The organism is Acinetobacter sp. TY2, assembly GCF_046269225.1.
GTDB lineage: Bacteria > Pseudomonadota > Gammaproteobacteria > Pseudomonadales > Moraxellaceae > Acinetobacter.
The window spans coordinates 1-54,212 of sequence record NZ_JBJZOR010000023.1 but is presented as its reverse complement, the minus strand read 5'-3'; the positions used below and the strand labels follow the sequence as shown (position 1 = coordinate 54,212).

At 37.8% G+C, this 54,212-nt stretch carries 52 protein-coding genes and 2 pseudogenes; 29 read left to right on the top strand and 25 right to left on the bottom strand.

Translation table 11 applies throughout. The features are described 5' to 3' along the window. Window positions 1-2,139: Ig-like domain-containing protein (locus ACK1JC_RS13385; RefSeq protein ID WP_409512366.1), on the top strand; the 2,139-nt coding region annotated here is incomplete at its 5' end. Window positions 2,140-2,552: 413 nt separating this feature from the next. Here the strand turns inward: ACK1JC_RS13385 and ACK1JC_RS13380 are convergent. After that, window positions 2,553-2,999: a GNAT family N-acetyltransferase gene (locus ACK1JC_RS13380; RefSeq protein WP_409512365.1), complete on the bottom strand. Its 447-nt coding sequence runs from the start codon at window positions 2,997-2,999 to the stop codon at window positions 2,553-2,555. Window positions 3,000-3,605: 606 nt separating this feature from the next. Between ACK1JC_RS13380 and ACK1JC_RS13375 the strand changes: the two genes are divergently transcribed. After that, window positions 3,606-4,631, top strand: a complete 1,026-nt coding sequence (locus ACK1JC_RS13375; RefSeq protein ID WP_409512372.1) for an MBL fold metallo-hydrolase — start codon at window positions 3,606-3,608, stop codon at window positions 4,629-4,631. 163 nt (window positions 4,632-4,794) lie between these two features. Here ACK1JC_RS13375 and ACK1JC_RS13370 read toward each other — a convergent pair. From ACK1JC_RS13370 to ACK1JC_RS13360, 3 genes and pseudogenes are all read right to left on the bottom strand, one after another. Continuing rightward, window positions 4,795-5,049: pseudogene (locus ACK1JC_RS13370) on the bottom strand (DoxX-like family protein); the annotation flags it as partial. 18 nt (window positions 5,050-5,067) lie between these two features. Then, the gene (locus tag ACK1JC_RS13365; protein ID WP_409512364.1) at window positions 5,068-5,190 is read right to left on the bottom strand and encodes a hypothetical protein; all 123 of its coding nucleotides are present in this window, start codon (window positions 5,188-5,190) and stop codon (window positions 5,068-5,070) included. Next, window positions 5,171-5,538, bottom strand: a pseudogene (locus ACK1JC_RS13360) (thiol-disulfide oxidoreductase DCC family protein). Before ACK1JC_RS13360 ends, ACK1JC_RS13365 begins: the two are co-directional and overlap by 20 nt. Before the next feature lie 362 nt (window positions 5,539-5,900). Between ACK1JC_RS13360 and katG the strand changes: the two are divergent. Beyond that, window positions 5,901-8,090, top strand: coding sequence for a catalase/peroxidase HPI (gene katG / locus ACK1JC_RS13355; RefSeq protein ID WP_409512363.1), 2,190 nt, complete (start codon window positions 5,901-5,903; stop codon window positions 8,088-8,090). Window positions 8,091-8,251: 161 nt separating this feature from the next. Continuing rightward, window positions 8,252-9,901, top strand: coding sequence for an acyl-CoA dehydrogenase family protein (locus ACK1JC_RS13350; protein WP_409512362.1), 1,650 nt, complete (start codon window positions 8,252-8,254; stop codon window positions 9,899-9,901). 57 nt (window positions 9,902-9,958) lie between these two features. Here the strand turns inward: ACK1JC_RS13350 and ACK1JC_RS13345 are convergent, their stop codons facing one another. After that, window positions 9,959-10,432, bottom strand: a complete 474-nt coding sequence (locus ACK1JC_RS13345) for an Lrp/AsnC family transcriptional regulator (RefSeq protein WP_409512361.1) — start codon at window positions 10,430-10,432, stop codon at window positions 9,959-9,961. Window positions 10,433-10,596: 164 nt separating this feature from the next. On the opposite strand from ACK1JC_RS13345, the gene ACK1JC_RS13340 reads away from it, so the two are divergent. Next, a complete protein-coding gene (locus ACK1JC_RS13340; RefSeq protein ID WP_409512360.1) occupies window positions 10,597-11,190 on the top strand; it encodes a LysE family translocator in 594 nt (197 codons plus the stop codon). A 110-nt stretch (window positions 11,191-11,300) separates the two neighbouring features. Next, window positions 11,301-11,501, top strand: coding sequence for a hypothetical protein (locus tag ACK1JC_RS13335; protein WP_409512359.1), 201 nt, complete (start codon window positions 11,301-11,303; stop codon window positions 11,499-11,501). Window positions 11,502-11,523: 22 nt separating this feature from the next. Here the strand turns inward: ACK1JC_RS13335 and ptsP are convergent, their stop codons facing one another. Together ptsP and ACK1JC_RS13325 are read right to left on the bottom strand one after the other, a co-directional pair. Further along, window positions 11,524-13,818 carry a phosphoenolpyruvate--protein phosphotransferase gene (gene ptsP / locus ACK1JC_RS13330; RefSeq protein ID WP_409512358.1) on the bottom strand — a complete coding sequence of 765 codons (2,295 nt, stop codon included), beginning with the start codon at window positions 13,816-13,818 and terminating at the stop codon, window positions 11,524-11,526. Window positions 13,819-13,903: 85 nt separating this feature from the next. Next, the gene (locus tag ACK1JC_RS13325; protein ID WP_409512357.1) at window positions 13,904-14,404 is read right to left on the bottom strand and encodes an RNA pyrophosphohydrolase; all 501 of its coding nucleotides are present in this window, start codon (window positions 14,402-14,404) and stop codon (window positions 13,904-13,906) included. 182 nt (window positions 14,405-14,586) lie between these two features. On the opposite strand from ACK1JC_RS13325, the gene ACK1JC_RS13320 reads away from it, so the two are divergent. The 3 genes from ACK1JC_RS13320 to ACK1JC_RS13310 all read left to right on the top strand — a co-directional run bounded on the left by ACK1JC_RS13320 (window position 14,587) and on the right by ACK1JC_RS13310 (window position 16,273). Beyond that, window positions 14,587-15,237 (top strand): HAD family hydrolase, encoded by a 651-nt coding sequence (locus ACK1JC_RS13320; protein ID WP_409512356.1) that lies wholly within the window; start codon window positions 14,587-14,589, stop codon window positions 15,235-15,237. 203 nt (window positions 15,238-15,440) lie between these two features. Next, window positions 15,441-15,683 (top strand): DUF2789 family protein, encoded by a 243-nt coding sequence (locus tag ACK1JC_RS13315; RefSeq protein WP_409512355.1) that lies wholly within the window; start codon window positions 15,441-15,443, stop codon window positions 15,681-15,683. Window positions 15,684-15,766: 83 nt separating this feature from the next. Next, entirely contained in the window at window positions 15,767-16,273 is a 507-nt protein-coding gene (locus tag ACK1JC_RS13310; RefSeq protein ID WP_409512354.1) for a DUF2628 domain-containing protein, read from the top strand. A 43-nt stretch (window positions 16,274-16,316) separates the two neighbouring features. Here ACK1JC_RS13310 and ACK1JC_RS13305 read toward each other — a convergent pair whose 3' ends face one another. Then, on the bottom strand, window positions 16,317-17,174 hold the full coding sequence (locus ACK1JC_RS13305; RefSeq protein ID WP_409512353.1) for a LysR family transcriptional regulator: 858 nt from the start codon (window positions 17,172-17,174) through the stop codon (window positions 16,317-16,319). Window positions 17,175-17,369: 195 nt separating this feature from the next. Here ACK1JC_RS13305 and ACK1JC_RS13300 point away from each other — a divergent pair, with 195 nt between their 5' ends. Next, window positions 17,370-18,239, top strand: a complete 870-nt coding sequence (locus ACK1JC_RS13300) for a hypothetical protein (RefSeq protein ID WP_409512352.1) — start codon at window positions 17,370-17,372, stop codon at window positions 18,237-18,239. 154 nt (window positions 18,240-18,393) lie between these two features. Here the strand turns inward: ACK1JC_RS13300 and ACK1JC_RS13295 are convergent, their stop codons facing one another. Beyond that, window positions 18,394-18,630: a DUF2061 domain-containing protein gene (locus ACK1JC_RS13295; RefSeq protein WP_409512371.1), complete on the bottom strand. Its 237-nt coding sequence runs from the start codon at window positions 18,628-18,630 to the stop codon at window positions 18,394-18,396. Window positions 18,631-18,865: 235 nt separating this feature from the next. On the opposite strand from ACK1JC_RS13295, the gene leuC reads away from it, so the two are divergent. From leuC to leuB, 5 genes are all read left to right on the top strand, one after another. Then, window positions 18,866-20,329 (top strand): 3-isopropylmalate dehydratase large subunit, encoded by a 1,464-nt coding sequence (leuC, locus tag ACK1JC_RS13290; RefSeq protein WP_409512351.1) that lies wholly within the window; start codon window positions 18,866-18,868, stop codon window positions 20,327-20,329. Between the two features lie 14 nt (window positions 20,330-20,343). Then, on the top strand, window positions 20,344-20,811 hold the full coding sequence (locus ACK1JC_RS13285; RefSeq protein WP_409512350.1) for a hypothetical protein: 468 nt from the start codon (window positions 20,344-20,346) through the stop codon (window positions 20,809-20,811). Between the two features lie 11 nt (window positions 20,812-20,822). Continuing rightward, the gene (leuD, locus tag ACK1JC_RS13280) at window positions 20,823-21,473 is read left to right on the top strand and encodes a 3-isopropylmalate dehydratase small subunit (protein WP_409512349.1); all 651 of its coding nucleotides are present in this window, start codon (window positions 20,823-20,825) and stop codon (window positions 21,471-21,473) included. Window positions 21,474-21,563: 90 nt separating this feature from the next. After that, window positions 21,564-22,124, top strand: a complete 561-nt coding sequence (locus ACK1JC_RS13275) for a hypothetical protein (RefSeq protein WP_409512348.1) — start codon at window positions 21,564-21,566, stop codon at window positions 22,122-22,124. Between the two features lie 45 nt (window positions 22,125-22,169). Next, window positions 22,170-23,249 (top strand): 3-isopropylmalate dehydrogenase, encoded by a 1,080-nt coding sequence (gene leuB, locus ACK1JC_RS13270; protein WP_409512347.1) that lies wholly within the window; start codon window positions 22,170-22,172, stop codon window positions 23,247-23,249. Between the two features lie 86 nt (window positions 23,250-23,335). Here the strand turns inward: leuB and ACK1JC_RS13265 are convergent, their stop codons facing one another. Continuing rightward, window positions 23,336-23,740, bottom strand: a complete 405-nt coding sequence (locus tag ACK1JC_RS13265) for a hypothetical protein (RefSeq protein ID WP_409512346.1) — start codon at window positions 23,738-23,740, stop codon at window positions 23,336-23,338. Window positions 23,741-23,978: 238 nt separating this feature from the next. On the opposite strand from ACK1JC_RS13265, the gene ACK1JC_RS13260 reads away from it, so the two are divergent. Further along, window positions 23,979-24,341, top strand: coding sequence for a lysozyme inhibitor LprI family protein (locus ACK1JC_RS13260; protein ID WP_409512370.1), 363 nt, complete (start codon window positions 23,979-23,981; stop codon window positions 24,339-24,341). Between the two features lie 106 nt (window positions 24,342-24,447). Here the strand turns inward: ACK1JC_RS13260 and infA are convergent, their stop codons facing one another. Continuing rightward, complete coding sequence (gene infA / locus ACK1JC_RS13255; RefSeq protein WP_001284370.1) at window positions 24,448-24,669, bottom strand: translation initiation factor IF-1; 222 nt, start codon at window positions 24,667-24,669, stop codon at window positions 24,448-24,450. A gap of 228 nt (window positions 24,670-24,897) precedes the next feature. Here infA and ACK1JC_RS13250 point away from each other — a divergent pair, with 228 nt between their 5' ends. Continuing rightward, the gene (locus ACK1JC_RS13250) at window positions 24,898-25,905 is read left to right on the top strand and encodes an AraC family transcriptional regulator (RefSeq protein ID WP_409512345.1); all 1,008 of its coding nucleotides are present in this window, start codon (window positions 24,898-24,900) and stop codon (window positions 25,903-25,905) included. A gap of 157 nt (window positions 25,906-26,062) precedes the next feature. Here ACK1JC_RS13250 and truA read toward each other — a convergent pair whose 3' ends face one another. The 5 genes from truA to asd form a co-directional block, all read right to left on the bottom strand. Continuing rightward, entirely contained in the window at window positions 26,063-26,860 is a 798-nt protein-coding gene (truA, locus tag ACK1JC_RS13245; RefSeq protein WP_409512344.1) for a tRNA pseudouridine(38-40) synthase TruA, read from the bottom strand. A gap of 21 nt (window positions 26,861-26,881) precedes the next feature. Then, entirely contained in the window at window positions 26,882-27,859 is a 978-nt protein-coding gene (locus ACK1JC_RS13240) for an asparaginase domain-containing protein (protein WP_409512369.1), read from the bottom strand. A 61-nt stretch (window positions 27,860-27,920) separates the two neighbouring features. Then, window positions 27,921-29,327 carry a hypothetical protein gene (locus ACK1JC_RS13235; protein WP_409512343.1) on the bottom strand — a complete coding sequence of 469 codons (1,407 nt, stop codon included), beginning with the start codon at window positions 29,325-29,327 and terminating at the stop codon, window positions 27,921-27,923. 135 nt (window positions 29,328-29,462) lie between these two features. Further along, window positions 29,463-30,890 carry a hypothetical protein gene (locus ACK1JC_RS13230; protein ID WP_409512342.1) on the bottom strand — a complete coding sequence of 476 codons (1,428 nt, stop codon included), beginning with the start codon at window positions 30,888-30,890 and terminating at the stop codon, window positions 29,463-29,465. Between the two features lie 148 nt (window positions 30,891-31,038). Further along, window positions 31,039-32,157, bottom strand: coding sequence for an aspartate-semialdehyde dehydrogenase (gene asd / locus ACK1JC_RS13225; RefSeq protein WP_409512341.1), 1,119 nt, complete (start codon window positions 32,155-32,157; stop codon window positions 31,039-31,041). A 189-nt stretch (window positions 32,158-32,346) separates the two neighbouring features. Here asd and ACK1JC_RS13220 point away from each other — a divergent pair, with 189 nt between their 5' ends. Next, window positions 32,347-33,456, top strand: coding sequence for an endonuclease/exonuclease/phosphatase family protein (locus tag ACK1JC_RS13220; RefSeq protein WP_409512340.1), 1,110 nt, complete (start codon window positions 32,347-32,349; stop codon window positions 33,454-33,456). Between the two features lie 518 nt (window positions 33,457-33,974). Here the strand turns inward: ACK1JC_RS13220 and ACK1JC_RS13215 are convergent. Together ACK1JC_RS13215 and ACK1JC_RS13210 are read right to left on the bottom strand one after the other, a co-directional pair. After that, window positions 33,975-35,081: a glycosyltransferase family 4 protein gene (locus tag ACK1JC_RS13215; RefSeq protein WP_409512339.1), complete on the bottom strand. Its 1,107-nt coding sequence runs from the start codon at window positions 35,079-35,081 to the stop codon at window positions 33,975-33,977. A 51-nt stretch (window positions 35,082-35,132) separates the two neighbouring features. Then, window positions 35,133-36,068, bottom strand: a complete 936-nt coding sequence (locus ACK1JC_RS13210) for a lauroyl acyltransferase (RefSeq protein ID WP_409512338.1) — start codon at window positions 36,066-36,068, stop codon at window positions 35,133-35,135. Window positions 36,069-36,261: 193 nt separating this feature from the next. Between ACK1JC_RS13210 and ACK1JC_RS13205 the strand changes: the two genes are divergently transcribed. After that, a complete protein-coding gene (locus tag ACK1JC_RS13205; RefSeq protein WP_409512337.1) occupies window positions 36,262-37,242 on the top strand; it encodes an acyltransferase family protein in 981 nt (326 codons plus the stop codon). Window positions 37,243-37,335: 93 nt separating this feature from the next. On the opposite strand, the gene ACK1JC_RS13200 is transcribed toward ACK1JC_RS13205, so the two are convergent. After that, entirely contained in the window at window positions 37,336-37,560 is a 225-nt protein-coding gene (locus tag ACK1JC_RS13200; protein WP_409512336.1) for a hypothetical protein, read from the bottom strand. A gap of 729 nt (window positions 37,561-38,289) precedes the next feature. Continuing rightward, window positions 38,290-40,200, bottom strand: coding sequence for an ATP-binding cassette domain-containing protein (locus tag ACK1JC_RS13195; protein WP_409512335.1), 1,911 nt, complete (start codon window positions 40,198-40,200; stop codon window positions 38,290-38,292). Window positions 40,201-40,235: 35 nt separating this feature from the next. On the opposite strand from ACK1JC_RS13195, the gene ACK1JC_RS13190 reads away from it, so the two are divergent. After that, the gene (locus tag ACK1JC_RS13190; protein ID WP_409512334.1) at window positions 40,236-40,481 is read left to right on the top strand and encodes a SlyX family protein; all 246 of its coding nucleotides are present in this window, start codon (window positions 40,236-40,238) and stop codon (window positions 40,479-40,481) included. A gap of 138 nt (window positions 40,482-40,619) precedes the next feature. On the opposite strand, the gene ybeY is transcribed toward ACK1JC_RS13190, so the two are convergent. Genes ybeY through miaB form a run of 3 tightly spaced genes read right to left on the bottom strand, consistent with a single transcriptional unit; the run spans window position 40,620 to window position 43,695 of the window. After that, window positions 40,620-41,105: an rRNA maturation RNase YbeY gene (gene ybeY / locus ACK1JC_RS13185; RefSeq protein ID WP_409512333.1), complete on the bottom strand. Its 486-nt coding sequence runs from the start codon at window positions 41,103-41,105 to the stop codon at window positions 40,620-40,622. A 15-nt stretch (window positions 41,106-41,120) separates the two neighbouring features. Further along, window positions 41,121-42,206 (bottom strand): PhoH family protein, encoded by a 1,086-nt coding sequence (locus tag ACK1JC_RS13180; RefSeq protein ID WP_409512332.1) that lies wholly within the window; start codon window positions 42,204-42,206, stop codon window positions 41,121-41,123. Window positions 42,207-42,243: 37 nt separating this feature from the next. Then, entirely contained in the window at window positions 42,244-43,695 is a 1,452-nt protein-coding gene (gene miaB / locus ACK1JC_RS13175) for a tRNA (N6-isopentenyl adenosine(37)-C2)-methylthiotransferase MiaB (protein WP_409512331.1), read from the bottom strand. Window positions 43,696-44,017: 322 nt separating this feature from the next. Here miaB and ACK1JC_RS13170 point away from each other — a divergent pair, with 322 nt between their 5' ends. The 5 genes from ACK1JC_RS13170 to ACK1JC_RS13150 all read left to right on the top strand — a co-directional run bounded on the left by ACK1JC_RS13170 (window position 44,018) and on the right by ACK1JC_RS13150 (window position 48,665). Continuing rightward, window positions 44,018-45,970, top strand: coding sequence for a transglycosylase SLT domain-containing protein (locus tag ACK1JC_RS13170; protein ID WP_409512368.1), 1,953 nt, complete (start codon window positions 44,018-44,020; stop codon window positions 45,968-45,970). 107 nt (window positions 45,971-46,077) lie between these two features. Continuing rightward, a complete protein-coding gene (locus ACK1JC_RS13165) occupies window positions 46,078-46,683 on the top strand; it encodes a ribonuclease I (protein WP_409512367.1) in 606 nt (201 codons plus the stop codon). A gap of 173 nt (window positions 46,684-46,856) precedes the next feature. Then, on the top strand, window positions 46,857-47,843 hold the full coding sequence (locus tag ACK1JC_RS13160) for a malate dehydrogenase (RefSeq protein WP_409512330.1): 987 nt from the start codon (window positions 46,857-46,859) through the stop codon (window positions 47,841-47,843). Between the two features lie 191 nt (window positions 47,844-48,034). Continuing rightward, on the top strand, window positions 48,035-48,301 hold the full coding sequence (locus ACK1JC_RS13155) for a DUF2789 family protein (protein WP_409512329.1): 267 nt from the start codon (window positions 48,035-48,037) through the stop codon (window positions 48,299-48,301). A gap of 106 nt (window positions 48,302-48,407) precedes the next feature. After that, the gene (locus ACK1JC_RS13150; RefSeq protein ID WP_409512328.1) at window positions 48,408-48,665 is read left to right on the top strand and encodes a DUF2789 family protein; all 258 of its coding nucleotides are present in this window, start codon (window positions 48,408-48,410) and stop codon (window positions 48,663-48,665) included. Between the two features lie 82 nt (window positions 48,666-48,747). On the opposite strand, the gene ACK1JC_RS13145 is transcribed toward ACK1JC_RS13150, so the two are convergent. Further along, window positions 48,748-49,266, bottom strand: coding sequence for a hypothetical protein (locus ACK1JC_RS13145; RefSeq protein ID WP_409512327.1), 519 nt, complete (start codon window positions 49,264-49,266; stop codon window positions 48,748-48,750). 259 nt (window positions 49,267-49,525) lie between these two features. Between ACK1JC_RS13145 and ACK1JC_RS13140 the strand changes: the two genes are divergently transcribed. Then, window positions 49,526-50,407: a hypothetical protein gene (locus tag ACK1JC_RS13140; RefSeq protein ID WP_409512326.1), complete on the top strand. Its 882-nt coding sequence runs from the start codon at window positions 49,526-49,528 to the stop codon at window positions 50,405-50,407. 136 nt (window positions 50,408-50,543) lie between these two features. Here the strand turns inward: ACK1JC_RS13140 and ACK1JC_RS13135 are convergent, their stop codons facing one another. Further along, on the bottom strand, window positions 50,544-51,140 hold the full coding sequence (locus tag ACK1JC_RS13135; RefSeq protein ID WP_409512325.1) for a 2OG-Fe(II) oxygenase: 597 nt from the start codon (window positions 51,138-51,140) through the stop codon (window positions 50,544-50,546). Window positions 51,141-51,255: 115 nt separating this feature from the next. Here ACK1JC_RS13135 and ACK1JC_RS13130 point away from each other — a divergent pair, with 115 nt between their 5' ends. The 3 genes from ACK1JC_RS13130 to ACK1JC_RS13120 all read left to right on the top strand — a co-directional run bounded on the left by ACK1JC_RS13130 (window position 51,256) and on the right by ACK1JC_RS13120 (window position 54,111). Continuing rightward, on the top strand, window positions 51,256-52,113 hold the full coding sequence (locus tag ACK1JC_RS13130) for a 23S rRNA (adenine(2030)-N(6))-methyltransferase RlmJ (protein ID WP_409512324.1): 858 nt from the start codon (window positions 51,256-51,258) through the stop codon (window positions 52,111-52,113). A 40-nt stretch (window positions 52,114-52,153) separates the two neighbouring features. After that, window positions 52,154-52,975 (top strand): CDP-diacylglycerol--serine O-phosphatidyltransferase, encoded by an 822-nt coding sequence (gene pssA, locus ACK1JC_RS13125; RefSeq protein ID WP_409512323.1) that lies wholly within the window; start codon window positions 52,154-52,156, stop codon window positions 52,973-52,975. Between the two features lie 62 nt (window positions 52,976-53,037). Then, window positions 53,038-54,111 carry a DUF6670 family protein gene (locus ACK1JC_RS13120; protein WP_409512322.1) on the top strand — a complete coding sequence of 358 codons (1,074 nt, stop codon included), beginning with the start codon at window positions 53,038-53,040 and terminating at the stop codon, window positions 54,109-54,111. Window positions 54,112-54,212: the final 101 nt, after the last annotated feature.

Below are 54,212 nucleotides of genomic sequence, written 5' to 3'. Positions count from 1 at the left end.
GGTGATTGGACCGTACCGAACCCAGGCAACTTAACGAATGGTCAAGAAGTGACTGCAACGGCGAAAGACCCAGCAGGCAACGAAGCTACAGCGAAAGAAGAAGTTGACGGTGTAAATACAGTGAATATCGATCCGATTACTCAGAAAGATATTGATGATCCAAAAGATCCGATTACTGGTACAGGCGAGGTAGATGCAACTGTTACTGTAACATTCTCAGGTGGCATGACAGCAACAGTAACAGTGGCTAAAGATGGCACTTGGACAGTACCGAACCCTGGCAATTTGAAGGATGGTGATGTGGTTACTGTGGTATCTGTTGATAAAGCAGGAAACACAGCAAATGCGATTGAAAAAGTGGATGGTATTTCACCAATTGATATTGATCCGATTAATCTTAATATTCCAGGTCAAACAAATCCACCAATTACGGGTAAAGCTGAAGCAGACTCGAAAGTAACTGTAACGTTCCCTGATGGTACATCTGTGACAGTGACTGCTGGTAAAGATGGTAAATGGTCTGTGACGAACCCTGGTAATCTGAAAGATGGTGAGGTTGTTAAAGCCATCTCTGAAGATGTTGCTGGTAATCAGAATAGTACAACTGAAACTACAGATGGCCTTGGTCGACCAGCCATTACTCAAATCTTAGATAACGTTACTGGTGGTTTGGAAGGCAATATTCTGATTCCGCATAGTAATGATCCAAAGGATGAGTCAGAGGTTATACGTTGGGATCTTGGAAGTATCAATAAACCAATATATGCATCGAATGATTTAGCTCCAGTTTTTGTGGGTACTGGTGAACCTGGTGCAGTCCTAACGATCTTTAACTATTTGACTGGCTCAGCTATCGGTTCAACCGTTGTTGATGTGAATGGTAATTGGACATACTCGGATTATAAGGTTGTGATTGGGGGGGCTGATAAAGGTGCTTTAGACGCTTATTATGTTGAACAAACAGATAAGGTCGGGAATGTTCGAGCAAATACGGATGATCCTTCAAATCTTGAAGATCTTATTATTGTGAAATACGATAATAATATTATTGATGCAAGTACTTTCCGTGACTACAAAGCTGAATTTGAACAAAATTCTTTGCATTTCAACGTTGGTGAAGCTGCAGGTGTGGATCTGCGTGTCAAACTCGATACGGTCCGCTTCTATGGCACAACACCTGGTGCGACGACGAATGATAGTATTTATATTGTGGACATCAATGGTAAGCCAATTGAGGATGTGAAATGGACGATGGATGGGAATAAAGTCTCAGCGGAGATTCCTGCTTCCTTTAAAGGTTCATATACCTTGAATATACCAGCGGGTAGTTACCAAGATTATGCGGGTAATGCGAATTTAGCTTATCATGTTGAAAATACATTGCCGATCTTGAACCAAGCTTTCGATTATGTGGATGCGAAGGGCACTAATAATAGCTATACCATAGTTGATAATGGTGGTATCAGTCAGACAAATGAGGTGATATTGCAACTTGAACCTAAAGCCGGTTCAAAGGCAACCTATTATCTGAGAGTTGATGGTGTTGATGATCCAAATCCAATCACAGTTATAGCGGGTGATAGTTCATATATTAAGCTAAACTTAGCAGATGGTGCACATACCATTAGTTATGCAGTAACGTATGAAGGTCCAGATAGAGTAGCGGTGACATCAGGTTATTCGAAAGACTTTAATATCACTGTTGTACCACCAGCAGCAAATGTAGATAGCACCTATACGAGTACAGAGTTTGATGATCATTTTGATACAACAAATGGTGGTCAAGATACAGTGATTTATAAAATTCTGTCTGGTAGTGTTCATGAGTCAGATCCTGCGAATATGAACAATGGTCATGATACTTGGGTTGGTTTTGGTGTTGATGATGCGACAGGTGGTAAAGACACCATTAATATCATGCAAATGCTGTCTGAAAACAAAGGTGTCACTAATGCGACTATTGGTAACTTTATTTCGGTTAAACAGGTTGATAATACGACAGGTGGTAAAGATACGGTATTGTCTGTCGATCGTGATGGGGCTGCGGGTACGAAGTATAATTCTACTGAGTTCTTAACATTAAAAGATGTTGATATCACACTAGATCAGTTGTTGAAAAACAATCAGCTTTTCTTTTAATCACTAAAAAAATATATAAAGGAAGAGGATCTTAGGATCCTCTTTTTTTCGTAAGCATTATATTTTTAAACTTGTAAAACAGAATAAAAAAATAAGATAGATTTAAACGATGGATGATAAATAAAAAATCGTTATTACTGTATTTTAAGTTGTTCTTAGGTCAATTAAATTTATGATAAAGATACCTTGTAGTGTACTTTTTTCTTAAATTAAGAAGGTTTGAAGGAAGCGAGTTGAGTCACTTTATTGGTGATATTTGAGTATTAGGTTGGATTGAAATATAAAGAGCCCAATATAAGCATTAGGCTCTCATTAAAAATATTTATACTCTAGTGAATATTAAATCGTAAAATAAAAAATGTTCATTAATATAATTATTTGATTTTTGCCTTGATAGATCAGGAGGGTGTTCTTTACTTTAGCTTTAAATGTAAAATTGGAAAGGGATTACCTTCAGCATCTAACTCGGAACGAGCAATTTGTTGGAAACATCGAGTTTGATAAAAAGCTAAAGCGCCATAATTTTGCTCATTTACATCAACTTCCGTCATACCAAGTGATAAAGCGTGGTCTAATAAGGTTGAACCAATACCTTGTTTGAAATATTTAGGTTCAACGAAAAGCATTTCAATTTTTTCATATGCTAGACCCATAAAACCAACGATTTTTCCATCGAATTCTATATGATAGAGTTGCACGTGATCAAAATAATGGTGCTGAATAATCAGATCACGGATTTGAAAAATATGCTGTTCACTTAGGAATTGATGTGTTGCTCTGACAGCGGATTCCCATATTTTTAATAATTTTGGATGATCATCAGAATTTGTACTGAGAATCTGTGTGAAATCCGGTTTCATAAATGGTTCACTCAATTGTGAAAATAAACAAAAAATAAATAAAAAATAAATAAAAAGAATGCTCTATTTGGCTAATATGATAGGAAAGTAGGGGTGAAATCAATTTGAACGAATAACTTGCTAAGTCATTCGTTAAAAAATGTCATATTCTGACAAAAAAACTATATATCAGGCATTTTTTGTTAGTTTTACAATTGTTTGCGTGAATGATGCAAATTTGTATATACCGCAGGATAGGTGAAGCATTTATGTTAAAGGTCTGCTATGTTCTTGTTCTAAAAGTTAGTTGTAAAAATCTATTCGTACAGTATAAACAATAAATTATGTATGAATTGTTTGGTTGTATTTCAATCACTTAAATTTTGCTTCCGAATTGAAAATTGAAAGGATTGAATAAGTGTTAGAACAACGACAGTTGATGGTTAGATTATACGATGACATGTAATAAATGGTAATCTTTAAGATAATAGGCATTTGACAAAGAAAAATGAAAAGGCGTTTAAAGTAATCATGTCGAAAGATATTGAAGTGGAATCCATTGTGGAAAAGAGTGAAGTACAACAATCGCAAGAATTGGATGTGCATACAGGAAAATCTTTAACCTATATGTTGAAAACAGAAAACTGTTTGTCACATAGTTGGTATAGACCAAAATTTCAAGTACTCGCATCAAATCATCATAATGGTGAGCGTTTTTTAAATGAATTACGCCGCCCTGACGAGTTGAATCGTTGGAATTTATTGAAATGGCTTGGTACTCGAAAGTCTTCAACGTGGAATGTTAACTCTAAACAAGAAGCGACAGATTTCTATGCATCTAAACGGGCTTTGCCACAAAATCGCCCAAATGCTGAAGATCATGATTGGCAAATTTGGTTTGTTAGTCATGCCACGGTATTGTTGCAAATTGGTCGCTATAATTTTTTAACCGATCCTGTTTGGGCAGAATATGTGAGTCCCAAACAAGGGCGTGGTCCAAAACGTGTTATTCCTGCGGGAATCGCCTTAGAACAATTACCTGAAATTCATGCAGTTTTACTAAGTCATAACCATTATGACCATATGGATTTGGCTTCGCTTCGTTGGTTGAATAAAAAGTTCTCTATGCCTATTTATACAGGTTTAGGTAACCGTAATTATTTGCCTGAAGAGTTTCATGTGATTGAAATGGATTGGTGGCAAACCGCATTATTTAAAAATCTTAAAATTGTATATACACCTGCACAGCATGGTTCGGGACGCGGTTTACGTGATCAAAATATCGCACTTTGGGGTGGTTTTTCAGTGTTATCACCACATGGGCATTGTTTCTTCGCTGGTGATACAGGGTATTCGGCACATTTTAAAGAAATTCAAAAACGACTCGGTACACCTCGCATTGCATTATTACCCATTGGTGCGTATGAGCCTCGTGCTTTGATGAAATATATGCATATGAATCCTCAAGATGCATTTCAAGCACATTTAGATTTACAAGCCAAGCGATCATTGGCGATTCATTATCGGACTTTTCAGTTGACCGATGAAAGCAGAGAACAACCTGAACATGATTTACATCAAGCCATGACTCATTTTTCAAAAATGGCAAATCCATTTTATTGCCTAAGGGAAGGGCGAAAAATGGTAGTGTAGTTGGGATATTCAAAAGTCAAAAATGGGCGGCGAATGAAAATTTTATATCTTTAAAGTGATCGTAAATTCCTGTGCTTTAAAGATAATATTTAACCGTTATAAATTTAAGGGAAATATTTATTTTCGTACAAAATGAGAGCAAGTATGTGAATAGTTCTGTTTTTTAGAGTTTAGGGTTTTTTGCTTGAAGTAATTGGAATGCAATAATGGATAATGAAGCCATCGCCATATTCATTACAAAGGGGTTAAAAGCATTTTGAAAATAACGCATGTCAATGATTGCAATCAATAAGCTGAGTCCGAGCATCCTAAGTATATTCAAAAAATGCAGTATCTTACTTTGTTTAAAAACGAGAAAAAGCATTCCAAATATAATTTCGATATAGCCTGAAAATTGCATTAATATTAATGATATAAGCTCATCAAAGCCTTGTTGCTACCAAATGTATTGTTCATCTTGTGCTTTGTATAAAACTTTGGGAATCAATCCTTGATACACCCATAACACAGCCAAAGTAATGTGAATTGTCCATAAAATATTACGTAGTGATTTCTCCATTGATAAGCACCACCGACTCTAAAAAGTGTTGTTTATTTTCAGCAGAAGGCAATAAGCATTGATCGGTTGTACCAAATAATTGATAACGATTGAGAGTAATACGTAGATATAGAAAATCTCGTAATGGACGAGGCATCAAATATCCATCATGGTTGAGTAATGTTCAGTTGACATACCGTAGTGTTTTAAAATGGCTTCACCAAGTGGCGATTGTACAGATGCCAATTTGAATTTTTTATGCTGATCATGCTGAATGAGGAACTTTACCCAACCATTACAAATCACACAAATAGCATCAAATAAAATAATATCGTGTTGTTGTGTGATGCTATCAATATTATATCGCATGCTTTCTCTCTACGACAAAAACTTAATTTAGATTTGAGCATACGGAAATATTGATTATTAAAAGTACATATTTTCTCATTTTTATACTTCAAGATGAGTATCGGTTTTTCCGTAAAAGTAGATCACTATAAGCAATAAATTAAAATAAAGTGCCGGATTAAATATATTGATATACAGGTGTGACTTAACTTTATGAAAAATAAAAAGTCATTTATTTTTAATATTTTAAATTGAATAATCCGATTGTTTTTATTCGTTAATTTTGCTGTAGCTTTGTAGAGAAAGAGGGTATGTTAATAAAAGTAAAGCAGTAATCCTACACATTTTTTTGATCTTTTTTGACTTGTATATGGAGAATAAATATGGATAAGAATACGCCAGCTTCGGGTTGCCCATTTCATCAACAAGGTGGACAAACTAACGTAGCCAGCACCAACAATACAGATTGGTGGCCCAACGCCCTTAATCTCGATATCCTCTCTCAACACGATACAAAAACGAATCCACTTGATCCAAATTTCAATTATGCAGAAGCCTTTAATTCACTCGATTTAGAAGCAATTAAACAAGACCTTCGTGAACTTATTAACAGCAGTCAAGATTGGTGGCCATCCGATTATGGTAGCTATATTGGTATGTTTGTACGTACTGCTTGGCATTTGGCGGGCTCTTATCGTAAGCAAGATGGTCGTGGTGGTGCAAATACAGGTAATCAACGCTTCGCCCCACTAAACAGTTGGCCTGATAATGTTAATACCGATAAAGGTCGTCGACTACTTTGGCCAATCAAACGTAAGTATGGTAATAAAATTTCTTGGGGGGATTTAATTGTTTTGGCTGGAACGGTTGCGTATGAAGACGCAGGTTTAAAAACGTTTGGTTTCGGCGGTGGTCGTTTAGATATTTGGCATCCTGAAAAAGATATTTATTGGGGGGAAGAACGACAATGGCTTGCTCCTACAGAAAATCGTTATAAAGATGATAAAGATCGTTCTTCATTAGAAAATCCGCTTGCTGCAGTGCAAATGGGTTTAATTTATGTCAATCCTGAAGGTGTGGATGGTGTACAAGATCCACTACGTACCGCACAAGATATGCGTGTAACATTCGACCGTATGGGAATGGATGACGAAGAAACTGTAGCTTTGACCATTGGTGGTCATACGGTAGGTAAAGCGCACGGTAATGGTAAAGCAGAAAACTTAGGTGCAGATGTTGAAAGTGCAGATGTAGAGTTCCAAGGTTTAGGTTGGCATAACTCTGAAGGTACAGGCAATGCAGGCAATACCATGGTGAGTGGTTTAGAAGGTGCTTGGACAACGCATCCGACTAAATGGGACAATGAATTTTTATATCTACTATTTACGTATGAATGGGAAAAAACATTGAGTCCTGCGGGTGCAAAACAATGGGAACCGATCAACATTAAGGAAGAAGATAAACCTGTTGATGCACATAACCCCAATGTACGTCGTAATCCAATGATGACAGATGCCGATATGGCACTGAAAGTTGATCCTGAATACCGTAAAATTGCTGAAGATTTCTATAATAATCCTGATAAATTGGCTGATGTTTTTGCACGTGCATGGTTTAAATTGACGCACCGTGACATGGGGCCAAAGTCACGTTATTTGGGTGCAGATGTACCGAGTGAAGATTTGATCTGGCAAGACCCAATTCCAACAGTAGACTACACGTTGTCTGATGCTGAAGTGGCTGAATTAAAGGCTAAACTATTAAGTAGCGGTTTAACTTCGGCTGAATTGATTGCAACAGCATGGGACAGCGCACGGACTTTCCGTGGTTCGGACTACCGTGGTGGTGCAAATGGTGCACGTATTCGCCTTGCACCACAAAAAGATTGGGAAGGTAACGAACCTGTTCGTTTAGCCAAAGTGATTACGAAACTTGAAGAAATTCAAATAGGTCTTGCGAAAAAAGTCAGCATTGCAGATTTGATTGTTTTGGGTGGTTCAGCGGCAGTTGAGCAAGCAGCGAAAGCGGTAGGTGTAAATGCCAATGTCACGTTTATTGCGGGTCGTGGCGATGCAACTCAAGAACAAACCGATGTCTACTCATTTGAAGATTTCGAACCGAAAGCAGATGGTTTCCGTAACTTTGTTAAAGCAGACTATGTGGTTCAACCTGAGGAATTATTGTTAGACCGTGCGCAACTACTCGGTTTAACAGCACCTGAAATGACGGTTCTAATTGGCGGTTTACGCGTTCTAGGCGCAAATTATGGTGACTCGAAACATGGTGTATTGACTGACAATGTTGGCGTACTCAGCAATGATTTCTTCGTGAACTTAACAGACATGAAGTTTAATTGGAAACCAACAGGTAAGAACTCATACAACATTGTTGACCGTGCTTCAGGTGAAACTAAATTTACAGCTACACGTGTGGATTTAGTATTTGGTTCTAACTCAATTCTTCGCTCATATGCAGAAGTGTATGCACAAGATGACAATAAAGAAAAGTTTGTAAAAGACTTTATTGCTGCTTGGACAAAAGTGATGAACGCAGACCGCTTTGATGTGAAGTAATTGATTTAAATCTTAAAAAAACCGCCCTCGGGCGGTTTTTTGTTTTTTTAAATGTAAATTTTGCTTTGAAATTATTGATATTTTTATATATGTGAAATGTGGTAAATTTTTGGTGAGATACATAATTTAATCTAGACAAAAGTGTATAGGAAATACAAAAAATGAATGCATGGATGACCCATCAAATCAGCAACCAATTTGATGAACTGCAAAACTACAATTTGTTTACTACAGATCAGGTGCTACAAGAAATATTACAACGCTACGGTAGTCAAGATCAGAAAAAACTGACTGAGTTTGCACAGATTGTCGGTTCAACTGAATATTACCAATACGCAGATTTAGCCAATAAACACACACCAATTTTACATAATTTCGATGCACGAGGACGTCGTATAGATTTTGTAGAATTTCATCCTGCATGGCATAAATGGATGGGATTAAATCGACAATTTGACACCCATGCTTATCCATTTAACCATTCACAATCCACCTCAAAATGGGTCGATTGGGCAGCACGATTTTTTCTCAGTGGACAAGTTGAATGTGGCAATTTATGCCCAAATTCTATGACTTTAGGTAGTATTCCACTGATTCAAAATGAGCCTGAGTTGTGGGCAAAAATAGGCAAAAAGCTATTATCGACTGAATATGATGAACGTGACATTCCTATTGCTGAAAAGAAATCGATTTGGATGGGCATGGGGATGACTGAAAAGCAGGGCGGTTCAGATGTTCGTGCCAATGAAACGATGGCGATTCCTGTCGCTGAGTCAGGTCGGGGCAAAGCCTACTTACTCACAGGACATAAATGGTTTTTCTCTGCACCGATGTGTGATGCACATTTGGTGGTGGCGAAAACTGAACAAGATGGTTTGGCGTGTTTCTTTGTACCTCGTTGGTTGGAAGATGGCACCAAGAACAATATTCACATTCAACGCTTAAAAGAAAAAGTTGGAAATCGTAGTAACTCAAGCTCGGAAGTTGAATTTAAAGAGGCGTGGGGCATCATGATTGGTGAGGCAGGGCGTGGCATTCCGACCATTATTGAAATGGCGAATTATACTCGGCTCACTTGTTCAGTCGGTTCAAGTGCCATACTGCGTCAAGCATTGGTGCAATGTCTTGCTTATACTCGTCAGCGTAAAGCCTTTGGTAAATATTTGGCAGAACAGCCTTTGATGCAAGCAGTTTTGACCGATTTGGCTTTAGAAACAGAAGCTGCCATGCAACTCAGTTTCCACCTAGCACATTGCTATGAAAGTGATGATGCTTTGTCGCTTGCATGGAAGCGCATCATGACGCCTGCATCTAAGTTTTGGATTTGCAAACGTGCTGTTGAATTGACAGGGGAAATGATGGAAGTCTTTGGTGGCAATGGTTATGTCGATAATGGCATCATGGCTCGAATTTTTAAAGAAGCACCAGTCAATACCATTTGGGAAGGTTCGGGTAATGTGATGTGTCTTGATGTACTTCGGGCAATTGCACGAGATCGTGAGTCGATTGAAGTTCTATTTCAAGACTTGGCTCAAACGGCAAGTACAGATCAAACTTTGCAAAATGAACTACAAAATTTATTCAGGCTCTTCCAACAATCTCCCGATGATTTACAATTTATGGGACGGAGTTTAGTCAGTCGTTTAACTATTCTTGCGCAATCAGTTTTGCTGAAACGTTATGCCCCTGATTTTGTTGCCAATGCCTTTATTGCCACGCGTTATAGCGAATTTCATGGGCAAGTGGTGGGCATGATTGATGCCAAAGTTGTTAATGTTGAAAGTATTTTAGATCGGGCATTGGCTGTTTAAAAGATTAATGAAGCTCAAATTTTGGTTTGAGCTTTTTTTATTGCTCATTTGTATGAGTTAAGGATTGATCGGATAACCTAAAAAGGGCTTTAATTCTTTTAAGACAAACATACTTTGCATTTCTTTAATCCCCGGTAGACGACGAATAATAGACATAGAAAATTCTGCATAGGTATCTAAATCAGGCGATACGACTTGAAGTAAAAAATCGGCATCTCCACCAATACTATAACAAGCGACAACATGCTCTAAGGCGCTCACTTCCTCTTCAAATTTTTTAGCTTCTTTTTCACTATGGCTATCAATTGAAACACGAATAAAAACCATCACCCCTAAGCCAATTTTTTTCCGATCGAGTAATACACCATAACCTTTAATCACTTGAGTATTTTCGAGTTGTTTTACTCGACGCCAACAAGGTGATGCTGACATACCAATTTTTTCAGAAAGTTCTGCATTACTCATACGAGAATCATATTGTAGTAGCTTTAATATTTTTGCATCGGTCTTATCAATTTTTGAAAAAGTCATAAACGTTCCATTTTTTTGAAATTTATAGGTTATTTATACCTTTTTTTGAATAAAATTTGGAATAAATAGATCAGTTTTACCTGCTCATTTATCTAAAAATAGTCCTATTATTTTTAGATAAATCGTAACAAATGGAACATATTCATCAATTTCTAATTTACTTCATGACCTTATTCTTAGCTGCAATTCTTCCAGGTCCTGGTATGACAGGTTTAATGTTTAAGACACTGTCGCAAGGATATCGAGCAGGTGTGGTTATGCTTTCGGGGCTGATCACAGGCGATATTCTGTATTTAACTGTTTCTATTTTTTTATTGGGTTATTTAAATCAATTGAGTCCAAGTTTTGCTTTTTATTTGGTGATATTCTCTAGTCTTTATTTATTATATTTATCTTCTCAATTTTGGCGCTTTAAAGGGGATTTACTAGAAGTTCCCTTGGCATTCAATACAGACCAAGCAATCACAGCTTATAGAGATGGATTGTTGATTACATTGAGTAATCCAAAAACAATTTCATTCTATTTAGCATTAGTCCCTGCTATTTTTAGCTCAGTTTCAATTAAAGATAAAAGTATATTATTGACGATTGTAACGATACTGACTTTAATATTGGTCGGTGGACTTTATATTTTCTGTTCATTTCGGCTGAAACAAGTACTCAAAAATATAAAAGTGCAAAAAATTTTATTGAAAAGTCTTGCATTGATGATGAGCTTTTTAGCATTGAGTTTATTGTATAAAGAATTATTGATTTAGCTGTCTGATAGATGACATTTTACATTTGAAATTAACTTGTATTTTCTACAAAAAAGCCCATTATATGTTCAACGTCTTGAGGATGTTTGAACTGAAAAATGGTGAGTAAAATGGCAAAGAAAAAAGCTATAGCCGAAGTTGTAATTCATAACTTTGTGGCAAAACATATGTTTGATGTAAATAAAAGCCAAGTGTTTGTAGATCGAAAGAAAAATACAAAACGAGGTTATACAAAACATAAAAAAGGGAGATATTCGCAAGATTATCTCCCTTTTTTATACACGCTATTTTCTAATCATCGTTTGGCTTAAATTTATATTTTCCATATAAAAATTAAATATTTATCATTCGATTTGATTTTACCATATCTGCAAGACCGTGATGACGGAAGTAATATTCCATCCAACTTTTCACCATCAGTGGATTATTCATTTTGACCACTTCTTCAAGTAGTTTTTGGGCATCGGTCATCGGTACATGACAAATCGCTTTACGTACTCGTAGAATATTACTCGAACTCATTGATAGGGTATTGAAGCCCATCGCCATCAGTAAAATCGCAGACAGGGGATCACCCGCCATCTCACCACAGATACTAATTGGTTTATCATATTTATGACACTCTTCGACTAAGCGAGTTAAAGCACGTAATACCGAAGGATGGAAGTGCGAGTAAACACTCGAAACACGAGAGTTGTTACGGTCAACTGCCAACAAATATTGAATTAAATCGTTTGAACCGACAGAGAAAAAATCAACCAATTCGGCAAATTCACCAATTTGTAAAAGTACACTTGGTACTTCAACCATAATGCCAATTTTAGGCTTATTGATTTTGACCTGTTCTTCTTCTTGAACTGCCATCCAATCACGTTCAAGTAAGTAAAGTGCTTCTTCAACTTCACTGACGCTCGTGACCATTGGCAGCAAAATATGTAAATTATTCAGACCAATACTGGCTTTGAGCATGGCACGAATTTGTGAAGAAAAAATCTCAGGATGATCAAGTGTAAAGCGAATACCACGCCATCCAAGTGCTGAGTTTTCTTCTTCAATTTCAAAATAAGGTAAGTCTTTATCCGCACCAATATCGAGGGTACGCATAATCACAGGTTTGTTGGCAAAGTGGCTTAGCTGTTGACGGTAAATTGCTCGTTGTTCTTCTTCACCCGGAAAGCGATCACGAAGCATAAATGGAATTTCAGAACGATATAGCCCAACGCCTTTTGCACCACGTTGTACACCACGTACCACATCAATCATCAAGCCTGTGTTGACATAAAGTTTGACCTCAACGCCATCAGGGGTGATTGAATCTTTAGTTTCGTACTGCTTTAAATCTTTGGCAATTTGTTCTTCTTCTTTTTGAATTTCTTTGTAACGTGTGCGCAAACGACGAGGTGGATTAATGAATACTCGCCCTTGATAGGCATCGACAATCATTTCAACATCGTCAAGCGTATTGATCGGAAGTTCAGTTACACCAACAACGGTTGGAATACCAAGCGCACGTGCCACAATCACCATATGTGAGTTGGCGGCACCTTCAGAAGTAACAATTGCTGCTATTTTATCGACTGGAAGTTCAACCAATGCAGCAGTACTAATTTCTTCACCAATGAGAATACTTTCAGAGGTGATTTCTTTGTGGCTGGTATCACCTTCTTGTAATGCAGCAAGGATACGACGTCCCAGATCTTTTAAGTCAGAAACTCGTTCACGTAAATAGTCATCTTCCATTTGAGCAAAAAGGGCAACATGACGTTCAATTACATCTTTGACTGCACCTTGAGCCCAACTCCCATCACGGACGAGTTCTTTGATTTCCGCAGGTAAGCTATTTTCATCGAGCATACGTAAGAATACGCTAAAAAGCGCACGCTCTTCTGCCATGAGAGAGTCTTGCATTTTGTCATCGAGCGAACGAATTTCGACACGAACAGATTCAATCGCCTGATCGAGCAGAGCAAGTTCTTCGCTGATGTCATCTGCATCACGATCAGGTACTGCTGACAAATCTGCTTGTGGATAGAGAATGATGGCACGACCAAGTGCAATACCTCCCGCACCCGATGATCCCTGAAAGGTTTTATAGTTAGATGAATTGCTTGGCTTACGGAAAACATCAATATTACCCACAGCATGTGCATGTGCAATAACGCCTGAAAGCTGTGCGCATAGGGTGACAAGGAATGATTCAGCGGCTTCGCTAAAGTCTTGAGGTTCAGTGTTTTGGACGACGAGTACACCCATCACTTTGCGACGGTACATAACAGGTACGCCAAGAAATGAGTTATAGACCTCTTCGCCCGTTTCAGGAAAATAAGCAAAGCGTTCATGTTTGAATGCATTGTCTAAGTTGACAATTTCTTCACGTTGACCGACTAAGCCGACAAGCCCTTCACCGAGTTGAAGAGAAACATTACCAACCGATTCTGGATTTAACCCTTTGGTTGCCATAAGTACATAGCGTTGATTGCGTTCATCGAGTAAATAGATTGAACATACATCAACATGCATGGCTTGAGATACTTGATTGACCATAATTTCAAGGGATTCATGCAAACTGACAGACGAATTGATCTCTTGGACAATACGCCTTAACGTGTCAAGTTGCATGTTAGACATGAATGTATACTCCCTTAATATAGTCAATTATTTTATAAAAATATTATCGTGCTGTAGTTATAACAGCACTTTTTTGAAAAATCATTCACATTTTGGATGAGTTTTCGTACTCAGGCTTTGGGAGATGCATACACAGCTCCATCATGGCTTTACGATAAACATCTCGTTTAAAATTCACCACCTGACCCAATGGATACCAATAACTTACCCATTGCCATTGATCAAACTCTGGCGGATCAGACAAGTTCAACTGAATATTTTTCGTTGAAGCTGTGAGTTTTAATAAAAACCATTTTTGCTTTTGTCCAATACAAATCGGATCTGAATCAGACCGAATGTATCGAAGGGGCAAACGATAGTGTAACCAATCATCTGTCTGGGCTATGATTTGGACATGCTCAGGTAAGAGACCAATCTCTTCCCGCAGTTCTCTATACAGCGCTTGCTCAGGTGTTTCTCCAAATTGGATTCCACCTTGAGGAAATTGCCATGCATTGTGACCAATGCGTTTTGCCCATAAAACTTGTCCACTATCGTTTGCCAAAATGATCCCGACATTCGGTCGGAAACCTTCTGAATCGATCATTTGGCACCTAAAAATTAATAATATTTCTGACTTTGTATATGGGGACACTCACATTTTTATCCAACGCGACAAAGCCAAAGTAATAATGTTGTAAAATTGCTATGATCTTAACGAATTTCTTGCGTCATGCGGAAATAGATTTACAAAATTTTTCTTTATTTTCAGATTAAACAGGTATTTTCATGAAACTGGCGTTATTTGATCTAGACCACACCTTACTTAATACCGACTCTGACCATTCTTGGGGAGAGTTTTTGGTCAATGAAGGCTTGGTGGATGCGGTTCGACATCGTGCCATGAATGACAAGTTTTATGAGGATTACAAAGCAGGTCAACTGGATCCAATTGCTTATAATGAATTTGTTTTTGAGTTTTTGACTCAACATGACAATGAGTATTTAATAGAATTACATCAATTGTTTATGAAAAAAGTCATTCGTGCACAAATGCGTCCAGAAGGTTTTAAAGCCATTCAAGCGCATAAAGATGCAGGGCATCAGTTGGTGGGAATTACTGCAACTTCAGATTTTATTACTGCACCAATTTTCCGTGAATTTGGGATTACTGAAATTATTGCCACGAATGCTGAAATAAAAGATGGCAAGTACACTGGGAAAGTGATTAATGTGCCGTGTTATCAAAAAGGAAAATTGACGCGGTTAGATCAATGGCTTGAAGGTCGTGATGTAACAGAATCATGGGCATATTCAGATTCAATCAATGACCGTTTTCTATTGGAATATGCAGATCATGCCATTGCGGTTAATCCTGATGATCGTCTTGAAATACTTGCAAAAGAGCAAGGTTGGGATATTCAAGATTGGTCTATTTAATCAGGTTGCAATGAAATATTATTCAAATCGTTATTAAAAGAAGTGAAAAACAGAACATTCGTTCTGTTTTTTTATTTGAAAACAAGAATAAAATTTCGAGTACTTTTGTAAAATTTTATAAAAATTAATATTTTGTACTTCACATTAGGTTTAAAAATGCTATGTTGAATAAATAAATTTATAAACAGATGAGAGCAATAACAATGAGCCAAGTACGTCCACGTATGACTAATTTATTTGAACAATTGGGTTTAGATTCAAGCGAACAAGCCATTCAAAATTTTATTGAAAGTCATCAGTTAGATGCGCATACTTTAATTATTGATGCAGAATTTTGGACGGATGGACAACGTCAATTTTTAGCAGAAAAAATTAAATCTGATGGTGCTTGGGCAATTGTAGTTGACCAATTGAATGAAGCATTGCATGAAGATTCAGTGAAATAAAAATTAAATTTTAAATTAGTAGAACAACATTAAGTGTTGTTCTGCTTTTATTTAATGACAATAAATAACAAGAGGAATAATGAATGGATTTAGAAAAGCCTGTTATCCCGCCACCATTTTCAGAATCTGAGTCCGTTACGCATCAGTCAAAAAAAGATGAATTGTATGCTGCTTTTATCGGTAAGAAATATCAAAGTTATTATCAAGAAAAATTCCAAAATTTAGAAGCATTAAAACCCAAAAGGGGCTTCAATATCGCTGCCTTTTTTATTGGCCCAATTTGGTTATTCTATCGAAAAATGTATGCGTATGGCTTTATCTATATTGCATTCATGATTATATACGGCATTTTTGCCGATTTTGTAGAAATATCTGACTCTACTGATCGTGCAATTTCAATTGCTGTAGCTGTGACGTTGGGATTGAGTGGGAATGGATTATATAAAAATTTTGTAGATAAAAAATTAACAACATCCGTGAGGGGGATTGAAGAAGCTCAGGAACAAGGTGGTACAAATCCTGTACTTGCTTGGTCGCTATTTGTTTTGATTATTCTATTGCTTGGAGTTGGAATATTTTATGGTGGCTAAAAAATGATTCGAGCAATTCAATAGAACTGCTCGAGGTCACAGATTATTTCATCATTTCAATGAGCTCTTGAACGGCACGTGATTGAGTTCTTGAAGGATGCCATACCATGCCCAATTGACGGTTCATTTCTAGCGGAATATCGAGTTGTTTTAAATCTTGATTCAATAATGTTTTCGGAAGTACAGACCATCCTAAACCAATCGAAACCAGCATTCTGATCGACTCTAATGGATTGTTGCTCATCGTGATTTTTGGTTTTAAGCCTTGGCGTTCAAACTCAGTCAAGGTGATTTGTGTCGTATATGTTTGTGCTGCAGGCAATAAACTTGGATATTCAATTAAATCTTCAAGTTTTAAATTATTTTTTTGTGCTAAGGGATGAAACGGAGCAACTACAAAGATCAGTGGATCTTCCCAAATAGTAATATATTTTAAACGCTCGTCACCTTGAGGCGGTAAAGTTAAAAATGCCAACTCCAAATCACCAGCAAGGACTTGTTCATGTGCCTGTTCTGAATCGACAAAATGAACATCAAGTTTAACTTCAGGAAATTTTTGTACATATTTTTTCAAATGTGCAGGCAAATGATGTAGACCAATATGATGACTCGTTCCAATTTTTAATTTGCCCCGAACTTCGCCTTGTTCATGGCTTAGGGTATGGTGAATATCACCGAGCTCATTGAGCCAATTTTTGACTTTAGGCAAAAGTGAGTGTGCTGCATGGGTCGCTTGTACGCCACGACCTGCCGATTCAAAAAGCTTTACTCCGAAATAATCTTCGAGGCTATGAATACGTTTTGTCACTGCGGGTTGAGTAATAAATAGAAGATCTGCTGCCATCGAAATGGAGCCAGTTTCCATTACTCTTACAAATGCTTCGAAAGCTGCTAAGTTCATTGCTACCATCCATAAATATTTTTTATGCTAATTTTATTATTTAGAATTTTTAAGAATAAATCAAAGTAAAAATTTAAAAAACATACATTTTGTGAGTAAAAATTCAGGTTTATTGACTGTACAGAAGATATTTACAATTTTTTTAACTGTCATTTTGAGATTTAGGCTAACTTAATAAAACACTAAAAATAAAAAATGAGTTCACCTTTGCAAAGACAAAAAGCCTCATATCAGTTCAACTCGAATGCTCAATTTTTTCGTTATGGCTATCGAACAAATTGGCAAAATTTTGTAAAAATCGCAATGCTGAGTGCGATTCCTATCTTGTTGCTCAGTTATTTTTTTCCGTATTTGAGCTTCATTCTGGTGTATTGGTTTATTGCATTTTTAATTTGGGGGATATGGCGACTTAAGCGGATGAAAAAAATACAAAAGTTAGATCAATTTAACTTGCCAGATAATATTTGGATTGCATTTCGTCAAAAATATCCCCAGTTCCATGTGATCAATCAGCCTTTTGTGGAAGAATCATTTAAAGACTATTTGGCATTACATATTATTAAAAATCAGTCTTATGCAATGCCTTCACATGCAGTTGATGCATTGTGGCATTTACTTTTAGAACAGTTTCCTGAATTTTATATGCAAATGTGTCAGAACATACTTGGTTTTGAGTTGTTACATAAGCCACATCAAACAGCACCCAATCGAATGCAGAAAAACATCCAAAATCAACAACTTTTAAATACGTGGGTGGTGAGCTGTTCATTGTATCGACTCGATCAGCAGCAACCAAAAGATATACCACGTTTATTTTTAGCGGATCAAGTTTCGGCTTGGGAGAGAGGGATCACATTTAATATGGTAGTTATTACGACATTGTTTCAACACATTCATTCACAAGGACGTAGTACGATTTCATCTTGTTCATCGGCGACTTCATCATTTTCAGATATTTCAAATACAGCGTCATCCTCAACAACAGACTCTGATCAATCTCATCAAAGTGATTCAGATTCATCTTCACCGTGTAGCAGTTGCAGTAGTTGTGGAAGTAGTGATTAAAAATAATTTTTATTTATGAAGGTATTGGACTTTAAAGTATATTCTTGAAAAGTTTTTTTATTGAAGATTATTTAGTCAATATTGAAAAGCCATCCCTAATGGTAGGCGATGACGATTTTTATTTATGTGATTTCCATTTGATAATCCATAAAAATTAATGATTGATGGCATTTTTACGATCTTTGGCAATCCATACTTTTTCGTGAAAGAAAAATGCAACGGCTTGAACTGTGGGTTCAACTAGGCTTAAAGTCAGTGCCATCCAAAAATTACCTGTAATGATATATGCCACGAGCATTGCTACCGTGATGTGCATAATGTAATAGCTTAATGTTTTTTTGAAAATACGTTGATTGTTTTGAACAAAGTTTTGAATACGAGCCATAAGGATTATCATCTAATTTGGATTTATTTAAATAATAATCATTATCATCTATAAAGTAAAAAAGAATTTTTGATTGATAGTGATTGGTTTTGTAAATGCATTTTTTTAACTCTTCATTTATGATACTTAATAATTCCAAAAAGTTTTTAAATTAATAAAAATGATAAATTAGATTTATGTAAAAACGAGGCTATAATCAGTTTAATGAAAGAATTTACCCAGTCCAGTGGAGCATTTCGACATGGCAGGCGAAAACCAACAAGCAAAAAATCAAATACCAAAAACGCAAGTTCCAAAGACGTTGTATGACAAATTATGGGATGACCATCTAGTAAAACAACGAGATGATGGCTCTGCATTACTTTATATCGATCGTCATTTATTGCATGAAGTGACTTCTCCACAAGCTTTTGAAGGTTTACAACTTGCCAATCGTCAACCGTGGCGTTTAAGTGCAAATGTAGCAACACCAGACCATAACGTTCCAACCTCTAAAAAAGAGCGTGAACAAGGTATTGCGGGTATTGAAGATGATACTTCACGTATCCAAGTACAAACTTTGGATGACAACTGTGAAGCCTTTAATATTGTTGAATTTAAAATTAATGATATTCGTCAGGGTATTGCACACGTTGTTGGCCCTGAACAAGGTTTAACTTTACCAGGTATGACGGTTGTATGTGGCGATTCACATACTGCGACACATGGTGCATTTGGTTGCTTGGCACACGGTATTGGTACATCAGAAGTTGAACATGTATTGGCAACTCAATGCTTAGTTCAAAAGAAAATGAAGAATATGTTGGTTCGAGTTGACGGTAAGTTAGGTCAAGGCGTGACATCGAAAGACGTTGTATTGGCAATTATCGGAAAAATTGGCACGGCAGGCGGTACAGGTCATGCGATTGAATTTGGTGGTCAAGTATTCCGTGATATGTCAATTGAAGGTCGTATGACCGTATGTAATATGGCAATTGAGGGTGGTGCACGTGTTGGTATGGTCGCTGTCGATGACAAAACCATTGCCTATGTGAAAGATCGTCCTTATGCGCCAACAGGTACAGAGTGGGATGCCGCAGTTGGATATTGGAATACTTTGGTTTCTGATGAAGGTGCACATTTCGATACCGTTGTAGTATTACAAGGTGAAGAGATTGAACCCCAAGTATCTTGGGGAACTTCGCCTGAGATGGTGATTCCTGTAACTCAAGCGGTTCCGACTTTGGAACAAGCCAAAGATGACGTACAGCGCAATGATTGGACGCGTGCTTATAGCTATATGGGCTTAGAAGCAGGTCAAGCATTGGCTGATATTCAATTAGACCGCGTATTCATTGGTTCTTGCACCAACTCACGTATTGAAGATATCCGTGCTGCTGCGGAAGTTGCTCAAGGCAAAAAAGTGGCATCTACCATTAAACAAGCGATGGTGGTTCCGGGTTCTGGTTTAGTGAAAGCGCAAGCGGAAGCGGAAGGTTTAGACAAAATCTTAATCGAAGCAGGTTTTGAATGGCGTGAGCCAGGTTGTTCAATGTGTTTAGCAATGAACGCTGACAAATTACAACCGGGTGAGCATTGTGCATCGACATCAAACCGTAACTTTGAGGGCCGTCAGGGGAATGGTGGTCGTACGCATTTGGTGAGTCCTGCAATGGCGGCTGCGGCAGCAATCGCAGGTCACTTTGTTGATGTGAGAACCTTTTGAATAGACTACTCAATATGAAAATAGGATTTTTGTGTATCGCTTTATTGAGTTGTTCTACATGGGTAAATGCGAGTACATATTGTAATCCACGTTTTCAGTTTTGTGTTGATTACCCATCATCATTGAAAACTCAATATCCAGAATCTATTAATGGCGATGGACGAATTTTCAAATTGGTAGGTAGTAAAGCAGATATTCGGGCGTATGGAACACATGCGCCAGGCGTATTCTATGACTCAGATCAGCAATATTTAGCATCTTTAAAATCAGAGTATTCTAAAGAGAATTCCATTACTTATCAAAGAAAGAAGCAGAACAGTTATACCATCAGTGGATATACTTCTTCGGGTAACATTTTTTATGATCATATTGTCGTAAAAAATAGAGAGGCTATAGTCGTCCACTTTGATTATCCTGTATCAGAGAAAGACAAAATGAATGAGATGATTAAACAAATGTCATCTTCTCTGAGATTTAAATAACGAGATTGACCATGAAAAAATATACCGTTGAACAAGGTATCGTTGCACCATTAGACCGTGCCAATGTCGATACAGACTTGATCATTCCAAAACAGTTTTTGAAATCAATCAAACGTACAGGTTTTGGAGAAAATTTATTTGATGAATTACGTTATTTAGATGAAGGCTTTTTAGGGCAAGACAACTCAAAACGTCCCAAAAACCCAGATTTCGTATTGAATCAACCGCGTTATCAAGGTGCGACGATTCTTGTTACACGTGCAAACTTCGGTTGTGGTTCAAGCCGTGAGCATGCGCCGTGGGCATTGGAAGAATATGGGTTTCGCACTGTAATCGCACCAAGTTATGCAGACATTTTCTTCAATAACAGCTTTAAAAATGGCATGTTGCCTGTAATTTTGTCTGAAGAAATTGTCGATCAGTTAATTAAAGAATGTAATGCCAATGAAGCTTATCAGTTAACAATTGATCTTGAAGCGCAAGAAGTCCGTACTACAAATGGCGAAAGCTTCAAATTTGAAGTCGACCCATTTCGTAAGCATTGTTTGTTAAATGGTTTTGATGACATTGGTTTAACTTTACAAGTGTCAGATGACATTAAAGCCTATGAGGCGAAAACCAAGCAATCACGTCCTTGGGTCTTTACTGAAATCAAAGGTTAATTTTACATGGCTTGAATGCCGAACTCTTGCTAACATGACGTGCATAAGAAATCAATGTATGCACTCATTGAGTGAGGTTGGGCAGAAACAATGACCAAAAATTTAGCTTATAGTCTTTTGATGGTATTTGGCAGTAGTGTGCTAGGTGCGTGTCAAATGTTTGACGCTGTTAAAGGACACCCTGACAGTAAAAGTGATGTAAATCAGAATACTGTGCAGATTTACTGTAGTGGTGCTGAAAGCTGTCAGTTTGGTCGTTTGGATGATTTGATTGTTGTGAATGAAAAAACACAACGAATTAATTCAGATGCTGTAAAACGTGGCTGGGTGAAATATACGGAAAGTACTGAGTTAAAGAAGCAACTTTATTTGTACGTTCCAGCGAAGCAACATGAGTTAGTCATTCGCTTTTACCCAATATCACAGCAACATGCTGAAGTATTCCATGTGATCCATCGGTTTAAAGCCAATCAAAAATATACATTCAAAATGTACCGTGACCGTAAACAAAATAGCGGTAGTTTATTGAATGTGTCTGCGCCACCACCATTGTGCGTAGATTTGTTGCAAAACACTCGGGTTATTCGCCGTTTCTGTCGTCCTTATAATGTGGTGACGGGAGTGAGTGAATACATTGAACAAAAAATTTAAACTTCTTCAGTAAATTTGATACTGAAACCTCAAATGGAAACACTCATGTCAAAACAAATTTTAATTTTAGCGGGCGATGGAATTGGCCCTGAAATTGTTAAAGCAGCAGAACAAGTTTTAACGACTGTAAATGATAAATTCAACCTTGGATTGACATGGGAACAAGGTTTACTTGGTGGTGCGGCAATTGATGCACATGGCGAACCGTATCCTGCAGTAACTGCAGAACAGGCGAAAAAAGCCGATGCAATTTTATTGGGTGCAGTGGGTGGTCCAAAGTGGGATGCTATTGAACGTTCAATTCGTCCTGAACGTGGTTTATTGAAAATTCGTAGTGAATTGAATTTATTTGCAAACTTACGTCCTGCGATTCTGTATCCACAACTTGCCGATGCATCAAGCTTAAAACCTGAAATTGTTGCAGGTTTAGATATTCTGATTGTTCGTGAATTGACAGGTGGAATCTATTTTGGTCAACCTCGTGGTATCCGTGAATTAGAAAACGGTGAAAAACAGGGCTTTAACACTGACGTTTATTCAGAATCTGAAATCAAACGTATTGCAAAAGTTGCCTTTGATATGGCGAACTTACGTGGTGGTAAAGTGTGTTCAGTCGACAAAGCCAATGTCCTTGAAGTGACTGAGCTTTGGAAACAAACTGTGACGGCAATGAAAGAAGCAGAATATCCTGAAATCAATCTTTCACACATGTATGTTGATAATGCTGCAATGCAATTGGTGCGTGCGCCTAAACAGTTTGATGTGATCGTTACAGGTAACTTGTTCGGTGATATTTTGTCTGATGAGGCAGCAATGTTAACGGGTTCAATTGGTATGTTGCCATCTGCATCTTTAGATGAAAATGGTAAAGGGATGTATGAGCCATGTCATGGTTCAGCACCAGACATCGCAGGTCAAAACATTGCCAATCCATTAGCAACGATTCTTTCTGTTGCCATGATGCTGCGTTACACATTCCGTGAAGAAGCTGCTGCAAAAGCGATTGAAGATGCAGTAGGTAGCGTTTTAGATCAAGGTTTACGTACAGGCGATATCATGTCAGAAGGGATGAAAAAAGTCGGTACAATTGAAATGGGTCAAGCAGTTGTTGTAGCATTAAACTAAGTTCACCTGAAGCTTCAATTGAATAAAAAAACACAGCTTTGGCTGTGTTTTTTTATGGCGATATTTTGATATTTCGAATGTTTAAATCAACATGCTTTACCATAATAATCAATTGACTGAGCGATATTGTTCTTCAAATTGAAAATCACTTTGCAGTTGAAATTGACATCATACGTTGGTGAGCTTGAAGGATCATTGCGAATTACGGGAACGCCTGCTGCATTAACACCGACAGTTGGAGTGACAGTAACGGGAATGTTCACGGGACGAAGAATAATATAAGTCAGCGTTGAGTCTGTCAGTTGGGGTGTGGGGTTTGCTTGATATCCTAGAGATTTAAAATCAATTTGCTGTTGAATTTTTTGGCTATCTTGACCAATGAAGCTGTTGAGATATTTGTCCAATTGCATGTAATTTGTAGGCTGAGAAGTTTGGCAAGCCGTTAAAAGAGCCATACTACATAGCGAGGCTATTGATATTTTCCAATTCATACACCACCACCTTTTTCTAGAGCAAGTGAATACACAATAAACAACATAATAGAATATAAACTCTGCTTAAAATATAAATGTGATGAAAATTCTGATTATTGGTTATATTCAGTGATTTTTAAAAAATTGATCCTGATGTAGCGGGGTTACATCAAAGTACAGCAAATAAAAAAAGTGAGAATGAATGATGGAAACATTAATAAAAATGAACGCTCCCGTTCAGCGTCTAGGTCAGTCAATGTTACTCGGTGTATTCATGTTGATGGGTTCAAACATGGCATTTGCCGATAACTGCGAAAATGCACGGAATGCTTATGATGACATTTACTGTACAAATAAGATTTTTGCGAGTGCTGATGCTGAGCTGAATAAAAACTATAAATTATTACAAGGGAAATTAAATACATCACAAAAAAGTATTTTAAAAAAATCTCAATTGGCTTGGATTCGAGAGCGTGATGAGCAATGTTCAGATAACGAGGAACGTAGAGTATTTGTAAATTGTAATTTAGAGCAAACTCAAGAACGTAATGCGTGGTTAATAGAGCGCATTCGCGAGTGTAATACTGTGGGATGTAAGACCAATGTACTGCGCAACTAATACTTTAATTGATTTTATACAGGCGTAGAAAATCTAACGCTTAAATAGGCGCTAGGCGTAAATGAAAAAAGCCACTCTAATAAAGTGGCTTTTCGCTTGCTAAGACTTAGCGTGCACGATAAGTAATACGACCTTTTGTTAAGTCGTATGGTGTCATTTCGACTTTAACACTATCGCCAGTTAAAATACGAATATAATGTTTACGCATTTTACCTGAAATGTGGGCGATTACTTCGTGACCGTTTTCTAAACGTACACGGAACATAGTATTAGGAAGCGTTTCGGTGACAACGCCTTCGAACTCGATAAGTTCCTCTTTATTGGCCATAGCCTACCTGATGATCAAATTGGAAAGGGGCAAATTATAGGCAATTTTTTTGAAAAAAACAAGACAAATGGAGGTTTACAGGTGCCAGATGCATCCTAATTAATCGAACTGATCATGAAACAATTTCTACAAAAAAATACCGATAACTGTTGTCAGTTTGGTCAATCGACTGTAATCTAAAAATCTCTGATTTAAGTATAATGAATAAGATACAAGGAAGGGGACTGCGTGAGTCAGCTAACGGATGCTTCGGTTGTTTTACGATTAGGCTATCAAGCGATCCGACGTGCGGGATTGCCAACAGAAGAAATTTTAACAAAAGCGGGTGTCGCACTGAATCAAGTCGACCAAAATGCACGAACGCCCTTAAATGCACAATATGCATTTTGGGTAGCCGCTGAAGAAGTCAGTAAAAACCCAGACATTGGTTTATATCTTGGTGAGCATCTGCCTTTGTATAGAGGGCAGGTGATTGAGCACTTATTTATTTCAAGTGAAAACTTCGGTGAAGGGCTAAAAAGGGCACTTGCCTATCAGCGTCTGATTAGTGATGCTTTTCATGCTACGCTCGTACAGGAAGACGGTCGTTGTTATCTAACCAATGGCGTACGACCTTGGGCGGAAAATATTGTTAATCGGCATTTTTCTGAATGTGCGATTTCGGGTATTCTTCGATTTTTTAAATTTATTACTGAAGGTCGTTTTGAGCCGATCTATATCGATTTTAATTTTAGTGAAGGTGCAGCAGATGAAGAATATCTTCGAGTCTATGAATGCCCCGTGAGTTTAGGGCAGAAAGAAACCCGTTTATATTTCGATCCTTCCATTTTGGATTATCCGCTGTGGCAAGCCGAACCTGAACTTCTGCAATTGCATGAACAACTTGCGATTGAGAAATTACAAGAATTGGCACGTTATGATTTGGTCGGTGAAGTGCGCCGTGCGATTGGTTCAACTTTAGAAAGTGGCGAGACGACACTTGAAACCGTTGCTGCACAGCTCAGTATTACGCCACGTCGTTTACGGACTCAGTTGTCTGAGGCAAACACAAGTTTTCAGCAGATTTTGTCGGATTATCGTTGTCGTCTTGCAAAAAAACTCTTAGCGAATACGAGTGAAAGTGTTGAACGCATTGTATATTTAACTGGTTTCTCTGAGCCGAGTACGTTTTACCGAGCATTTAAGCGGTGGACGAATGAAACGCCTGTGGAGTATAGAAAGCGTAAACAGCGTTAATATTTCTAATTGTGATACTCAAAAAAGCTTCGAATTGTAATATTCGGAGCTTTTTTATTGGGCTATTGTTTGAGAAAAATAAATGAATGAACAATTCGGTAGATTTAATAAACCATTGGGAATAATTTTCCCATTAAGCATTTAAAATATACTGAAGTTACTCAGGCATATTCAACCAATGTGGTCCTAAAGGCTGTTGAGGTAGTTCAAATTGCTCAGGATAATGTGCTTGAATAAAATATAGACCATCGGGTGGAGCAGTAATACCTGCCGCTTTACGATCTTCTGCTGCAAAAATTTCATCAATATGATCAACATCATATAGACCTTGCCCCACTTCTAATAAACAGCCCATGATATTACGTACCATGTGATGTAAGAAGCCGTCTGCCTGAATATCTAATACTAGATAGTTGCCATGACGAATCAATCGACAATGGCTGACATGACGTACAGGTTGATTGGATTGACAGGCTGCTGCACGGAAACTTTCAAAGTTATGCGTACCTTCAAACTTTTGCGCAGCTACAATCATTTTATCAACATCGAGCGGATAATAGGCATGGGTCACTTGCTTATAGAGTAGTGCAGGGCGACTTGGTGACTGATAAACTACATAACGATAACGACGAGATTTGGCTTTGAAACGGGCATGAAAATCCATATCCATTTCTTTAATCCATTGAATCGAAATATCTTTAGGAAGTTGGCTATTTGCACCCATCAACCAACCCTTTAGCGGGCGAATAGCATTGGTATCAAAGTGAGCGACCATATTGGTGGCATGTACGCCTGCATCGGTACGACCCGCACCATGTAAAATGATTGGTTCATCGGCAATGGTACTAAGTACTTTTTCTAAGGTTTCTTGAATGCTACGCACGCCCGCCTGTTGAGTTTGCCAACCTTTAAACCGCATACCACAAAACTCAATTCCAATTGCAAAGCGTTGCATAAAAACCTCTATTCAGGATGATCATTGCCAATGGTCATGCCATTGTTCCGAAGTGGGGTATTGTAAATAAATTTTCAGAATTTTGGCATAAAGATCGGCTTGAGTATGTGAATTACTCAATAAAATGCCTGTTTCTTTAATCCATTGGCTAATTGCATAGCGTTGATCTATTCCGCCGTGTAGAACTTGTGTAGTGAGAATGGTTTGACAACCGAGTGTACGTAATTGCTGAAATAAATTTATAATTTCATCATTTACTGCTAGGTTTCCTGTACCGTAGGCTTGAATAATTAGGAAGTCAGGTACTTGATTGAGTAGTTGTTTTAAATTTTGGCTAAGTTGATTTTTTTCAATTGGTAACATCATCCAATTGATGATATTGAGCATGTTTGCTTTTTCGATATGCATCATTTCAACGTGTAAAGGCAATAAAGCTTTACTAGAGAAATCTTGGTGTTCTTCCTGAATAGTTATGCCATTGAAGGCATTTAAGTCGGTTGTATGCACTTTAAAGGCTGTTTGTGCATAAAAAATTTGTTGATGGAAAGCAAGATAGGCGCCTGCTTTAATTTGAGTTATTGCTTCAAGTGATGTATTGAGATTATCTAAGGCATCCGTCTTTGAACGAAGTGCTGTTCCTTCAATATTTAAAAGTGGGAATTGGCTTCCTGTAAGAATAACGTGGCATGACTGTTGTAAAAACTGTGCCAAGACTGCTGATGCATAACTGAGTGTGTCTGTACCATGAATGATAATAAAGTGTTGGAAATTTTGCAGTTGTAAGGTTTGAATTTGCTGAATCAGTTGCAACCAATCTTGAGCCGTACAAGCACTACTGTCTTTAATCGAGGCGGCTTGAAAGCAGCTTACTATAGTTTGATATTTTGTGGGCAATAGCTGTTGTAGCTGCGGAATAAAGGTCGATTCAGGCATTGGGCTTAGTGGTTCACCAATACAACCAAAAGTTCCACCCATATAGATTAAGGCAATTTTATTCATATTCTTCATCAGCATAAAAAAAGCAGTCATAAATGACTGCTTTATCTTAAATCGATTTTTTTTAAGAAGCTATGCGACTCAGTAAATTTTCTGACTGTTCACGTTGTGCAGGGGTGTAATCTTGAGTGCCATTCAATAATTGACGTGCTGAGTCATAGACACCGAGTTCAATATACTTTTCTGCCAAATCCAAATTGAGTTGAGCATCATCGATAGATAATAGCTCAGGGAATGATTGTACGAGTGGATCATTACTTGCTTGTGCTGTAGGAATTGATTCAGGTACAAGCTCAGCTTTTTGAGTATCAAAAACTGGTATAGTTGCAACGATTTCTTCTGTTGGTTCGGATAATGCAGGTTCAGTAACACTTGGCTCAAAATCAAGGCTTAGGCTTGGTTCTGTTGTTGATACTTCTTGCGGAACTTCTTTTGCAATGTCAAAGTTAAAATCGAGGCTACTGTCAATTTGCGGAGCTATATTTTCTGTTGAAGCAGGCTTTACAGCATCGTGCGTAATTGGCTCAGGCAAATCAAGCTGAAACTCAGGAGAACTGTCCGTTGGATCAATAACGGTTGCCGCTTTTTCAATGACAGGGGATTCTTCGGTTTTTGGTGCAAGATCAAAACTAAATTCTAAAGGTTGAATATCAGATGTTACTGCTTTTGCGACAGGTTCAACAGGCGCTTCAGTCACACTTGGGGTATCTGAATTTAAGCTGAAATTAAAATCTAGAGGTTTAATCTCTGCTTGAGTTTCTTGTACTTGAGGTTCTTTGAGCTCTTGTGAAAAATCAAGCGTTGGAACGGAAGTTTGTTGTACAGGTGCTGATTTTTCAGTATCGAGCTCTGACTGTAATAGGTCAAAACTATTACTTGGTGATGCCGTTGTTGTATTTGGACTGACTAACGCATCAAAAGCAGCAGCAGATTGTGTATTTTGCGTTACTGGCTCAGCTTTACTTGCTGGAAGATCAAAATCAATACCATCTGATGAAGATTCTTTAACTTGCTCTTCATAAGCTTTTTGTTTAGCGTTAGCTTGTGCTGAAATATCTTCTAAGCCGAGTGAGCGAATATGATTTAGCAACTGATCAATAGCTAGATCATCTTTATGTGCTTGATGAACATCAAGTAAATATAAATACAACTCATGTTGTGAGTTATCTTGATTCAATGCTTGATTGATTTTTGCTTCAGCAGAAAAATAGTTTTTTTCTTGAATTAAGCGTTCAATATTTTTTTTGAAGTCGGCTTTTAATGGTGTTGTCTGTTTTTGAATAACAACGGCATCTTCGACGACTTTGGATTGAGTCTGCCGAGTTTGTGTTGAGCGTGTAGTATTTTTTTTGGTCGACTTTCTACTACTTGCTTTATTCGATTTTTCAGCTTGTTCCTTATTTGCCGATTCGCGCTTTTTCAGCACGATGAGTACTAAAAGTAGTACTACAAAAGGAATCACATACAACATATTTTAACCCCTTCATTGAGATCAATGAACTTTATTCATGAAACTAACATCATCACTATTCATCATTTTTATCGCATTTTCTGCCAAGAAAAAACCAAACAATAGATGTGTAAGTCTATTTAAAATATTAATAAATTACTGTGCAGACTTTTTACTACGATTCTGTTGCTGCAATTGTTGCTGTAGTTGCGCAAGCCTTGCATTCAGCAATTGAATTCTTTGATCTTTTTGCTGTAAAGCTAGTGCTAACTCAGATACATTCTTCTGTAATTTAACCGTTTTTTCTCGGGATGTCATAACTTTTGTAGACAATTCCGCATTTGTTTGATTTTGCTGATGATCTTTTTTCGATTTCCCATGTGTAGCATCAAGACTGTTATCAGCAACAAGGCTCATTTCATCTTGCCCTAAACGATATTTAGCTTTACCCGACTGTTTCTGTGTTGTTGGTGGAATAATCGCTTTTTGTTTGCTTGTATTTTTTGTCGCTTTTTGGGCGCTAATTGATAGATTTAATGCGACACCACGACGAATACGATTGATATCACCTTGAATAAATGCATGTTCATTATTGGCTTTGATCTGACGCATCACCTCAGGCACGCTTTGATTGCTTTGTGATGCAATACGAGATGCGATTCTCCATAATGACTCATTGGCTTGAACAATATGCTTGTCTGCAGTATTGGTCTTATTTGATGCTGTTTGCTGACTTGATTGCTTATTGGTCGTTGTTGTTTTTGCTTTTTCTTCTACCTGAGGATTTTTCTTTTGAGTCGCTTGATTTTGCTCAGGAGTAGGTAAGACTTGTTCAGCAGCCACTTTTGTTTCAGGCTGAACTGTAGCTTGAGGTGTTGATATTATTGTTGGTGTCACTTGAGGATTAAACACAGTTGCATTTGATTTTTCAGGATTTATAACAGCTGTTGAATTCATTAAAGGAGGCGCAGATTTTTGAGTGACCAATGGCGTAATGTGTGACGGCGTAATACTAATGGCAACAGGCGTACTTAATTGGGCAGAAGTATTACTTTGTACAGATGTTGAAACAGATGTAGGTGCAGTATTGAGTGCCTGATATTGTGAGCTACTTGGTAAATTCAATTGAATATCTTTTTCGCTGACAATTATCTGAGGAATTAGTGCTTTTTCAGTTCCTGAGGAAATAGGTTCTGCTACAGGACGACTACGCTTTAGTGCTGTTTTAACCTGTTGAATATGGGTTGCTGAGCCTTCTTTAATTTTAAGCAAAATATTCAGTTCAGAGTCGACCACAGGACGTGATGAGGTAATCACAATAACACCACTGCCATCACCTGTACGTCTAGTGAAAAAGTTTAAATGTCCAGGTGGTTGGTGTGCAACGCCAATAGTCATCAGGTCATTTGCTTCAGCAAGCCCAACTTCAATACGCGCATTTGGGTCAGAATGACGGAATTTCATTTCCGCATACAATAAATCCCCAGAACCCGATTGAACCTGAATGGGATCAATGGTAATCGCAAAAGTCTGCGATGAAATAATGGCTAAAATGGCGATTTTTAATTTGTTATATACAGTCATCTCTATCCATTGCTCAGATGAAGTTCGGATCAGCAAAAGTATACAATACCTAGCTGTTATGGAAATGTAAAATATTTACCATCTAGTTACATAAAAAAAGCCGATCTAATGTGATCGGCTTTTCGTTTCGTATCAGATATAAAAAGATTTAAGCATTTTTATAGTCAATTAAGATACGAAGCATACGACGAAGTGGCTCTGCTGCACCCCAAAGAAGTTGGTCACCTACAGTGAATGCACCCAGATATTCTTTACCCATGTTCAACTTACGTAAACGACCAACTGGAACAGATAAAGTACCCGTTACTGCAACAGGTGTTAAATCTGTCATAGACGCATCACGTGTATTGGGTACAACTTTCGCCCACGGGTTGGCATTGCGTAACATATCTTCGATTTCGTTCAATGGTACATCTTTCTTCAGCTTTAATGTTAATGCTTGAGAATGACAACGCATTGCACCAATACGCACACAGTGACCATCAATTGGAATGATTTGTGATGTTGCTAAGATCTTGTTGGTTTCAACTTGACCTTTCCATTCTTCTTTCGACTGACCGCTTTCAAGCTGTTTGTCGATATAAGGAATGAGTGAACCTGCTAAAGGCACGCCAAAGTTTGCAGAAGGGAAACCTTCGCCACGTTGCAGTGCTGCAATTTTAGAATCGATATCTAAAATGGGTGATTTAGGATCATCTAAAAGGTCTTTGGTGTTGTTATACAAATAACCCATACCGTTGATCAATTCACGCATATTCTGCGCACCTGCGCCTGAAGCAGCTTGATATGTCATCGAGGTTGCCCATTCCACTAAATTATTTTGGAATAGACCACCAAGGCCCATCAACATCAACGAAACTGTACAGTTACCGCCAACAAATGTTTTAGTGCCATTCACCAAACCATCTTTAATGACATTCATGTTGACTGGGTCAAGCACGATGATTGCTTCATCATCCATCCGTAAGGTAGATGCAGCATCAATCCAATAGCCATTCCAACCTTCAGCTTTTAGCTTTGGAAAAACCTCAGAAGTATAATCGCCACCTTGGCAGGTAATAATGACATCCATTTGCTTCAGACTGGTAATGTCTGTCGCTTCCATAAGTGCTGGAGCAGATTTACCACCAAATGCAGGGGCTTCACCACCTGCATTACTGGTAGAAAAATAAAATGGCTCGAAGTGAGCAAAATCATTTTCTTCAACCATACGTTGCATCAGGACAGAACCAACCATCCCGCGCCAACCGACCAGACCTACTTTCATGTCATTGTGCCTCGGTGCGTTAATAAAAAAATTAAAGGGGTTTCGAGTGTATCAAAAGTGCGCTTAACTGCAAGCGCAACACAATGAAAACAGCAACTATATTGTGCAATATATCTTGTTTATGTTACATGGAAAATTGATATAAATTTATGAATCAATAAAAAAATGAGAATATGAGGATGACAACAAATGATCGGAATTGAAATTCTCGCAGGTATTGTCATTTGGCTGAGTTTTTGGTCACTTATTCCGAGAGATGAGTGGTGGTTTCGAGGTGCAGATTTTCCACGCTTACAGATATTAGCAGTCGGTTTTTTTACTTTGATTGTTTTAATTTTTTGGCAAGCACCTTGGGATTTAATCCGAGAAATAGTTTTACTGGGACTTATAGCTGCTTTGGCTTACCAATTGAAAATGGTATTGCCTTATACGTTTGTTTGGAAGAAGCAAGTTGCTCAAGTACGTCCTGAACAATTAGATGTAAGTCGACAAATTTCAATGATTGTATCGAATGTCTTAACACCTAATACCCAATATCATTTACTCATTGAACAAATTACAAAGCACAAACCTGATTTAGTTTTAACTCTTGAAACTGATCAGATTTGGCAAAATGCCTTATCGACCATTGAATCAGATTATCCTTACCGTATACCTATACCTTTAGATAATTTGTACGGTATGCATTTGTACAGCAAATTAAAACTAATAGATATCGATGTGAAATTTATTCTCAGTGATGAAATACCCTCTATTCACTGTACTGTGATTTTGCCATCTGGTCAGCCTGTCAGTTTATATTGCTTACATCCAAAACCACCAAGTCCAACGGAAGCCAAAGATTCGACTTTACGTGATGCTGAGTTACTTATTGTAGGAGATCAAATCAAAGACCGTGATGAAAGCTGTATTGTTATGGGAGATTTAAATGATGTTGCTTGGTCGCGAACAACACGACTGTTTCAGCGTATTAGTGGTCTGCTTGATCCTCGAGTCGGGCGCAAATATGTCAATACTTTTCATGCCAATTATTGGTTTTTAAGATGGTCGCTCGATCATGTTTTTCACAGTAATGATTTTGCTTTAGTTAAAATGGAGCGATTACCTTATATTGGTTCAGATCATTTTCCAATTCATGTGATTTTACAAACAGGAAAAGTATTTGAGAAAATTCAGGAAGAATTAGAACAAACCGATGCTGATGAACAAGAAGCACAGCAAGCAATTCAGGAAGGTATTGAAAAGGCTGAAAAAGAAGAAAAGATGGTCACAGATGAAATTGCAAAAGATTATAAATGAATTGGTTGTTGTGAAAAATTGTTAGACAGAAATAGCGTGAAAATTTTGAATTTTGTACGCATATGCTTACATCGATTTCAGTCCATAGCGGATAGTGTAAGGATATCTATCAGCTTAATCTATATTCATCGGCAAGGGAGACGGGAATGGAAAGTCCCATATGGAAGATGACGCTGAATGTAGATATCATGGATATGATGATGGTATGGATATCGTAAAATAACAATAAGATTTGAAAGCACAACCTCATAGAACCCGAGTTTTGCAGGATGCAGAACTCGGGTTTTGCTTTGCTTTATAGATTTTCTGATATAGATGCTTTGATCATAAAAGAAAATATGAGCAAAAAATAGGCATAAAAATGGTGACGAATCACCATTTTAAGTCACGCTTTTCATTATATTTTAGTGCTTATTTACTTGAAATACGCCATATGATATTTCCAACATCATCGGCAATTAAAAGCGTACCTAATTTATATTTGAACAGATATTAAAATTTGTATCGAGAAATAGAAATTAGTTTTCTTGAGCCACACGTTTATACAGTTGAATGGTCTGATCACACATATCTTTCAAGCTAAATTGGGTAACAGGAGCAACGTATTGAGGGTTATCAATATGCAATTGTACTGCTTCAAATAGAGCGGTTTGATCGTCAACATCAATTAAACCTTGTGGATAGAGACGAGATAAAATTTCTGCAACGCCACCACGTTTCCAACCCACAACAGGTGTACCGACAGAAAGAGCTTCGAGTGCTGTACGGCCAAAGGTTTCTGCTTGATTAGAAAGTGATAACACTAGATCACTCATCGCAAGCCATTCACGAATATCTGAACGATGACCGACAAAGGTAATTTGATCTCGAAGTCCTTTACTTTGAATGGTATTTTCAAGCCCATCTAAATATGCAGCTTTTTTAGGATCAGCACCACCGACGACAACTGCATGAAGTTGTGGATATTGCTGATGTAGTTTTCCAACCAATGCGATTAGTGTTTCGTGTCCTTTGAGACGTGTAATTCGTCCCGGTAAGCAAATTAAAAATTTATTTTCCAATTGAGGAAAATCGATAAAAGTCTGATGGAACCATTGTGCGGGTGGTTGATAGCCATGTGGAAATGCTTGAGGGTCAATGCCTCGAAAGATGCGTACAATGTCTTCAGGTGGGCAATTTTTATAATGATCGGTAATGTATTTGACCACACTATCTGAAACAGCAATGACTTTTTCAGCTTGAGTCATAATTTGACTATAACGATTAATCGAATAAAAACCATGTACGGTACTAATGAGATGTGGGCGCTTCTCAACAGGAATGCCCTTTAATGCAAAATGTGTGAGCCATGCAGGTACACGAGAGCGCACATGCACCACATCAGGTTGATATTGAAGAATCAGTTTTCGTAATGGACGAATTTGCCACAAGCTCGAAAGAGCTTTTTTATGAATAGGTAGGGTTAAATGCGTTGTTCCTTCTTGTTCAAGTGCAGGAACTAAGCGTCCACCATTTGAAACGACAATAGATTCATGACCATCGGCAATGAGCGCACGAGCAATTTCAAGTGTTCCACGTTCCACACCGCCACTGTTCAATTCAGGTAGAAGTTGCATTACTTTCATGGCTTTTCCTTTACAGGTGTTGGCTTGGATGGTTGTTCATTGGATCGATTGTTAATAAATTTTGTCATAGCCGTCAGGTCGTGTTTTAAAACGACGGTGAAACCACATATATTGGGTTGGGGCAATGCGAAGTTGATTTTCAATAATTTTATTGACTCGAGTTGCATCATCTAACTCATCTTCACTCGGTAAAGGCTCAACAATGGGCTCAAGGATGACTTTGTATTGTGGATTTTTAATATCGCCATAACGATAAAAATATAGTGGAATGGCAACAGCTTGAGACATTTTTAACAAACGACGATGCGCCGTGACAGTTGCAGCAGGCGTACCAAAAAAAGGTGCCATAACCCCTTGTTTTAGACCAAAATCTTGATCAGGGCTATACCAAATAGCATTACCATCTTTAAGATTACGAATTAAACCACGCATATTGTCATGGTCAATTTGATTTTTATAAATTGTGCTACGGCAACGGTAAATCAGCATGTCTAATAATGGATTGTTTTGTGGGCGATATACCACATCAAGCTCAAAAAATTGAGTACATAGATAACCACCTGCATCGAGCAAAGTACTATGTGTACCTAAAAGTAGCACACCTTTACCTTCGTCCTGTGCTTTATGCAGATGCTCTAAACCTTCAACAGTGACTCGATTTTTAAACCATTTAGGTGAGTACCACGCATTTAAGGTTTCAAAAATCCCGATCATCATATCGATAAAAACGAGACGTGCATTTTTTTGCACTTCTTCAGGCGACCATTCGGGAAAACATACTTCCAAATTTCGAATGGTAGTTTTACGACGTGATTTTAGTCTGTCATAGGCAAAACTGCCCAATGCTTTTGCTAAACGATGCTGAATTGCCCAAGGTAAAATTGCGAGCATCATCAAACATAAAATCGCCACCCAAATACCCCAATAGCGAGGATGAAGGAACGCCAAATAAAATTGCCCAGGTTGGTAGTTGTGCTTTTTACTCATTGCATCAAAATGATTAAATAGGGGAAAACATGTTGAGTGTAGCATGATCCTTTTTTAAAGCTGAAAATACTACGTGGTGTATTTTTTTAAGTGATATTTTTCAGGCGGTTTTAGATGTGTGATGAATGATTTATTCCGCTTATAATTTCATAAACAACGCTGTAATATCCAAATACTGAATAGAAGCCAACGTATGAGAGATCACTATTTAGATACAACTAAAGCCGTTCTGATCTTTTTAGTGGTCTTTGGGCATTTTTTAGAACGTATGATTGGGTGGGGCAATCCGATTGATCATGTCTTACTGGGCACGATTTATTTTGTACATATGCCCGCGTTTATTTTTATTTCAGGTTTATTTTATAAAGATAATAAATGGTTTAAAAATATCATCTTTTTTATAGCCTTATATATTCCATTTCAACTGCTTTTTCCATTATTCGATACACTTTGGTCAGGTAAATTTCAGCTTAATTGGCATATTTTTGAACGACCATATTGGATTCTATGGTATTTACAAGGCATGATTGTATGGACGGTTTTGGCACATTTTTTAATGAAGCTTAAACATTTTGCTGTACCGATATCGATTATTTTATGCTTATTGGTTGGATTAAGTCCTTGGAACAACTACCAATATTCGGTAGGAAGGATTTTTACATTTTTCCCATTTTTTATGATCGGGGTGATGTGTGGAAAGACGCTTATTCATAAAATCCAGCAGTTTCATAAAGCATGGATTCTGGGTTCGATCATTTTATTGATGATTGCAAGTCTAGTATATTTTGCGCAGGTTAAATCCTCTTGGCTATATGGTAGTTATAGCTATGCACAATTGAAAGTCAGTGCCGTAGATGGAACTTTGATTCGTAGTTTTTATATGTTGATATCTACATTAGGAGTGTTTGCTATTTTTGCCCTAAGCAAAACATTGGGCTCACGTTGGGTCAAATTAGGGAAAAATACTTTGCCTGTATATTTGTTGCATGGTTTTGTCGTGATTCTGATTGCCCGTTATCTGAAACTCAATTTGAATATTTATGCTGAAATTGGTATCTGCATTGTCTTGTCTATATTGACGTGTTGGCTGTTGCAACAATCATTTTTTGATAATTTACTGAGAAAAATGTCTTTGTGGTTAACCAAACCGACCGAAAAATTAGATATTAAATAAGATATTAAAGCACTAAATATAAAAATAAAACGCCGCCGCAGAAATCTGGAGTAACTGTGGCGAAGCGTATTGTGAAAGCAAAATATCTAGACATTATTTTTTAGCTAAGGTTTTTTCCTCTGAACTTTTTGCGGCAACTGATGTATGTTTCATGTTTTTATGACCTTCGTGTTTGTGTATTGCTGACTCATGCTGTTTGGTCATTTGTACACTTGATGTTTTTTCAGTGACATGTTGTGTTGGAGTTGAAGCCATTGCAGAGCCTGCGAAAATAGCGGTAGTAAATGCAATTAATAAACCAGATGTTAATTTTTTCATGATCTTTGCTCTTCATTTTTCGAAATCCGAACTGGATTCGATAAGTACATATTCTAATATTTGTGTGAAAATATCATGGAGTCAATGTAGAAAAATATTATCAGATTGCGAATAAAATCAGGTAAATATGAGGACTATAGTAATGTGGTTGTTTTTTTAAGTTCATTTTAATGTAATGCTTGATAATAGTTGCACTTTTATTCAGATTGTTCTTTTCAGTGTGCCAGTTTTATTAAAGTATATTCAATGAAAAAAGCCATCAAGCAACCAATCAATCATGCATAATATTGCACCGTCAATTGTATGGTGATCGATATCATAAACGGTAACAATCAAGAAGCTAGGCAAGCAATACACGTATATTCTGAAGCTTTAAAGATTACACAATTTGATAAGGTGATAAAAATACCCGATCCTAAAAATAAATATTCTAAATTGGTATAATGCATATGAAGAAAGCTAGCCTTAGACATTACAAACCAAATAGCAATACCCACTGTTGAGCCAATAAAATTACTAGAAACTTGGCTGAAATTTAACTTTTTATTTTGGTTAAATTAAATGTTAAAAAATGCAGTGAAAGATGCCCGAAGAAATTTTTTTATCTTTTTTTTTTCTAATTTTTGAGGCTTTTCATATTGGATGTATTGAGACTATTTTTATATTCATAAAATGGAAAATGCTCGAAAGCATTTTCCATTCAAATAGCAGGGTTTAAATAAAGAAAAATTAACCTTTGGTCATTTCTTCCAATTCTTCCCAGCGTTCCATTTTTTCAAGCAATTGCTCATCAATTTCAGCCAAACGTGCAGACAGCTTCATGGCTTTATCATTGTCAGATACAAACAAAGAACCATCGGCTAGTTGCGCATTAATTTTAGCTTGCTCTTTTTCAAGCGCTTCCATTTCAGCAGGAAGTTGTTCTAAAGCACGTTGATCTTTATAACTCAACTTTACTTTTTTCGCAGGGGCTTCAACAGGAGTTGCAGCAGCTTCAGCTTTAGCAATGGCTTTTTTTACAGCAGATTTTTGATCAACTGCAGTTTGGTCAGGGCGCTGTTCTAAATAGTCTTGGTAACCACCAATGTACTCGTCAATATGGCCTTTACCATCAAAGACCCAAGTCGATGTTACGACATTGTCCATGAAAGCACGGTCATGCGAGATGAGGAGTAATGTACCTTTATAACCGCCCAACATTTCTTCAAGTAACTCTAAAGTCACCATATCTAAGTCATTGGTCGGCTCATCCATCACAATTAAGTTTGATGGTTTAAGCAATAATTTAGCCAATAAAATACGGTTACGTTCACCACCCGACAATGCTTTTACTGGAGTACGAGCACGTTCAGGTGAGAACAAGAAATCTTGCAAATAACTGTAAATATGGCGACGGCCACCATTCACATCAACAAAATCTGAACCTTCAGAGACGTTATCTTTCACTGATTTTTCAAGATCAAGTGCATTACGCAATTGGTCAAAATACGCCACTTCAAGTTGTGTACCTGTTTTGACTGTACCAGTATGTTCTTGCTCACCTAGAATGGCTTTGATAAGGGTTGTTTTACCCACACCATTGTCACCCACCAAACCAATACGGTCGCCACGAAGTACCAATGCAGAGAAATCTTTGATAATCGGCGCATTGTCGCCAAAAGTCACACTCAAGTTATTAATTTCAAAGACTACTTTACCTGAACGATTGGCATCTTGGGTTGCCATGTTCACTTTACCTTGCTGTGAACGACGCGCTTTAGATTCTTCACGCAATGCTTTTAAATCACGTACACGACCTTCATTACGGGTACGACGTGCTTTAATGCCTTGTCGAATCCAAACTTCTTCTTCTGCAAGCTTTTTATCGAATAAAGCATTTTGCTTTTCTTCAGCTTCCATTTGCATAGCTTTGAGTTCTAAGTAACGTGAATAGTTACCTTCATAACTTCGTAAAGTTCCACGATCAAGCTCTACAATACGCGTTGCAATGCTGTCTACAAATGAACGGTCATGCGAAATGAAAAGTAAAGTTAAATTGTTTTGATCAAGTAAGAATTTTTCTAACCATTCGATACTTTCAACGTCCAAATGGTTGGTTGGTTCGTCAAGCAGTAATACGTCTGGTTGCGTCAAAAGTGCACGAGCAAGAAGTACACGACGTTTACGACCTCCCGATAAATCGGCAAGATCGGCATCAGGGTCTAAGCCCATTTTACTTAAAATAGAATTGACTTTGGTTTCAAGTGCCCAACCATCAAGCTGATCCATCTTATGCTGTAGCTCGCCCATACGATCACAAGCATCCATATCGCCAAGTACACAAGCATCACTCGCTTCATGGTATGCTCTAAGTACAGTTGCAGCTTCGCCTGCACCATCGGCAACGATGTCAGCCACCTTGCCCGAGTCCATTGGGACATCCTGTGCAAGCATGGAAATGGTGATGCCATTTTGTAGTGCAATTTCACCACGATCAGGCAATAAACTTCCCTCAATGAGTTTGAGTAAAGTAGACTTACCTTCACCGTTACGACCAATCAAACAAACTCGTTCGCCGCGTTCCAAATTGAAGCTCGCGCCGTCGAGCAGGGCTGGTCCACCAAATGCAAGTTGGACATCCCTTAACGTAATATAGGCCATACTGTTTCCTGAAAATTCCCCAATGAGGACTAAAAGTGACTAAAGATAAAAGTGTAGATAATCAGGCGTCATTTTCCGCACCCATAGAAGATTTGCAAGTCCGAATTGCATTTTTGGACGATTTAGTTGATCAACTGAATGATCAGGTTGCAAAACAAAATGCGGAAATTGCTGATTTAAAGAAACAAATGCAATTAATTTATCAACGGATTGAATCATCTGATTTGTCAGAAGGTATTGCGAGTTTTGATCCAAATTCAGATCGTCCACCGCATTACTAAGCTAACACACATGTGCATCGACATGATTCAGCATTGATGTAGATGATTACAGCGTAAAGTTGAAACTTCATCGCTTTCCTATGTACTCTGGCATGTGTTTAGCACAGGAAAAGCGATGAATAAATTTGATATTAAAAATCAATTTTCTTTTACAGTGTACGGATTTTCAAAGCCAAGTTTATTTAAAATCTCAATTTCTAATGCTTCCATTTCTTCAGCATCTTCTTCTGAGGTTTCGTGGTCATAGCCCATCAAATGCAATGTGCCATGTACGAGCATATGAGTGAAATGTTCAATGGGTGTTTTTTGCTGTTCAATAGCTTCTTGTAAAACGACAGGAATACAAATGACCAAATCACCAATTGGGAATGTGTCTAAAATCTGTGCCATTTCATCGGGTAGATCGCTTGGAAAAGACAGAACATTGGTCGGTTTGTCTTTTTGACGATATTCCAAATTGAGTTTGTGGCTTTCCGCATTATCGACACAGGCAATGCCCATTTCACAGTCGCTTTGTGTGCCAATAAAACGTAATGTCGTTTCTACAACTTTCTTGATACCACCACGTTTTAAGACCAATTCAGCGGCTTGAAAATCTTGTTGTAGCGATAGACTAAGTTTCAAAATGCATCCTTAAGTTTAATCTTGATGCTGCTGATCTGCTTTAGCATCATTGTCGGAGATTAAGGCGTCTTGACGTGCTTTACGTTCAGCACGTGCTTCAGCACTTAAACGATATTGTTCACTATCCCATCCTTCATAGGCTTCAACAATTTTTTGTACCAATTGATGACGCACAACATCACGAGAATGGAAGTGAGTAACATGAATTTCTTTAATCTTTTCAATTACACGTAGTGCATGTGCTAAGCCCGATTGTTGCCCACGTGGTAAATCGACTTGGGTAATGTCACCGGTAATAACTGCACGAGAACCAAAGCCTAAACGCGTCAGAAACATCTTCATTTGTTCAGGTGTTGTGTTTTGTGCTTCATCTAAAATAACAAAAGCATGATTGAGGGTACGACCACGCATATAGGCGAGGGGAGCTACTTCAATCACTTGGCGTTCAATCAGTTTTGCCACTTTCTCGAAACCGAGCATTTCATACAAGGCATCGTAAAGTGGGCGTAAATAGGGATCAATCTTTTGAGTTAAATCGCCGGGTAAGAAACCAAGTTTTTCACCAGCTTCAACCGCAGGACGGACTAAAAGAATACGTTGAATTTCATTGCGTTCAAGCATATCAACTGCTGCTGCAACTGCAAGATAGGTTTTCCCCGTACCTGCAGGGCCAACACCGAAAGAAATATCACTGTTTAAAATACGTTGCACGTAGCGCTTTTGGTTGGCACCACGTGGATTAATCCGACCTTTGCGTGTTTGTAACCAAACGTCATCTAAGCCTGCATGTGCATCATCATCAACAAGATCATCTTGCAATTCATGCTCAGTTTGACTGCCTTGAATCATTAAGTGAATGGTATCTGCACTGATTGGCTGTGAAAGTTCGGCTTCTGCATAGAGGCGTTGCAATAAGTTTTCAGCACGTTCTACAACTTCTAAATCACCATCAATAAAGAAGCTGTCACCACGGTTGGAAATATTGACCTGTAAACGTTGTTCGATTTGTTTCAAATGACCGTTATAAGCACCGAGCATGCTTTGTAAACGGTCAAGTGAAATACCCGGGAAAGCTACCGTACGTCGAATCGCTGTCGTCAAGAGATATCCTTTTTATAAAAAAGTTTATGCTCTTACATTACGTCACGTCAGGCTCAAGATTCAAGAGTTCACCGTAAACTAAATTTAAAGTTTTAATTTCAGTAATCTCAATTTCTGCAAAGCGTCCAATCCAAGACGCATCACCGACAAAAGTAACTAAACGTGTATTATCTGCTGTACCAACCAAAAGATTAGGATCTTTATTGGATACATTTTCAATAAGGACACGTTGAACCGTACCGAGCATGGCATCTGTTTTTGCAATACTTGATTGTTTGATCCAATGTTGAACTTTTGCCAAACGCTCTTTTTTCACATCTTCAGGTGTGCTGTCAGGCAGCTCTGATGCAGGCGTACCCGGACGTTTTGAATAAATAAAGCTATAAGAATGGTCAAAGTCTAAATCTTGAATAAACTGATAGGTCTCTTCAAAGTGCGCATCGGTTTCACCAGGGAAACCAATAATAAAGTCTGAAGACAAATGCATATCTGGGCGGACTTTACGTAGTTTGGCAATTTTTTCGATATATACATCAATCGTGTGATTACGTTTCATGGCTTGTAATACATCATTTGAACCGCTTTGAACAGGCAAATGAAGGTGTGAAACCATTTGTGGTAAGTCACGGTAGCATTGAATTAAATCATCATTAAATTCAAGTGGATGTGATGTCGTATAACGTAGACGACCAATGCCTGGAATTTCTGAAACAAGGCGAAGGAGGTCTGCGAAGGTGCAAATTTCACCTTCAAAGGTTTCACCGCGGTAGCCATTGACATTTTGACCGAGCAATGAAATTTCACGCACGCCTTTTTCAGCCAAAACCGCAATTTCTGCCAATACATCATCGAGCGGACGAGAAACTTCTTCACCGCGTGTATACGGTACAACACAGAAAGAGCAGTATTTTGAACAGCCTTCCATAATCGAAACAAAGGCCTTATAGCCTTCAACACGAGGCTCAGGCAAGAAGTCGAATTTTTCAATATCAGGGAATGAAATATCAACTAATTTGATTTTTTCTTTCTTTGGCTTTTCAACTTGATCAAAATGTTGATCTAGCATTTGCGGTAAACGGTGCAATGTTTGAGGACCAAAAACCATGTCGACATAGTTGGCACGTTTTTGAATGTTGTCACCTTCTTGTGAGGCAACACAACCACCAACACCAATGATCAGGTCAGGATTTTTTTCTTTCAGTTTGCGCCAGCGACCCAATTCAGAAAACACTTTTTCTTGCGCTTTTTCACGAATTGAACAGGTATTCATTAATAGAATATCGGCATCTTTAGGGTCTTTGGTCAGCACATAACCGTGCGAATCACCCAATAAATCTGCCATACGATGACTGTCATACTCATTCATCTGACACCCTTGAGTTTCGATATACAGTTTTTTGACTGAGCCATCGAGTGGGATGTGCTGTGGCTGGATAACAGTGTTTTCTGAGGCAGCTTGGGCGGTAGGGATGAAGGTTTCAACCGTCATGGAGGTATTTATCCTATAACTGTAATTAAATTTCAGAAAAATTAAACTTTAAAATAATCGGGTGTTTCGATGTGATATTTTCGTGAACATCGAAAAGCGCATTATTTTACAGCATTTCATCACAAAGACCTATGCTTTATCTAAATCGCTTTGAAATTGAAAAATAAGAATAAAAAATGAAGACTATTATTAAATATGAATCATAAGGTTACATAACAGAACAGTAGAAATGGATTAGAATAATTAAACTAAGCACAAATACGTGCCAAGTTAGAATAATGGGCAAGTCATGCAAAATGAAAGAATGGTTGTGAATAAAACAATGTTAAATGAAGTAATCAATCAAAAAAAATTAAAGTCTTATGCATTCGGTTTATTGGCATGTACTGGATTTCAACTTACGCATGCAGCGGAAGAGCAATTTAATGATGCTTTACGTAATGCCAGTAACCCTTCAGCATTGGAGCAATATCGTTATGCCATGCAAAATGATGCGCTCGGATATTATCCTGAATATTGGTCATTGAATTCAAATTTGGCATTTCAACCATCATCGAGCATTGTCGCTTTCGCTCAGCGTTATCCACAATCGGCAATGGCAGAAAAGCTCTCTGCAGATTATGTTGAAGAAAAAGTAAAACAAGCAGATTATGTCAATGCCCAACCTGTATTACCTTATGTGACCAATGCCGATCAGGCTGAAAGCTGTGCCGTTGCACAAGTCCGTGCGAAAACAGGCGACTCATTGGTCTATGCCGAGTTTAAAGATGTGTGGCTCAATACGAGTTCACAACCCGAATCCTGTATAGGCTTGGGGCGCTTAATGCTGACTAGTCCATTAATGACACAACAAGACCGCCAACAACGTTTATATGCACAGTTACGTGCAGGGCAGTCAGGGCAAGCGATTGCAACAGCACAGAGTATAGGCGTAACTTTATCCTTGGCGCAGTTTAATCAAATTCAAGCCAATCCATTGAACTACTTATGGAGTGCGCCTAAAAATAACGTGCAAGACTATGCGTATTTAGTATTTGCACTCGGGCGTGCTGCCGATACAGATTTAACTTCTGCAATGCAGTCTGTACCACGATTGGTACAGGGCATACCTGCCGATGTACAAAAGTATATTTACAGAACCGTTGGTTATATTGGTGGTACAACGGTGATGAAAAATAATTTCAACCGTGAAGTTTTACAAAACTTTGATGCAAGTTATGGCGTTCCTTTTAGCTCCGAAGAAGCAGAAGTTTATGCACGTCAAGCCATTCGTTTTGGTTCTTGGGAGAGCGTGATTCGTGCTATTGATAGTATGAGCATGACACAACGGCAGGAAGATCGTTGGCAGTATTGGCTTGCTCGAGCATCTGAACAGCGAGGCGATAAAGGCTCTAAAAAAGCGGCAGAAGAGATTTATAAACGACTTGCCATGTCAGGTGAGGACTATCATAATTTGCTTGCAAAAGATCGAATTGGGCAACGTTACAATGCTTCTGCACCGCAAGAGCAACCTTCTGTGAGTGATCAGACACGTTTAAATCAAGATATTCATTTCCGTCGTGCTTTTGCTTTACGAAATATTGACGCACCTGCGGTCTATACAACACGTGAATGGAACTGGGCAGTTCGTCAAGCTTATTTGAAACATGATGATGGCTTATTACTTGCGGCAGCGAAACGTGCAAGTGATATGGGGTGGTATGATCGTGCAATTTATGCAGCAGATCGTACCGAGAAAAAACATAACTATACCTATCGTTATGCAACACCACATCAGGCAACTGTAGTTAGCCATAGTCGAAATGTAGGTATTGATCCTGCTTGGGCATATGGTTTAATGCGTCAAGAAAGTCGTTTTGTGAGTGTCGCACGTTCGCATGTTGGAGCAGGCGGTTTAATGCAAATTATGCCAAACACTGCTAAATTGGTCGCGAAGCAAATGGGGGAAACTTATAATCCTGCTGCATTGACGGATACCAATACCAATATTCGCTACGGTACGTTTTATTTATCCATGATTCAAAATCAACTGAGTAGTAACCCCGTACTTGCAACAGCAGGTTATAATGCGGGACCCAATCGTGCCAAGAGATGGCAACCCGATTATCAAAGTTTATCTGCCGATCAATATACTGAATCGATTCCTTTGAGTGAAACACGTGACTATGTAAAAAATGTCATGACTAATGCCACGCATTACGGCATTTTACTTGGGCAAGGGCCACAAATTATTGAAAGTAGAATGCCGACTATTCCAATGCGAAGCATTCAGTAAATTATTTTTGATCATGTGATGACAACAGTTGAGATATTGGAAATCGTAAAATGAAGTACAACATTTTTAAGTCTTTGAAGCAAAAGCTTAATGCATGGCTTTATGCTATGACAGGTCTTTTTTGTTTTAGTGCTGGAAATGTTGTTGCTGCACCTGTTGTTCAAGGATATGTCATGCAGGTGCAAATGACACCTGCGGTCTGTGCAATGGATAGTAGCAAGAAGAAGCAACGAAAATGCTTGGAAGGTTATTCATTGACTGTTACTGGTTTGTTGCCTGAAACGACTCAGGCAGATTGTTCGACCAATACATCGGCAACATTATCACCATTACAAGCTAAAGTTGTTGCACGGGTTATGCCTGAAGAAAGCGCACGTGTTCAGTTATGGCGTAGTGTGGGGGGGTGTATTCCTTCTAATGCAAGTCAGTATTTTAGAACATTGATTAATTTTGCAGATCGTTTAAAGATTCCTGCTGATTTAACGGGTTCTGAAAATAAGCAAGTACAACACAACGCTTTACGTGCTCAATTTATTCGTTTAAATCCAGGTTTAACAGTCAATGGTATACGTTTTAATTGCCAAAATTTGCGTTCGACTCCTGTACTTACAGAAGTACAGGTTTGTTATAAGGTGAATGGTCAGTTTAAGCAATGCTCTAGTCATGTCCTTTCAAATTGTCCAAGCTCATTTAGCGTTCAAGGCTCATATTGAGTTTATCGATGATAAATTAACTGTTGATTTTTTTATTATACTTTTGTTGAAAATCATTTTCTTTTAAATGCATAACCGAAAAGATTGGAGTACAATCTTGGACGTTTAAGATGATTGGATTGGATAGACTAACTATCTAATCGCATTGAATATCCTCAATTGGAGATAATTAGATGAAGCAAGCAGTTCGTGTTGCCGTTACTGGCGCCGCAGGTCAAATTGGTTACAGCCTATTATTCCGTATTGCTAGCGGTGAAATGCTTGGTAAAGACCAACCTGTTATTTTGCAATTGTTAGAAGTTCCATTTGAGAAAGCTCAAGCTGCGCTTAAAGGCGTAATGATGGAACTTGACGACTGTGCTTTCCCATTATTGGAAGGTATGGTAGGTACTGATGATCCTAAAGTTGCATTTAAAGATGCAGATTACGCTCTTTTAGTTGGTTCACGTCCACGTGGTCCTGGTATGGAACGTGCTGAATTACTTAAAGTAAATGGCGAAATCTTCATTGGTCAAGGTCAAGCACTCAACGAAGTTGCGAGCCGTGATGTTAAAGTTCTTGTTGTAGGTAACCCTGCAAATACAAATGCTTACATTGCAATGAAATCTGCTCCAGATCTTCCAGCGAAAAACTTTACAGCAATGTTACGTCTTGATCACAACCGTGCGTTGACTCAACTTGCTCAAAAAGCTGGTGTTGCTGTTTCTGATATCGAAACAATGACAGTTTGGGGTAACCACTCTCCAACAATGTATGCTGACTACCGTTTTGCAACTGTAAACGGCGAAAGCTTAAAAGACAAAATTAACGATGCTGCTTGGAACAAAGATGTATTCCTTCCAACTGTTGGTAAACGTGGTGCTGCGATCATCGAAGCACGTGGTTTGTCTTCAGCTGCGTCTGCTGCAAATGCTGCAATCGACCATATGCGCGATTGGGCTCTTGGCACAAACGGCAAATGGGTAACAATGGGTATTCCTTCTGACGGTTCTTATGGTATTCCAGAAGGCGTTATGTTTGGTTTCCCTGTAACAACTGAAAATGGCGAATACAAAATCGTTCAAGGTCTTGAAATTGATGAATTCAGCCGTGAGCGTATCAATTTCACTCTAGATGAGTTAGAAGGCGAACGTGCAGCAGTTGCTGACATGATTAAATAATTTAATCTTTTGAAAGATTGAGTTAGAAAAAGCACCCTTTTAGGGTGCTTTTTTATTTCGAATCGCTTTTTTAAAAATGGATTCAACAAAAAATTACAAGAATAGACAGCGAACTGAGCAGACAAATTAGGCAAAGCTTCATATTTTAAAGATCACAATGAATAATTTGAAAAGAAAGAGGAATACTTGATATGTTTGATCAGCAACCGACTCTAGAATTATTATTTGAGCAATTGGGCTTATCATCTGAATCAGATGCAATTGATCAGTTTATTGAGGAACATCAATTGCCTGAAGGTACTATGATGCATCTAGCGCCATTTTGGACAGAAAACCAAAAGCAATTTTTATCGAGTCATTGGCAAAAAGATGATGAGTGGTCCATCGTGATTGATAATTTAAACGAGTTATTATATAAAGATATTAAAGCTGAACGTATTAAAAATTTAAGAAAATAAGTGGTACAAATACAAAAAAAGTCCAATCAAAATTGGGCTTTTTTTTAATCAATTTATCAGTTAGGATAATATGAAAATACAGAACAATTGATAAGGAGGGCGCAGGATGCTCACACAACAAAAACCATCCTTGGATTTACTGTTTTCACAACTCGGTTTAGCAAACAGTCCCGCAGCAATTGAATTGTACATTCGTACACATCAACTTCCTGCAAATGTTTCACTACATGACGCACCTTTTTGGAATAAAAGTCAGCGTGCATTATTAATTAGTCATTTGGTACAAGATGATGATTGGGCGATTTGGGTTGATGAGCTTAATCAGCAATTACATATGGATGCTTATAAACTCCAACCTGTTTAACTTTAACTTTTCCCAAGCGCAACAAAAAATGGCTCATTTCTGAGCCATTTCTATTTTTAAACTTTACACATTTCTATATTGATTAACTTGGAAGCACTTTTGGAAACCATTCGGCACCACGTACAGAGTGAAATGCTGAGTGTGACTGCAACAATGCAGGATCATGTGCAGGATTTTTTAAATATTTACCAATCCAATGACGAGTCATAGCTATTTCATTTTTACTCACAGCAGCATAAGCCAAGAAAAAATAAATATCTGCATCTTCATTCACGGTTAATGGTTTTAAAATTTGCTGTGTAATTAAGGCATAACGCGTTTCTTTAGTAATTTCGAAAAAGATCATATAGGCCTTTACCAAATGCAAAGAAAGTTTTACATATAACGCCATTGGCATTTCTTCGTATTCAACTCGAGCTGTTTCAAGTAACACAATCGCTTCTTGCAGGAAGTGGATTTGTTCCTGTTTAGAATGGCTTATTGTTGCAAGCTCTAAGCGTAAATCCCCACGTTCAAGTGCAAGTTCGGGTGAATTGTTTGTCAAATACAATTGATCCGTTTCACCAATGCGCGAGATGATATTTGTTGTATTTACAGACATGTCCGAATCCTCTTTAGTTCTGCTCATTATAATAAGGCTGATGTCTGTGATTTAAACCCCTTGTCAATCAGAAACTGTATTTTAAGTGTGTTTAATATTTTAGCGATTATCAGTTTAATAGTAATTTTTTCTAAAAAATAAAAATTAATTTGTTACTAAATATCAAGTGGTTGTGTTTAAAAAATAAACAAAAAATATGATTGATGTAGTATTTTGTTTCCTTGTGTTATTTATTTTTTATTTTTGTAGTGGGGTTTTTATGAACAAAAAAATGAAACTGAATATTTATGGCTTAGGGATGGGCTGGTTGTTGCTTTGTAGTGGGCATACGATGGCGAATGATGTTTATGAGGCAATGCGGGGGTTGTCATTGGAGTCAGAAAATATTAATCAAATTTTAACAGAGAAGGTTCCTGAGTTTGCAACCATGATGAATAATCAAGTTGCTCAAGGTTATACGGTGACTTTGAAAGATACGGTTGGCAAGGAAGCAAATCGGGTTGAAGTTATTGTGCGACGTGCAAATGAAAATACTGTTCAATATCAACGCTTACAAGGAAAAGGCTTACCCTTTTTTGTTGTGGTGCGTAACCACTCAAGTGAAAGAATAAAATTTAAGCCAAATGAGGTTCGTTTAACTTTTAATGACCGTGAATATAAGCCCATGACCAATAGTCGGCTAGAGCAGGTTTTAAAGCGTACAAATTTAAAAGAGTTTTCTTTGAAAAGAGCAGTGAGTGACATTGCTGTTATTGCTAAAACTGCAACGGCTATACCGAGTTTAGAAGGCGTGAGTTTAATGACAAATACGCTTGTTGGTGCATTAAAAGGTTCTGATGTAACTCAAGTTATTTTACAAGAAACACAAGGTCAAGTGACTAAAAGTGGACAAAGAGTAGGTAAGTTTAAAGATTTCCATAATATGATTCAGACTCAGCTTGATGAAGAGTTTAAAGCTGGTGATAACATGTTTTTGCATATGGATGAAATGGATTTACCTGGACACAGCCTAACGTCTTTCAATATATTTTTTGAAGAGGCGACATTAAATGATAAAAACATGCAAATACGAATGCCAATGGCGAGTATTCAACATGAATATAAATTTAAGTTTGTAGATGAACAAGCAGCAAATTTTTAAAATCTGTACGAAAATATAAGTGCTATTGAATATTTTCGAGGTCAAAATATTAAAATGCGAGGAAATATTGGTTTAAACCTCATCAATATTTCCTTGATTTATTTGTGTAGCTTGATCAAATAAATTTTGATTGAACTCAAATGGTTTGAGTACGTAACCATGCTGTAATTGATAGGCGTTGTTCTTTTGCCTCAATTACTTCATGCAATAAGTCACTTTGAAAGATCGCAATACGATTTGGTTTCGGAACAATGGTATGCCATTGATTATTTTTGTCTTGTAAACGTAATTGTCCGTCCCATTCTGCTCGCCATGCTTCATGCAAATAGTAAACAGTTGAAATAATACGACCATTTTTACCTTGAGGATTGTCTCGATGTAAGGCATAAAATTCACCTGCGTTGTAACAGGCAAAATGAGCTTCGACTTCTTGAATACCTAAGTAAAAACTTCTATTTAAGACTTGAGAAAGTGCTTGAAGGGCATTGATATGTTGTTGAGCGATCTTTAATTCTTCATTAATCCAAAGAATGTGATCACTACGAATATTGCTAACGACACCATTTTGAATGGCAGCTTCACGAAAAAGATTAAGATTTGAAGTACATTCTTCAACAAGTTGTTGGGTATAGCTAAATGGATAAGCATTGTCAATAAAAGTAAAACCATGCTGATCAAGATCATCGAGAATTTGATCAACATTCCAAGACTCTGGGAGGAGTGTAGCTTCCATAAAATTCCAATAAAACAACAGAAAAATTCAAGCTAATAGTTTAGAACAAATGTGGAAAGATGAAGAAATGTTTTTTCGTGCTAAAATAGCGGTTGAACTCAGGAATAATTGAAACATGAATTACCGTCACCATTTCCATGCGGGCAACTTTGCCGATGTCATGAAGCATGTATTGTTGCTACAGCTACTCTCGCGTCTTAACACGAAAGATAAACCTTATCGTTATATCGATACGCATGGTGGTGCGGGCAAATACGATCTATCAACAGCAGAAGCACAAAAGTCGGGTGAGTTTTTAAATGGTATTCATCGTCTTGTAAAACTTGATGATTCTATTAAACGTAATGCTCCTGAAGGCGTAAAGCAATATCTTAAGGTTGTTGAAGATATGCGTGCAGGTTCAGGTAAAGGTGCATACCCAGGTTCACCATGGTTTGCGCTTGAAGGCATGCGTGATATTGATAAAGCGACTATTTTTGAAATGCAGCGCGATGTATTTCAACAGCTCTACTATAATATTCGTGATAAGCGTGCAGGCTTACATGAACGTAATGCTTATGAAGGCTTACTTGGTGTGATTCCACCGAAGGAAAAACGTGGTTTGGTGATGATTGATCCACCTTACGAAATAGAACGTAAAGATTTCCCACAACTTGTTGAGTTGATGGTTGCTGCTTACAAAAAATGGCCTACGGGTGTTTTTGCAGTTTGGTATCCAATTAAAGACCGTGCCATGATTGAACGTTTTGAGAAAAAAATGATCAAAACGGGTATTCGCCGTCAGTTGGTATGTGAAATTTGCGTATGGCCAGATGATACGCCAGTTGGTTTAAATGGCTGTGGCTTACTTGTGATCAATCCACCATGGAAATTCTCTCAAGACGCTGACGAAGCATTACAATGGTTATTCCCGCATTTACGTATGCAGGATACGGGTGGACATGCCGCTGTTCGTTGGTTGGTTGGTGAGTAATTTTTAATAAAAGCAATAAGGTCACATGTAGGATCCGAAAATGACAAATACAAATAAACCCGAAAGCGATCAAGCTTCAGAAGCGCAAACGAGTTTCGATGGCATTACGTTTGAAGTGGAAGAAGAAGAGCATACGCAAGAAGGTAATAAAGTGAAGCGTCGTGGTATCTATCTGTGGCCGAACCTGATTACAACCTCAGCGTTGTTGTCAGGTTTTTACTCGATTATTGCCAGTATGAATGGCGATTATACGCAAGCAATTTATGCTATTTTTATTGCAGCATTACTTGATGGTTTAGATGGTCGAGTTGCACGTGCGATTGGTGCGCAAAGTGCCTTTGGTGAGCAGTTTGATTCATTGTCTGACTTGTTAGCATTTGGTGTTGCACCTGCTATTCTTATGTATAGTTGGAGTTTGCATGATTTAGGTCGTATTGGCTTAGCTGCATGTTTTGTCTATACAGCTTGTGCTGCATTTCGTTTAGCACGTTTTAATGTACAAATTGGTGTGGTCGATAAACGCTACTTTATTGGTGTTGCAAGTCCGCTTGCCGCCATTATGATTGTATCATTAGTTTGGGTTGGGCGAGATTTCCCGCTTATTTTCGATTTAAAAGATGTTGCTATTCAAACTGTAAATGCTGTGATTATTGTTGCAGTCGGTTTATTGATGATTTCCAATATCAAGTACTACTCATTTAAAACAGTCGATCGTAGTCGTGTGCCATTTTTCGTTTTACCTATTATTGTATTTATTCTTGCGGCAATGACGTATAACATTCCTGTAGGAATTTTGGTTATTTCAATTATTTATGCATTATCAGGATTTGTAACAACCTTTATGGCACGAAAATCAGCATAAATAAAATCTAAAAATGACATCAGAGATTTTGAAATATAGGGCGGGATAAAAGGAGCCTGATTATGAAGCTGTTTATGCATCCATCCAATGAATCTACGCAGCTTAAGTCAGAGCGGTTCCCGCTTGATCTCGCTTACCATCCTGTTAAGGGATGGTACAAAATTATTTATCAAGGATTGATAATTCCCGATTTACCATCACCATTACACTATTTCAATTTTAAAGCACTCACAGGGCAACCCAATATTCCCATTTTGCGTAATCAAAGCGCTATTTCTACAAATCCCTTAGATACTGTTTTTGTGTTGAGTAGTAGTAGTCCACAAATGACAGGACATATCCATAATTATTCTCAACAGAATGAATGCCACTTTAAGGACACACTTTTTCGATTTGGCGAAAAACAACAATTAAGCGGTGCATTTCCTAGATTTCATTTACAGCGGAATGATGATGAGTTACAGGTCAATTTAAATATCGAAACACAGCCGATCATTCATCAGTTCAATCGTTTAAAAATTGGTATTTATGATCACTGGTCGCTGCTTTGTCAATGTCAGGGTTCTATTCGATATAAAAATCAAACTTTTGAGATTAACCATCAAGGTGCATTTGAATATGCGCGTGCAATCAATGTGCTTTATTTACCGATATGCTTTTATACCTACCAAATGATTCATTTGAAAAATCAACAGCAACTTATTTTGATTCAATTAAAAAATCAATTTAATCAGATTATTCAGTCGCGTATGTATTTACGATCAGCAGATCATAAAATCCCTATTTTTATTGATGAACAGGTTAGCTTCAATGTTCATCGGGTTTATCCGAAAGTAACTACACCAAATCAACAAGAAATGTATCTCCCTCGTGAATTTGAATGGGAAGTGAAACATGCTGAATATGATATTCACTTATATGGCCGAAGCCGTGGAGATTTTAAATTTGGTTTAGGTGCAGGCTATGTTGGAAGCTTTTGTTACCAATTAACGATCAATAATGAAGTGGAGGAGGGGAGTGCGGGCTATTGTGAATATATCGATGTGCGACCATTACTCTGGCAAGAACAGAATGATGATGAAAAAAATAACAATAAAATTGCTAATATTGCCCCAATTGCACTTAAAAATAGATGAAAAGTTGTATTTTGCCTAATAAACAACCACTCAAACACGAATTAAGAAAATAATTTAAAAAAGGTATTGCGTGGTATAAAAAATACTGTAGAATGCACATC

Excerpts from the sequence above, each read along its gene's own strand:
- ACK1JC_RS13380 (WP_409512365.1), bottom strand. The coding sequence starts at position 2,999 with ATGAAACCGGATTTCACACAGATTCTCAGTACAAATTCTGATGATCAT.
- ACK1JC_RS13375 (WP_409512372.1), top strand. The coding sequence starts at position 3,606 with ATGTTGAAAACAGAAAACTGTTTGTCACATAGTTGGTATAGACCAAAA.
- ACK1JC_RS13365 (WP_409512364.1), bottom strand. The coding sequence starts at position 5,190 with ATGGAGAAATCACTACGTAATATTTTATGGACAATTCACATTACTTTG.
- katG (WP_409512363.1), top strand. The coding sequence starts at position 5,901 with ATGGATAAGAATACGCCAGCTTCGGGTTGCCCATTTCATCAACAAGGT.
- ACK1JC_RS13350 (WP_409512362.1), top strand. The coding sequence starts at position 8,252 with ATGAATGCATGGATGACCCATCAAATCAGCAACCAATTTGATGAACTG.
- ACK1JC_RS13345 (WP_409512361.1), bottom strand. The coding sequence starts at position 10,432 with ATGACTTTTTCAAAAATTGATAAGACCGATGCAAAAATATTAAAGCTA.
- ACK1JC_RS13340 (WP_409512360.1), top strand. The coding sequence starts at position 10,597 with ATGACCTTATTCTTAGCTGCAATTCTTCCAGGTCCTGGTATGACAGGT.
- ACK1JC_RS13335 (WP_409512359.1), top strand. The coding sequence starts at position 11,301 with ATGGCAAAGAAAAAAGCTATAGCCGAAGTTGTAATTCATAACTTTGTG.
- ptsP (WP_409512358.1), bottom strand. The coding sequence starts at position 13,818 with ATGTCTAACATGCAACTTGACACGTTAAGGCGTATTGTCCAAGAGATC.
- ACK1JC_RS13325 (WP_409512357.1), bottom strand. The coding sequence starts at position 14,404 with ATGATCGATTCAGAAGGTTTCCGACCGAATGTCGGGATCATTTTGGCA.
- ACK1JC_RS13320 (WP_409512356.1), top strand. The coding sequence starts at position 14,587 with ATGAAACTGGCGTTATTTGATCTAGACCACACCTTACTTAATACCGAC.
- ACK1JC_RS13315 (WP_409512355.1), top strand. The coding sequence starts at position 15,441 with ATGAGCCAAGTACGTCCACGTATGACTAATTTATTTGAACAATTGGGT.
- ACK1JC_RS13310 (WP_409512354.1), top strand. The coding sequence starts at position 15,767 with ATGGATTTAGAAAAGCCTGTTATCCCGCCACCATTTTCAGAATCTGAG.
- ACK1JC_RS13305 (WP_409512353.1), bottom strand. The coding sequence starts at position 17,174 with ATGAACTTAGCAGCTTTCGAAGCATTTGTAAGAGTAATGGAAACTGGC.
- ACK1JC_RS13300 (WP_409512352.1), top strand. The coding sequence starts at position 17,370 with ATGAGTTCACCTTTGCAAAGACAAAAAGCCTCATATCAGTTCAACTCG.
- leuC (WP_409512351.1), top strand. The coding sequence starts at position 18,866 with ATGGCAGGCGAAAACCAACAAGCAAAAAATCAAATACCAAAAACGCAA.
- ACK1JC_RS13285 (WP_409512350.1), top strand. The coding sequence starts at position 20,344 with ATGAAAATAGGATTTTTGTGTATCGCTTTATTGAGTTGTTCTACATGG.
- leuD (WP_409512349.1), top strand. The coding sequence starts at position 20,823 with ATGAAAAAATATACCGTTGAACAAGGTATCGTTGCACCATTAGACCGT.
- ACK1JC_RS13275 (WP_409512348.1), top strand. The coding sequence starts at position 21,564 with ATGACCAAAAATTTAGCTTATAGTCTTTTGATGGTATTTGGCAGTAGT.
- leuB (WP_409512347.1), top strand. The coding sequence starts at position 22,170 with ATGTCAAAACAAATTTTAATTTTAGCGGGCGATGGAATTGGCCCTGAA.
- ACK1JC_RS13265 (WP_409512346.1), bottom strand. The coding sequence starts at position 23,740 with ATGAATTGGAAAATATCAATAGCCTCGCTATGTAGTATGGCTCTTTTA.
- ACK1JC_RS13260 (WP_409512370.1), top strand. The coding sequence starts at position 23,979 with ATGTTACTCGGTGTATTCATGTTGATGGGTTCAAACATGGCATTTGCC.
- infA (WP_001284370.1), bottom strand. The coding sequence starts at position 24,669 with ATGGCCAATAAAGAGGAACTTATCGAGTTCGAAGGCGTTGTCACCGAA.
- truA (WP_409512344.1), bottom strand. The coding sequence starts at position 26,860 with ATGCAACGCTTTGCAATTGGAATTGAGTTTTGTGGTATGCGGTTTAAA.
- ACK1JC_RS13240 (WP_409512369.1), bottom strand. The coding sequence starts at position 27,859 with ATGAATAAAATTGCCTTAATCTATATGGGTGGAACTTTTGGTTGTATT.
- ACK1JC_RS13235 (WP_409512343.1), bottom strand. The coding sequence starts at position 29,327 with ATGTTGTATGTGATTCCTTTTGTAGTACTACTTTTAGTACTCATCGTG.
- ACK1JC_RS13230 (WP_409512342.1), bottom strand. The coding sequence starts at position 30,890 with ATGACTGTATATAACAAATTAAAAATCGCCATTTTAGCCATTATTTCA.
- asd (WP_409512341.1), bottom strand. The coding sequence starts at position 32,157 with ATGAAAGTAGGTCTGGTCGGTTGGCGCGGGATGGTTGGTTCTGTCCTG.
- ACK1JC_RS13220 (WP_409512340.1), top strand. The coding sequence starts at position 32,347 with ATGATCGGAATTGAAATTCTCGCAGGTATTGTCATTTGGCTGAGTTTT.
- ACK1JC_RS13215 (WP_409512339.1), bottom strand. The coding sequence starts at position 35,081 with ATGAAAGTAATGCAACTTCTACCTGAATTGAACAGTGGCGGTGTGGAA.
- ACK1JC_RS13210 (WP_409512338.1), bottom strand. The coding sequence starts at position 36,068 with ATGAGTAAAAAGCACAACTACCAACCTGGGCAATTTTATTTGGCGTTC.
- ACK1JC_RS13205 (WP_409512337.1), top strand. The coding sequence starts at position 36,262 with ATGAGAGATCACTATTTAGATACAACTAAAGCCGTTCTGATCTTTTTA.
- ACK1JC_RS13200 (WP_409512336.1), bottom strand. The coding sequence starts at position 37,560 with ATGAAAAAATTAACATCTGGTTTATTAATTGCATTTACTACCGCTATT.
- ACK1JC_RS13195 (WP_409512335.1), bottom strand. The coding sequence starts at position 40,200 with ATGGCCTATATTACGTTAAGGGATGTCCAACTTGCATTTGGTGGACCA.
- miaB (WP_409512331.1), bottom strand. The coding sequence starts at position 43,695 with ATGACGGTTGAAACCTTCATCCCTACCGCCCAAGCTGCCTCAGAAAAC.
- ACK1JC_RS13170 (WP_409512368.1), top strand. The coding sequence starts at position 44,018 with ATGTTAAATGAAGTAATCAATCAAAAAAAATTAAAGTCTTATGCATTC.
- ACK1JC_RS13165 (WP_409512367.1), top strand. The coding sequence starts at position 46,078 with ATGACAGGTCTTTTTTGTTTTAGTGCTGGAAATGTTGTTGCTGCACCT.
- ACK1JC_RS13160 (WP_409512330.1), top strand. The coding sequence starts at position 46,857 with ATGAAGCAAGCAGTTCGTGTTGCCGTTACTGGCGCCGCAGGTCAAATT.
- ACK1JC_RS13155 (WP_409512329.1), top strand. The coding sequence starts at position 48,035 with ATGTTTGATCAGCAACCGACTCTAGAATTATTATTTGAGCAATTGGGC.
- ACK1JC_RS13150 (WP_409512328.1), top strand. The coding sequence starts at position 48,408 with ATGCTCACACAACAAAAACCATCCTTGGATTTACTGTTTTCACAACTC.
- ACK1JC_RS13145 (WP_409512327.1), bottom strand. The coding sequence starts at position 49,266 with ATGTCTGTAAATACAACAAATATCATCTCGCGCATTGGTGAAACGGAT.
- ACK1JC_RS13140 (WP_409512326.1), top strand. The coding sequence starts at position 49,526 with ATGAACAAAAAAATGAAACTGAATATTTATGGCTTAGGGATGGGCTGG.
- ACK1JC_RS13135 (WP_409512325.1), bottom strand. The coding sequence starts at position 51,140 with ATGGAAGCTACACTCCTCCCAGAGTCTTGGAATGTTGATCAAATTCTC.
- ACK1JC_RS13130 (WP_409512324.1), top strand. The coding sequence starts at position 51,256 with ATGAATTACCGTCACCATTTCCATGCGGGCAACTTTGCCGATGTCATG.
- pssA (WP_409512323.1), top strand. The coding sequence starts at position 52,154 with ATGACAAATACAAATAAACCCGAAAGCGATCAAGCTTCAGAAGCGCAA.
- ACK1JC_RS13120 (WP_409512322.1), top strand. The coding sequence starts at position 53,038 with ATGAAGCTGTTTATGCATCCATCCAATGAATCTACGCAGCTTAAGTCA.